The sequence below is a fragment of the Flavobacterium sp. NPDC079362 genome, from assembly GCF_050267765.1.
Taxonomy (GTDB): Bacteria; Bacteroidota; Bacteroidia; order Flavobacteriales; family Flavobacteriaceae; genus Flavobacterium; species Flavobacterium azizsancarii.
The window spans coordinates 108,580-161,346 of record NZ_JBNNFM010000008.1 but is presented as its reverse complement, the minus strand read 5'-3'; the positions used below and the strand labels follow the sequence as shown (position 1 = coordinate 161,346).

The following is a 52,767-nucleotide window of genomic DNA, read 5'->3' as shown; positions in this document are numbered from 1 at the left end:
AGACCATTTTAGCCCAAATTTACATTTTTCAAGAAACACTCTGTAAATCTACTAGTATAATAAAAGAAAGAGGTCGTCTTTTCAGACAACCTCTTTTTATTTATTTTTTCTTGGCGTTTTTAGGTTTTGCTGTGGTCTTCGGTTTCGTAGCGGCCTTTGGTTTGGCAGTAACCTTAGATTTTGTATCTTTTTCTTCTAATTTTTTTCTTTCCTTTTCTTCCTGCTCCAGTCTTTCTTTTTCTTTTTGTCTGCATATTTCGTTATACAAATTTACGACTTTCTCAATATCAGAATACTTATATTCTTTATCCTGGATTTTATTTGCAATTTCAGGACTGTCGCTAAAATAATAAACGCCATACTCTTTAAAAAAAACATTAAACCCGGCAGAAAAACCATTTGAACTTATAGAAACCAATACAGGATAATCTTCATTACTTCTTTTCAGATAGTGATTGACATCTTTAGATACGACTTCCATTTTAGGTTCTTTTATCTTTTCATTCGTCTCTTCATTCTTTACCTTAACTTCCTTAATTCCATAATCCTCTCCACCTAAATACAAAGAAGCTTTTCCTTCAATGATCTTGCAGATCCAATTTTCCTTTATAATCTTAAATTCTGTACCCTTCTTTTTGTATACTTTCGTTTTTGTCCATACAAAAGTGTAAGACAGTTTTTTATTTGCATCAAAAATCTGAATCGAATCTAAGTCTTTACTTGCGTATTTTTCATTACTCTCGCCAACTTTAATTTTCACTTTTTTACTAGCAAAACCAGGAAACTTAACAATCCCGTTAATTTTTTGTTTGTCTTTTTTAAAAACAATCGCATCTGCTTTTTGTTCTCCCATTCCTAATTTAAACGTAATACCTCCTGATTGTGCCTGTAAAAGAGATGTAATGCATAAAGCACTCATCACTAAAAAAAATTTTAACTTCATTCTTTTGGGGTTTTATTTGTAAGCCGGCAAATATATAAATATCGCGTGGCTTTAAAGAAGATTTCAGATCAGCCAACCATCAAGTTATTTTATAATTATTAACAAAATTTTACTCCACAAAATAATTTTGACATATTTCCTTTAAGGGAACTATCTTTTCTACCCGTCAGACAAACGAGTTAACAAGAACTTTTTATATTTATGAAGTATAATGGACAATCTTGTCTTTTCGATAACTTCATCTAAAAATTAAATTTCTAATTAATTTAAAATCTGCTGAATCTGCAAAATCTGCGTGAGAATAAAATTCATTGTTTTATCTTTACTAAATCAAAATGAATTCACTAAAATGAAAATACTACTCCTTGGTTCAGGCGAATTAGGCAAAGAATTTGTCATCGCCGCGCAACGAATCGGACAAACTATAATTGCTGTTGACAGTTACGAAAATGCTCCGGCAATGCAGGTTGCCCACGGATTCGAAGTAATCAACATGCTGGACGGCGAAGCTCTTGACCGAATCGTAGCCAAACACAAACCAGACTTTATAGTTCCAGAAATAGAAGCCATTCGTACTGAACGTTTTTACGATTACGAAAAACAGGGTATTACCGTTGTTCCTTCGGCAAAAGCAGCCAACTTTACAATGAACCGTAAAGCGATTCGTGATTTAGCATCAAAAGAACTAGGACTAAAAACAGCCAAATACCAATACGCCACTTCAGCAGAAGAATTACAAAAAGCCGTTCAGGAAGTTGGGATTCCCTGTGTAGTAAAACCTTTAATGTCTTCGTCAGGAAAAGGACAATCGACCATAAAATCTGAAAGTGATATCGAAAAAGCATGGCAATATGCCGTTGCTGGCTCTCGTGGCGATGTAATCGAAGTTATCGTAGAAGCTTTTGTAGATTTCAATTCTGAAATTACGCTTTTAACGATTACTCAAAATAATAATCCAACGCTTTTTTGTTCTCCAATTGGACACCGACAAGAACGCGGCGATTATCAGGAAAGCTGGCAACCCGCAAAAGTTTCTGAGGCCGATTTGTATGAAGCGCAGGATATGGCAGAGAAAATTACCGAAGCACTTGGTGGCGCAGGATTATTTGGCGTTGAATTCTTTTTAACAAATGATGGTGTTTATTTCTCTGAGCTTTCTCCACGTCCGCATGATACAGGGATGGTAACATTAGCAGGAACACAAAATTTCAATGAATTCGAATTGCATTTACGAGCCATTTTAAGTTTACCTATTTTCGAAATCACACTTGAAAAAGCCGGAGCAAGTGCCGTAATTTTAGCATCAGAAGATTCCTCGAATCCTACTTTTACCGGAATCGAAAAAGTAGCTGCTTTACCCAAAACCGATTTCAGAATCTTTGGCAAACCAACTTCAAGACCATACCGCCGAATGGGCGTCGTTTTAAGCCATGATACATTAGCAACTCCAATTGAAGAAATTGTAGAACGCGCCAAAACAACTTCAAAATTAATAACTGTAAACTCTTAAAAATGAAAAAACTACTCTTTATAGCATTCCTATTTGTTGGAATAGCAACGCAAGCTCAGGATAAAAAAACAACCGAAAAACCTCAAATTGTAGAAACTGCTTGTGGTGAATGTCAATTTGGGATGAAAGGCAAAAGCTGTGATTTAGCCGTTCGAATTGATGGGAAGCCTTATTTTGTTGACGGAACTACGATTGACCAACACGGTGACGCACATGCCGAAGATGGCTTTTGCAATAAAATCCGCAAAGCTTCTGTTACCGGAAAAGTAGAAAATGGTCGTTTTAAAGCTACTTCATTCACTTTGATAAAAGAAAAATAATGGAGCTAATCCTTGAAAATATTGCCAAACACGTTTCCTTAACCCCAGAAGAGCAAGCACATTTTTTATCGAAAACCGAAACACATACTTATAAAGCCAAAACGATTCTACTAAGTGCCGGAGAAGTTTGCAAACATTCCTATTTTGTCAATTCAGGAATTTTAAGAAGTTTCAATATCAATGATAATATTGTCGAGCATGTTCTGGCGTTTGCTTGTCAAGGCTGGTGGATGAGCGATATGTACAGCTTTTTTTCGCAAAAACCTGGACAGCTTTTTATAGAAGTTTTAGAAGATGCAGAAGTTGTTTCATTATCCAAAGAAAACCAGGAGCAATTATATCTCGACATCCCAAAATTAGAACGTTTTTTCAGGATTTTAATCGAAAATTCATTGGTCGCCAATCAACAACGATTAATGGATAATTTAAGTTTACCCGCTGAAGAACGCTTCGAGAAATTCTGTACTAAATATGGAACGCTCGTTCATAAAGTACCTCAAAAACAAATTGCTTCTTTCATTGGTGTAACACCTGAATTTTTCAGCAAAATGAAAGCAAGGCTTTTGAAAAAATAGTTTTTATAGCCACAGATTTCACAGATTAAAATGATTAAAAAATGTTGCCACGAATTTCACTAATTTTCACGAATTAAATTGAGTGAAAAATTAAATAAAAATTAGTGAAAATTAGTAAAATTCGTGGCGAAAAAAATCTTTTTAATCTTTGTAATCTGTGGCAAAAAACAAAACACGGCCAAAGACCGTGTTTTTTTGAATTAAAATTGCTCAACCTCTGTAGAATGTTTCATTGCCGTTGTTGTCGATTTTCCTATTGTTACTGTATTTTGTACCGCATCAAAATAAGAAGTTCCAACAAAAGCCTGATGTTTTACCGCTCTGAATCCGCTGCTTTGCAGAGCGAATTCTCTTTCCTGCAATTCAGAATATCCTGCCATTCCGCGCTCTTTGTAGGCTTTAGACAATTCGAACATACTTGTATTTAAAGCATGGAATCCTGCTAAAGTAATGAACTGGAATTTATATCCCATTGCAGCCAAATCTTCTCTGAATGTCTCCATTTCAGCAACTGATAATTTTGCCGCCCAGTTAAATGAAGGAGAACAATTGTAAGCCAGCATTTTATCCGGAAATTCTTTTTTCATGGCATCGGCAAACTTTTTGGCATAAACCAAATCAGGATTACTGGTTTCCATCCAAATCAAATCAGCGTAAGGTGCGTAGCTCAAACCTCTTGCAATTCCCTGATCGATTCCGCTGTTTACATAGAAAAACCCTTCGTTGGTTTTTTCCCCAGTAATGAATTTAGCATCTCTTGGATCTGCATCACTCGTTAACAAATTTGCTGCATCAGCATCAGTTCTTGCTACAATCAAAGTCGAAACTCCCATAACATCAGAAGCCAAACGTGCTGCAATTAGTTTATTAATTGCTTCCTGAGTAGGCACCAAAACTTTGCCTCCTAAATGTCCGCACTTTTTAGCCGAACTCAACTGATCTTCAAAATGAACTCCTGAAGCTCCTGCTTCAATCATCGATTTCATTAGTTCGAAAGCATTTAGATTTCCCCCGAAACCAGCTTCCGCATCAGCCACAATTGGAACCAAATAATCTTTTTTATCTTCAACTCTGTTTACGGTCTGAATCTGATCAGCTCGTAATAAAGCATTATTTATTTTTTTTACTACCATTGGCACACTATTTACAGGATAAAGCGATTGGTCCGGATACATTTCTCCTGCTAAATTTGCATCAGCAGCAACTTGCCAACCGCTCAAATAAATTGCTTCAAGACCAGCATCGACTTCCTGAATCGCCTGATTTCCTGTTAAAGCGCCCAAACCAGCAACATAATCCTGACTTTTTAACTTTTTCCATAATTTTTGCGCTCCCATTTTGGCAATAGAATGCTCAATTTGATACGATCCCTGAAGTGTAACTACTTCTGTAGCCGTATACGGGCGTTCAACACCTTTCCATCTTGGGTTCGTAATCCAATCGTTAATCAATTCCTGAATTCTGTCTTCTGTTGTTTTCATAAATAGTATAGTTAAGTTGGTTAGTGAGTAAAAGTTTTCAGTTTGCAGTCGCAGTTTTCTACTGAGACTCAAAAAATTTTTTTTTTTGTTTTTTTTCTAACACATAGAAACATAGCTTTTCTTTGTGGTTAAAGGCGCTTCACTTGTTTGAACACACATAGCTATGTGCGAAAAACTTGTTTTTTATAATTCTCTAAAAGTTAATTTTAGACAATCATAAACCTATGTTTCTATGTGTTTAAAATTAAACTCAATGTTTTTTTTATAAATACTTGTAACACGGAATAGTCAGGAAATCAACGAAATCAGGATTTACAACCAATCTCTCTAAAACCTTTTCAGCCAAAGGAAATTGTTGTTTTTCATGATTTTCTTCGCCTAATTCGTCTTTTATTTTCTGGAATTCCTCTAAAGCCAATTCGTGATAATACGCCAAATCAAGATTTCGTCCATTATCCAAAACCACTTTATTCTGAAGCCATTGCCACAATTGAGATCTTGAGATTTCAGCCGTTGCAGCATCTTCCATCAAATTATGCAACGCAGCTGCTCCTTGTCCGTTTAGCCATGAAGCCAAATACAAAACACCAACATTGATGTTTTTGCGAACGCCGTTTTCAGTTATGATTCCAATTGGTGGTTCAATCAAATCAGCTTCTGTAATTTTTCGATGTTCTCTTTTTATATGAATCTGATTAGGTGTTGGCATCTCTTTATCAAAAATTTCTTTTGCAATTGCAACCAAATCCGGATGCGCTACCCATGTTCCGTCATGGCCATTTCGAACTTCGCGTTCTTTATCCGCTTTCACTTTTGCAAAAGCAGCTGCATTCGCTTCTTCATTATTTTTAATCGGAATTTGAGCTGCCATTCCGCCAATTGCATGAATGCCGCGTTTATGACATCTCTGAATTACCAAATTCGAATAGGCATTCATAAAAGGGGAAGTCATATTTACCTGATCGCGATCTGGAACGATGAATTTTGGATTCTTACGGAATTTCTTGATGTAAGAGAAAATATAATCCCAACGACCGCAATTCAATCCCACAATATGATCTTTCAATTCATATATAATTTCGTCTAACTGAAAACTTGCCGTGATTGTTTCAATTAAAACAGTCACTTTTATAGTTCCTCTTTCCAGTTTCAAATAATCCTCAGTAAAATCAATCACATTGTTCCACCAGCGTGCTTCCAGATAATGCTCTAATTTTGGAATATAAAAATATGGTCCCGAATTATTTTCTAAAAGCCTTTTGTGATTATGAAAAACATACAATCCAAAATCTACTAAAGAGCCTGAAACTTCTTTTCCTTCAATCAAAAGATGCTTTTCCGGCAAGTGCAAACCACGCGGACGTACCATTAGCGTTGCAATCTTTTCATTCAATTGATACGATTTGTGTTTAATTAAATCTGTATGTGAAATTGTCTTGTTTACGGCATCAATTAAATTCACTTGCCCATCCATTAAATTTTTCCAGGTTGGCGAAGTACTATCTTCAAAATCAGCCATAAAAGTTTTCGCTCCTGAATTCAATGCATTGATAATCATCTTGCGATCAACCGGTCCGGTAATTTCGACTCTACGATCTAATAAATCTTTCGGAATTTCTCCAGCTGTCCAATTACTTTCTCTGACACTTTTAGTTTCGGCTATAAAAACCGGCATGACGCCCTGATCAAAAGCAGTTTGTTTTTGTTCGCGCTGTAACAATAACAGTTTTCGCTGCGATTCGAATTTGCGATGCAATTCGGTTATAAAAACAATCGCTTCATCTGTCCAGATTTTCGGATAAGAAAGCTTCTTTTCGGCTAAAAATTCCATTGCCGTTTCGGTAATCTCTAATTGGTTTTTCATAGCTGTGGATTTTATTTTAATTAGCAATAATCAAATCAATCACATCTTTCTAAAGACTTAAATTCGTAATCAATTGATATCTAATATTTTCTACACCACAATATTAGAAAAAAGTTCTTCACAAAACAAGCGAACGTTCGCTAAATATTAAAAATAATATTTTGGCGATTATTTTTTAAATGATTATATTTGATTTATGGATATCGAAAAAGACTATATAAAGCTGATATTTGGGCTAAAACTCAAGCAAGTCCGCACCCAAAAAAATCTTTCACTTTTTGGCTTAGCCAAGTTGACAAATCTTTCAAAATCGTATTTAAACGAGATTGAAAAGGGAAAAAAATATCCAAAAACAGATAAAATTTTGCTTTTATGCGAACATCTGGACGTTCCATACGACCAAATGGTATCTTTAAAGCTCGACAATAACCTCGCTCCGATTGGTGAAATTTTAAAATCAGGTATTTTAAAAGAGATTCCACTAGAGCTTTTTGGTATTCAGGAAGCCGATTTAATAGATATTATTGCAAATGCACCAGCCAAAGTCAATGCCTTTATTAGTACTATTATTGAAATTGCCCAACATTATAATTTAAGCAGGGAAAGTTTCTTTTTGGCCGCTTTACGATCTTATCAGGAAGCACACAATAATTATTTTGAAGACCTGGAAGATAAAGTCATTTCTTTTTCAAAATCATTTCAGATCAATTTAGATTCAAAAGTGAGTATCGAAGAATTAGAGGCCATATTAAAAGAAGAGTTTGATTATAAAATTAAAGAAATAGTATTTTCTGAACAGGAAGCTTTGGGTGACTTACGTTCTATTTATGTTCCCAAAAGCAAAACATTGTTACTCTCTACAGAATTGGATAATCCGCAGAAAGCATTTATTTTAGCCAAAGAAATTGCTTATAACTACCTAAAAATATCTGACAGATTACTAACTTTCAGTTGGATTAAATTCGAAAATTTTGATCAGGTCCTTCACAACTTTTATGCTTCGTACTTTGCAGGAGCTTTGTTATTACCCAGACAATTAGTTGCCAGCAAAATCAATGATTTCTTAAATAACGAAAAACCAAATCCAGAAGAATTCGTTGCGTTGATAGAAAGTTTTGAAGTTTCGCCTGAATCGTTTTATCAGAGATTAACCAATTTATTACCCAAAGATTTTCACCTGAAAAATTTGTTCTTTTTAAGAATGTCACACAAAATAGGTTCTGATAAATACCTAATAAAAAAGGAATTACATATTACCAATCAACAAGAACCGCACGCCAACGAAACCAATGAGCATTATTGCAGAAGATGGGTTTCTATCAAAACCATAGACGAAGCAATCAATCAGAATAAATCTCATTTTTTTGATGCACAAATTTCCAGTTATGCACACAGTGGTAATGAATATTTAGTCTTTTCATCAGCCACGAAAGATCCTTTTGTAGAAAATTGTATCAGAAGTATTTCGGTTGGAATCCTGATTACAACTGCAATGAAAAAGAAATTCAAATTTATTGATGGAAAACCTCTAGTAAAAAGGATTGTTGGTGTTACTTGCGAAACCTGCGATGTAAAAGATTGCCTTGAAAGAGCTGCACCGCCAATTTCGCTGGAGAAGAAAAGACGTCATGAGAATACAGATGCGGTGGTTCAACAGTTTATAACTCAATATAGCTAAAATAGTATGAAATATTTCACTTTAATAATAACGCTGTTTTTTATTAATTCAAACCAGAAAACAGACAAACTTATTGGCCGTTATAATTATTTAATAGAAGACGAAAATGTCTACACCCAAAAAGATAAAATTACTTTTAACGATAGTGTTTTTGTGTTTGATAACAAGTATCTGCCAAAAGGAAAAATCTCATATGGGAATGTAATACTATTGGACAATTTTATAAATACAGATTTAATTATAAGTATTACAAAAGATCAAATCAAAAATGACACTATTTTATTTAACATGCATGATAAGCAAAGCTCATCTGCGAATTACCTTGACCAAGTGGTTGGAAAAGGGAAATTAATCAAAATCAAATAATTAGGAGTTTAAAAAAAAAAAAAAATCTCGCAAAGACGTGAAGTTACAAAGTTTTATTTCCCTCTGAATATAATTATCTAAACACAATCTTCTCGCAATCTTGTCATCTCGACGTAGGAGAGATCACACTAGAAACTCCGATCCAATAATCCTGAATCTTTGTCGAGCCACTTTTGTGATCTCTCCTACGTCGAGATGACAAACTTTGCGTTTCCTTTCTTTTTGAGCTACATATACGACTTATGAAAATGAAACTTCTCACATAGCCCCGATAGAAGTAAAAATCCTTTTGTCTCCGCCGCGGCGGACACAAAAGATTGAAACGGATAGCGGGACTTCAGGTCTTTTGAAAACTAAAATTTCTGCTTCAAAAAAAACCTTAGAAACTTAGCTACTTAGAACCTCAGAATCTTTTCTTAATCTACATTAAGTGCATTTCGTTGACCTTGATGGTATCTTTGTACTATAAAAATAACAAAACACATATCATCATGGAAAATATAGTATTACACAAAGCAGAAACAAGAGGAAACGCAAATCACGGATGGCTTAACGCTTATCATAGTTTTAGTTTTGCAAGTTGGTACAACCCTGAAAGAGTTCAGTTTGGAGCACTTCGCGTTTTAAACGATGACACGATCGCTGGCGGAATGGGTTTTGGAACTCACCCGCACGATAATATGGAAATCATCACTATTCCGCTTGAAGGCGATTTAGCACACAAAGACAGTATGGGAAATACGGAGATTATCAAAAATGGTGATATTCAGGTGATGAGTGCCGGAACCGGAGTTCAACACAGTGAGTTTAACCCAAATGCAGATCAGCAAACTAAATTATTGCAAATCTGGTTGTTCCCGAACAAAAGAAATGTAGATCCTCGTTACCAACAAATTACTTTGAATGTTGCTGACAGACATAATAAATTAGCTCAGATTTTATCTCCAAATGCAGATGATGAAGGTGTTTGGATTCATCAGGACGCCTGGTTTCAAATGGGTAATTTTGATGCCGGAATTGCAACTGAATACAAAATTAAAAAAGAAGGAAACGGAGTTTATGCTTTTGTTTTAAAAGGAAACGTAACGATCAACGGTCAGGAATTAAATACTCGTGATGCTGTTGGGATTTCAGGAACTGATATTTTAAACATAAAAGCAGATAGTGATGCTGAATTTCTTTTAATGGATATTCCGATGAACTATTAATTTAGAAGACACAATTAATACTTTTTTCTCAAGAAACGATAATAACCTGATATTCAGATTTATTATCGTTTCTTTTTTATCAAAAATTTAAAAAGAAAGATTAATTTTATAAAACAGAATAAATCACTGTGTGGTAATCAAAACGTATTACATTTTTTATTTCTTAATCTAGGTTAAGTGTGTTTTGAATACTACGGACGTAACTTTGTCTTATCAAAATGAAATTAATATTAAAAAATAAATAATTATGGCAACTACAAAATGGTCAATTGACCCAACACATTCAGAAATTGGTTTTAAAGTGAAACACATGATGTTTACAAATGTTTCAGGAAAATTTGGAACTTACGACGCATCTATTACTACTGATGGAGATAATTTCGAAAATGCTCAAATAGATTTTTCAGGAGACATTGCTTCAATAGATACTGCAAATGCAGACAGAGATGCTCACTTAAGAAGTGGAGATTTCTTTGATGCGGAGAATCACCCAAAATTAACTTTTAAAGGTTCATCTTTCAAAAAAGTTAATGACGGCGAGTATCAATTAACCGGAGATTTAAATATTAAAGGTGTTTCTAAATCAGTAACATTTCCTGTAGAATTTAGCGGAATCATGACTGACCCTTGGGGAAATACTAAAGTAGGTTTAAGCATTGAAGGAAAAATAAATCGTAAAGACTGGGGTTTAAACTGGAACTCTGCCCTTGAAACCGGTGGTGTTTTAGTAGGTGAAGAAGTTCGCTTAAACATTGAATTACAATTTGCAAAACAAGCTTAATCCAGTAAAAATAGAATTTAATTTGGTTGGTTTAAAAGCCTGTACTTTTTAAGAAGTGCAGGCTTTTGTCTAGAAACGAGGGCTTCGACTCCGCTCAGCCTGACACACGATATCTTTGAGAACACGATTGTCAGGCTGAGCGGAGTCGAAGCCCTTATTTTATATTTCGAAATTCGGTTGGAGACAATCCGGTTTGTTTTTTGAAAAGTCGGGAAAAATAAGAGTAATCTTCGTAACCTACTATATAAGCAATTTCACTTACCGCCAATTGTTTGTCGATTAACATTCTTTTAATTTCCAGAATCACACGATCCATAATGACTTCGGTTGCTGTTTTTTGTAGAATTTCATTACAGATTCGGTTTAAGTGCTTCAATGTAATATGCAATTTCTCTGCATAAAAAGAAGGCGATTTTTCTTCTCTGAAATATTGCTCCAAAAACATTTCAAACGTGTTTATCTTAATATTATAAGAATGTGTCTGATGCGAATAGGTCTCATTATATTTACGGGCAATTTCGATATGAATACAATCTAACAAATTCAGCATTTTGTCCAGTTGATATTTATTATCCTGATTGTTTTCCTCAATCAATAACTCAAAATAGGGCAGGATTTTCGGTATTTGATTTTCTTCGAAAACCATTTCCGGCCGGTTATGAATGGAGTGATAAAAATTATACTCATTGATATTTTTTTGTCCGAAATACAAATTATAAAGTTCCTGCGAAAAAATAATCACGAAGCCTTCAATATCTTTAGACAAACTCCAGTGATGCATTTGTCCGGGCTGCAGAACGAATAAACTGCCTTTTTTTATTTCGAACTGATCAAAATCAACTTCGTGTTGCCCTGAACCTTTGGTAAAAAAAACCATCAAATAAGAATCATGACGATGTGGTTCTTCGACAAAACTATGATCTTTTAAATGCTCTGCAAATGTATTTACGTAAAAATCACGATGAATATCATTACAACTAAAATTCTGAACACTATAAACGGGATATCTTTTCATAATAATGTCTTTATTGTGCTATAAGTAGCGAAGATATAAAAAAGACTTTTATAAGTCTCTGAATTACCTTTGTATAAATAAAAAACAACAAGATCATGTCAAGTGCATTAACTCATATTTTTAAAAACGAATGTCCCATTTGTCATACAGGAAAAGTCTTTAAAGACAAAAATATTTTTCTGAATTTTAGTTTACCTAAAATGAATGAATACTGCAGTCATTGTAATTATAAGTTCCAGAAAGAACCTGGCTATTTCTTTGGTGCTATGTATGTAAACTACGGATTAACTGTTGCGCAAGGTATTGCTACTTATTGCATTGCTCAGTTTTTCTTTGAAAAAAATTTCGACCTGAGAATCATTCCTATTATTGCTGTTGTAATTATTCTTCTAACTTCTTTCAATCTCCGATTTTCGAGATTAGCATGGATTTATATGTTTAAGGATTATACGAGCTAAAAAAATACTATTTTTGCCTTTCAATTGAAACTAATTTTCAATTTAGAAAAATTCAACTTTAAATTAGAGAAATGAAAGCATACGTATTTCCGGGTCAGGGCGCACAATTTACAGGAATGGGCAAAGACTTATATGAAAGCTCGGCTTTAGCCGCAGCATTATTCGAAAAAGCCAATGAAATTTTAGGTTTTAGAATTACAGATATTATGTTCGAGGGTACTGCCGAAGAACTAAAAGAAACTAAAGTTACCCAGCCGGCTGTTTTTTTACACTCGGTTATTTTAGCAAAAACTTTAGGCGAAGATTTTAAACCCGAAATGGTTGCAGGACATTCTCTTGGAGAATTTTCGGCATTGGTTGCTAACGGGACTTTATCTTTTGAAGATGGTCTTAGATTAGTTTCCAAACGTGCTCTAGCAATGCAAAAAGCTTGCGAAATTACTCCATCGACAATGGCTGCTGTTTTAGGTTTAGCTGATAATATTGTTGAAGAAGTTTGCGCTTCTATTGACGGAATTGTGGTTGCTGCAAACTACAACTGCCCGGGACAATTGGTTATTTCAGGAGAAACTACAGCAGTAGAAAAAGCTTGTGAGGCAATGAAAGCTGCCGGAGCAAAACGTGCTTTGATTTTACCTGTTGGAGGCGCTTTTCACTCGCCAATGATGGAACCGGCAAGAGAAGAATTGGCTGCTGCAATTGAAGCAACTACTTTCTCGACTCCTATTTGCCCGGTTTATCAAAACGTAACAGCTAGTGCTGTTTCTGACGCAAACGAAATCAAAAAGAACTTAATCATACAATTGACAGCTCCAGTAAAATGGACTCAATCTGTTCAACAAATGATCGCTGATGGCGCTACTTTGTTTACGGAAGTTGGTCCCGGAAAAGTATTAGCCGGTTTGATTAATAAAATTGATAAAGAAGCGGTTACTGCGAATGCTTAATTTTTAGTATTCAGTCTCAGTTTTTAGTTTTCAGTCACTGACTGTATAAATAAAATCCTCATGAACAGATTGTTTATGAGGATGTTGTTTTTATAATTCATTTGCTTCTTCACAGTAATTATTAGTAATTCCTGTTATCAAATAATTTTGGTCTCTTTTTTCGAAAAAGATATACCAAGTTGTTCGGGTATTTGGTTTATAAAAAATATAATTTGAACCTAAATACTGAAGAAGTTTTGGAGTTTGCTTATGAGGAGATTTTTTAATTCTTTCCGGAATGGCATCGTAAATATCATCAACATATTCATCTGCAGATTCTATAAAACCAAAGTATTCTTTTTTATACAGGATTATAACCAAATCATTAAGATGACTAATTACAGAGGGTGTATAAATAACTTCTATTTTCCCCACCATTCCCTAATTCTCCTTTTAGATTCTACTTTTGCTTCCTCCGGTGTTAATCCTTTTGCAAATTCAGCATCAAAATCAAAAGTATCTCGATCTATTCCTTTAAATATTGGTTTCTGAACTTCATATTCTACAGTAGGTTCTTCAACATTATCTTTTTTCAGTTCTTCTTTTTTATTATTCATAATTCCTACAATTTTACCTTACAAATTTACAAATAAAATCTTTACTAAAATAAAAACCCCAAATAATCAATTTAGATTATTTGGGGTTTTATATTCTAACCTGAGACGCACTGCTGTGCATCTCTACCTGAAAACTGCGACCGAAAACTGAAAACTAGTTTAAGAACGAACCTTCTGTTCCCATTTCCAGGCACTTGCCATTGCTTCGTCTAAACTTAGTTCAGCTTTCCAGCCTAAAACATTGTTTGCTTTATCAGTATTAGCGTAAGCTTCAGTAATATCACCTTCGCGACGTGGCATAATTTTGTATGGTAATTTTTTATTGCTTACTTTTTCGAAACTTTGAATCACCTCAAGAACTGAACTTCCTTTTCCGGTTCCTAAATTAAAGGTTTCTACTTTTTCTAAATTCTTTTTATTAAATAAGCGCTGTAATGCAATAACGTGTGCTTTTGCTAAATCTACAACATGAATATAATCACGAACAGCAGTTCCGTCAGGAGTTGGATAATCATCTCCAAAAACTGATAATTCTTTACGCAATCCTATTCCAGTTTGTGTAATAAAAGGCACTAAATTTTGAGGAACTCCTAATGGTAATTCTCCAATTTCGTTACTTGGATGCGCTCCAACCGGGTTAAAATAACGTAATAAAATTGCATTGATATTCGTTACTTTAGCCGTATCTGTGATGATTTCTTCTCCAATTTGCTTCGTATTTCCGTATGGAGACATTGCTGCCTGAACGGGAGCATCTTCTGTAATTGGCATTTTTTCGGCCTGACCGTAAACCGTACAAGACGAACTAAAGATAAAGCTTGCATCAGGTTTTTGCTGTAATTCCTGCAGCAAATAAACTAACGAGGCGATATTGTTTTCGTAATATAATAAAGGCTGTTCGACACTTTCTCCAACTGCTTTTGAAGCTGCAAAATGAATTACTCCGGTAACATCGTTGTGTTTTTTAAAGAAATCCTGAACTGACGCTTTTTCTCTTAAATCTAATTTTTCGAATAAAGGCGTTTTTCCTGTAATGGCTGTAATTCCTTTTAAAACATCTTCTGTAGAATTCGAAAGATTATCAATTATCACTACTTCAAAGCCTTCATTTTGCAATTCGACTACGGTATGAGAACCAATAAATCCTAATCCTCCTGTTACTAATACTTTCATTTTGTGGTTATTTTTTATGTAGTTAATTTATAAGCTTGTCTCGCAATAAGAATCCAGTTATTTTTTTGTTTTTGCCAAACAAGCATTATTCCTATTTTTATATCTCTGTCAATTCCGCCGTCTTTAGTGTGAGCAGACAAAACATGTCTCACTATTGCAACATCATTCTGAATCGATATCGTTTGGTTTTGAAAATCTATCGTTACAAAGTCAGATTTGCCACTAACGATTCCGTCTATAAATTCAGCCTGATTTTGAAAATTACCATTCGAATGAACGTAGGTTAATTTTTCAGAAGTTAGTGCTTTTAATTTACCTGCATCGGCATCAATCATTGCTTTACGCAAAATTTCAACTTGATTGTTTACAGCAGTTTCTTCTTTAGCATTCGATTTTTGTGCAAAAACCGAAAACGGAATAAGAATAATCAAAATTAAAACACGCAGGATTCTCATAATTATTTTTTCAAAAATTCTAAAACTGAATCTGTAATGAATTTAATTTGCTCGTCATCCAATTCTGTATGCATTGGCAAAGCAATAACTTCTTTTACTAATTGATTCGTAACCGGAAATTGTTCTTCTTTATAACGAGTATCAACATAAGCTTTTTGTGAGTGCAACGGAATTGGGTAATAAATAGCACATGGAATTTGCTTATCCTGCAAATGCTGTAATAAAGCATTTCTATCTGCATCAACAATTCTCAATACATATTGGTGGAAAACGTGATCATTTTCGTTGGCATCAAATTCCGGAGTTATAATATGTGTATTTCCTGCAAAAGCTGCATTGTATTTTGATGCTGCTAAACGACGTGCTGTATTATATTCGTCTAACAAAGGCAGTTTTGCATTTAAAACCCCAGCCTGGATACTATCTAAACGTGAATTTACACCAACAACATCATGATGATAACGCTCGTACATTCCGTGATTTACGATTCCGCGGATAATGTGTGCCAGTTTATCATCGTTGGTAAAAATTGCTCCACCATCGCCATAACAGCCTAAGTTTTTTGAAGGGAAGAATGAAGTTGCAGCAACATGACCAATTACTCCTACTTTGCTTTTTACTCCTGATTTCGAAATATAATCTGCACCAATTGCCTGCGCATTATCTTCGATTACATATAAGTTATGTTCTGCAGCAATTTCCATAATCGCATCCATATTAGCAGCGCGACCAAATAAATGTACCGGAACAATTGCTTTTGTTTTTGGCGTAATTGCTTTTTTAATAGCTTCGATATCAATATTCATATTTACCATATCAACATCTACCAAAACAGGTGTTAATTGCAATAAAGCAATTACCTCAACAGTCGCTGCAAAAGTAAAATCAGCCGTAATTACCTCATCGCCTGGTTTCAAATCTAAACCCATCATGGCAATCTGCAAAGCATCTGTTCCGTTTGCACACGGAATTACATGTTTTGCTCCCAGATAATCTTCAAGATTTTTTTGAAATTGATGAACTAATGGTCCATTTATATAAGTATTTGTATCTAAAACCTCCTGAATAGAAGCGTCAACAGTAGTTTTTATTTTCTCGTATTGACTTTTTAAGTCAACCATTTGAATTTTTTTCATTTTCAATATATTTTTAAAATTAAAGTTCTGTTTTGAAGTCAGAATCTTTAAAAGGAGGAACAAAAATAGTTATTTAATACCTTCAAACCAATGAAAATAATTGAAAGAAGCGTAATTTAGCCACAAAAACAAACAGATGCTTTTTCTATATAATTTAGTTATTTCTATTGCGGGGTTTTTTCTGAAAATCGTAGCTCTTTTTAGTCCGAAAATTAAGCTTTTTGTTGAAGGACGTAAAAATGTCTTCCACATTTTAGAAGAAAAAATAAAACCTTCAGACAAAACAATCTGGTTTCATGCTGCCTCACTTGGCGAATACGAACAAGGCTTACCTGTAATCGAAAAAATAAAAGAAAAATATCCTGATCATAAAATCATTGTTACTTTTTTCTCTCCTTCCGGATACGAAGTGCGTAAAAATAACACAGTTGCCGATGTAACTGTTTACTTGCCTTTGGACACTAAAAACAATGCAAAGAAATTTTTAAAACTGGCAAATCCGGAATTGGCTTTTTTTATTAAATATGAATTTTGGCTGAACTATTTAAAAGAACTTGAAACGAGCAAGACTCCTACTTATTTGATTTCCGGTATCTTCAGGGACAATCAGATGTTTTTTAAATGGTACGGTAGTTTTTACAGAAAAGCACTAAAAGCATTTACTTATTTCTTTGTTCAGAATGAAAGTTCGAAAGAAAAAATCGAAAGGATAGGTTTTCACAATGTTATTGTTTCCGGCGATACCCGGTTTGATCGTGTCAATGCCATCCTGGAAAGAGACAACTCTCTTGATTTTATTGAAAACTTCAAAAACAACCAGCCTGTTATAATAATAGGAAGCTCATGGCCAAAAGACGAAGCCCTGTTAATTGAATACATCAATCAGGCACCGGATAATGTAAAATTCATTATTGCACCTCACAACATCAAAGCTGATCAAATAACAAGCCTTAAATCCGAAATTAAAAAATCGACTGTATTATTTTCAGAAAAGAAAGACCTGGACTTATCAGGCTTCAATGTCTTTATTATTGATACGATAGGGTTGCTGACTAAAATTTACAGTTACGGAACGATCGCTTATGTAGGCGGAGGTTTTGGCAACCCGGGAATTCATAATATTCTTGAACCTGCAACATTTGGAATCCCCATTGTGATTGGTCCAAATTACTCCAATTTTGCCGAAGCTATTCAACTTGTTGCACTTGGAGGCTGTATTGTAATTTCTGATACTAATGAATTGAAGCAGAATCTGGACCGTCTGCTTAGTGATGAAAATTTCTTAAAAGAAAAAAGTCAGATCTGTAAAACATATATTCAGGACAATAAAGGAGCAACAGACACTATTATGAATGTCGTTTTTTAAGCAATTCACACTAACATTCCTCTATTATTTTCGTTATTAATTGCATAAGAACTTCAAGAAGCTCTTTTTTTGCTTTCTCTATCTTACTAAATAATGAATAAAAACCAAAACAAATCGTAATCAAAGGAATAAAACAGCCAATTATCTTATTGAATATTCAGACAAAAATAATTTATTCAAAAAATATAATAATATAACATAACTTTAGCATTGTGGCATATTATTTGATAACTAAGATAATCGTGAGCAATTGAAAATATTTTAAAAAAAAAATAAAAAAATATTTTACATATTAAAAAATTTATATCTTTGCCACGAATTAATAATTAACCTTTTATAATAAAGTAAGATGAAAAAAGTATTTTTAAGTTTAGCTGTTGTTGCTGTTTTAACTGTTGTATCTTGTAAAAAAGCTGACGCTGCAGCTACTGAGTCTGTAGATTCTACTGCTGTTGCTGTTGATTCTGCTGCTGCTGTAGTTGATTCTGCTGCTGCAACTGTTGATTCTGCTGCTGCTAAAGTTGACTCTGCTGCTGCTAAAGTAGAAGAAGTAAAAAAATAATTAGAACCTAGTTTCTAAAAATTTTAAAACCATCCTTGAGATGGTTTTTTTTGTGCTTAATTTTAAAATTAAACACTCAGCATAAAAAAAAGCGACCACCACAGTGATCGCTTTTTTTTCTATCCTTCAATTTCCTCTCCAACTTCATCCTCGACCAGTTCATCTTCAAAAATCGATTCACTCGATGAGAAATCCAAAATTTCAGACCTTGAACCGTAAGTCACAATTTCTTTAATTCCTTTCTGCAAAAGCAACTCTGTAGTGTATTTACGACTCGTTGCGAAATGAACCTCCCCTAACATCAATTTAAAAAAATACTTTCCGCCAGAGCCTTTAAATTTTAAAAAACGGGCCTGATCTATATTAGCTTTAAACTTTTCAATATCCTCTTCGCCTTCAAACTTTAATTCATAACTCAAACTTGTAAATATCACTTTACCCTTCCTCGAAGTAAATACGAATTTATATTCATCGTTAAATCGCTTACTTATTACAAAAGCACCCATTTATTATTTTAGATTTTAGATTGTTGTTTTTAAACTAGATTCTTAGATTCTTTTACAAATAAATTTACCTTGCAAATTTACCTTAAACCACGCAGAGTTTACACCATAAAAAAAGCCTCTTCAAAAGAAGAGGCTTTAGTACTCAGAGCGGGACTTGAACCCGCACGAACATTGCTGTTCACTGGATTTTAAGTCCAGCGTGTCTACCAATTTCACCATCCGAGCATTATATGATGTTGAGCGAAAAACGGGGCTCGAACCCGCGACCTCGACCTTGGCAAGGTCGCGCTCTACCAACTGAGCTATTTTCGCATTTCAAATTTTACTAAGAACCGCAATACCTGAATTGTTCTGTATTGCGAGTGCAAATTTAGGACATTTATTCAATTACACAAGCCTTTTTTGAAAAAATATTTAGCTTATTTTATAACTTTCTGATAACCTAAACTTTAAATCTGAATTATTTTTTAACTAACATCCTTTTAATCTCATTAAGCTTCATTAATGCTTCAACCGGTGTTATTGCATTTATATCAAGACTCATGATCTCTTCTTTTATTTCTTCTAATAAAGGATCATCCAGATTAAAGAAACTCATCTGCATTTCGTCAGCTGCTTCTTTTACTCCGTTTAACGCATCGCTGGAATGATTTTTTTCTAATTTCTTCAATAACTTCTGCGCTTTCAAAATTACGATTTGAGGCATTCCCGCCATTTTTGCTACATGAATTCCAAAACTATGCGCACTTCCTCCTTTTACCAGTTTTCTGATAAAAAGAACGGTGTCTTTTAATTCTTTTACTGCAACATTATAATTCTGGATTCTTGGCAGCGAATCTGTCATTTCATTCAGTTCATGATAATGCGTTGCAAACAATGTTTTCGGTTTTCCCGGGTGCTCGTGTAAAAACTCGGCAATAGCCCACGCAATCGAAATTCCGTCATATGTACTTGTTCCTCTTCCAATTTCATCCAATAAAACCAAACTACGATCAGAAATATTATTGAGGATCGAAGCCGTTTCATTCATTTCTACCATAAAAGTAGATTCGCCCATCGAAATATTATCTGATGCTCCTACTCTGGTAAAAATTTTATCCACAATTCCCATTCTTACACTATCAGCCGGAACAAAACTTCCCATTTGAGCCAATAACACAATTAATGCCGTTTGTCTTAAAATAGCCGACTTACCGGACATATTGGGTCCCGTAATCATAATAAGCTGTTGCGTTTCTCTGTCTAAATAAACATCATTAGCAATATAAGGCGTTCCTACAGGCAATTGTTTCTCGATAACAGGATGCCTTCCGTTTTTGATTTCAAGCTCAAAGGTTTCATCAATCTCCGGACATACATATAGATTCTCTACGGCCAATTGCGTAAACGAACACAAACAATCTAATTGCGCAACCAAATTCGCATTCATTTGCACTGGCTTGATATAAGTCGCAATCCAGGCTATTAATTGCTCAAAAAGTTCTGATTCGATTTTATGAATTTTCTCTTCAGCACCTAGAATCTTTGTTTCGTATTCTTTTAATTCTTCGGTAATATAACGCTCCGCATTTACCAGGGTTTGTTTACGAATCCATTCTGTCGGGACTTTATCTTTGTGCGTATTTCTAACTTCGATATAATATCCAAACACATTATTGAAAGATATTTTCAAAGAAGAAATTCCCGTTCTTTCCGATTCTCTTTTTTCAATTCCTTCCAGGTATTCTTTCCCTGATGTAGAAATAGCACGCAAATCATCCAGCTCTTCGCTAATCCCTTTTGCAATCGCATTTCCTTTTGCAATAGCTACAGGTGCATCCTGATTCAAAGTCGTTTTAATCTTCTCTCGTAATAAATCGCAGGAATGCAAACTATCTCCAATAATTTTCACTGCTTCCTGCGGACTTTCTAATGCTAAGGTTTTAATTGGAATAATGGCATCAAGAGATTCTTTCAGATAAACAATTTCACGTGGCGAAACCTTTCCGGCAGCAATTTTAGAAATCAAACGCTCTAAATCTGAAATTTGCTTAATTTGATATTGAATATTGTATAAAACTTCAGGATTTGATTTCAGGTATGAAACTACATCATGACGTCCTTTTATTTTATTAGCATCTTTTAATGGTAAAGCCAGCCAACGTTTCAATAAACGTCCGCCCATTGGCGAAAGCGTCCTGTCGATAACATCTAAAAGCGTTACTGCATTTGGATTGTAACTATGGTATAATTCTAAATTTCTAATAGTAAAACGATCCATCCACACATAAGCATCTTCTGCAATACGCTGAATTGCCGTAATATGCTGAACACGATTGTGCTGTGTCTCGGATAAATAATATAAAATTGCTCCGGAAGCTACAATACCATCTTTTAATTCTTCGATACCAAAACCTTTTAAAGAAACGGTCTGAAAATGTTTGGTCAACGTTTCCAGCGCATAATCTTCTTTGTAGATCCAATCTTCTAAATAAAAAGTATGAAAGTCTTCTCCAAAAGCAGCTTTAAAATCTCCTTTATTATTTTTTGGAACCAGAATTTCACTAGGATTAAAATTCTGCAATAATTTATCAATGTATTCCGCATTTCCCTGAGCAGTTAAAAACTCTCCGGTAGAAACATCCAGAAAGGAAACTCCGATATTTTTATTGGCAAAATAAACAGATGCCAAAAAGTTATTTGTTTTTGATTGTAAAACCTCATCATTCAAAGAAACTCCCGGGGTTACCAGTTCTGTAACGCCACGTTTCACGATAGTTTTTGTCATTTTTGGATCTTCAAGCTGATCACAAATCGCTACACGAAGTCCGGCTTTAACTAATTTTGGCAAGTACGTATTAATAGAATGATGCGGAAAACCTGCTAATGCAGTTTCAGTTTCAGAACCAGCACCTCTTTTAGTCAATGTTATCCCAAGGATTTTTGATGCTCTAACTGCGTCTTCCCCAAAGGTTTCGTAAAAATCACCTACTCTGAAAAGCAGACATGCATCAGGATATTTTCTCTTGATTTCGTTGTACTGTTTCATTAACGGTGTTTCTTTCACCACTTTCTCTTTCGCTGCCAAATTATTGTGTTTTAAATGAAAAATATAAGACAGCGAATTTATAATATTTTGAAGGAATATCGAAGTGGTTCAAAAATTAAAATATTTTAAGAAATTTTTATATTAAGATATAAGATTTTTATATAGATTTGTTCATAATTAAAACAAAGATTCTAAAGATGAAAAAAATAATTTTATTCGCTATGTTAGCTGTAGTTGGAATTACTGCTTCTAACGCTCAAGCTAAAAAAGCAACGGCTAAAGTTGCTAAGGTTGAAGGAGCCGGAATGGCCTTTGAAACAGAAACTATTGATTACGGAACTATCGCTCACAACGCTGATGGAAAACGTGAATTCGTTTTTGTAAACAACGGAACTAAACCATTAATCATTACAAATACGCAAGGATCTTGTGGTTGTACTGTACCAACAACTCCAAAAGAGCCTATCGCTCCGGGAGCTAAAGGTATTATTGGTGTAAAATACGCTACTGACAGAGTTGGTGCTTTTACAAAAACTGTAACTGTTACTTCTAATGCTGAAGGACAACCTACAAAAGTACTTACTATTAAAGGTACAGTTTTACCAGATCCTGTTAAAAGCTAATCTGAAAAACAAAATAAAATAAATCGAAAAAGCTTCCTTATCTTTGGAAGCTTTTTTTATGACCTGAATACAACACAAAATGAGAAAACTCGAAAATAGCGAACTAGACAGAAAATCAATCGAAGATTTTAAAAAATCAGACAAAACACCTCTAATAATAGTTTTAGACGACATTCGCAGCTTACACAATATTGGTTCTGTGTTTAGAACTTCGGATGCTTTTTTAGTAGAGAAAATAATTTTGTGCGGTATTACGGCTACTCCTCCCAATAAAGAAATTAATAAAACTGCTCTTGGCGCAACTGACACTGTTGCCTGGGAACATCATGAAAATGTATTGGAAGTTATTGAAAATCTTAAAAAAGAAAATGTACTAACATTGGCTATTGAGCAGGTTGAAAGTGCTATTTTTCTTCAGGATTTTAAAGTTGAGAAAAATCAAAAATATGCTCTTGTTTTTGGCAATGAAGTTCATGGCGTAGCTCAGGAAGCTGTAGCAATTTGTGATGGCTGTATCGAAATTCCTCAATTAGGAACCAAACATTCCTTAAATATTGCCGTGAGCGCAGGAATTGTTGTTTGGGATTTATTCCAGAAATTAAACTGGCCAAATACAATTTAAGAAAACCATCTACTGTTCTAAAATGTTATTTTACAGTAGATTTTAGCTTTAAATGTTAGAAATTAAAATATATTTTTTTGTGATTATAAAATTGATACTTTTATAAAATGAAAAATATCAATTTTTTAAAAACAACCACATTATTTTTTATTTTAATCTTCAGTCAATCTTATGCAAATGAGAAAATTAGCACTAGAGATAAAAATTTAATTACGACCGCAAAAGACACTCTCAAATCAAACAAAAACAACAATACAAAAATTAATTTTGCTATTACTCCACCTGTAATTAAAGCAGGTGGAGATCAATTCTATTGCCCGCAAAACACCATAAATATTGTAACTAATATTACAATTACCCACGATCCGCTAGAATCAGGAACAGTAGCAGGGTATATTCAGATTTCTTCAGGTTATTCTAACGGTTTGGATCGGTTAGTACTTTCAAACCCAGCATCACATCCTTCGATCATAACAAGCTGGGACGGTACTGCAGGAAAATTAACATTGTCAAATTCAATAGGAGGCACTGTTTTATATTCTGACCTGGAAGCTGCGATTAAAGATGTTGTGTTCTCTAATACTTCAGCTGCAGCATCAGGAACTAAAACTTTTTCGATAACAATTGGTCAGGCTAATTATTTACCCTCTACACAACATTATTATTTATATATTCCAAGTATTGGCATTACCTGGAATGCTGCAAAAGCTGCCGCAGAAACAAGCACTTATTATGGATTAAAAGGTTATCTCGCCACTATTTTATCAGCTGATGAAGCCAAATTAATTGGCGAACAGGCATCAGGAACAGGATGGATTGGCGGGAGCGATGCCGAAACTGAAGGGGTCTGGAAATGGGTTACAGGACCTGAAGCCGGAACAGTATTCTGGAATGGGGGCGCAAATGGCACAACACCCAATTATGCTTTCTGGAATGCCGGAGAACCTAATAATCAAGGCGGAAATGAAAACTACGCACACATTACACAGCCTGGTGTTGGAATAAGAGGATCATGGAATGATCTAGCAAATACTGGGGATTCAAGTGGCAATTACCAACCTAAAGGTTATGTTGTAGAATATGGCGGAATGCCGGGCGAATTGCCTCTGGAAATTGCAGCAAGTACTAAAATCACAATTCCAACTGTCACAACAACTACTCCAAATTCAGTTTGCGATTCAGGAAGTTTTACACTGAATGCTACTGCAACAACGGGAGCAACAATTAATTGGTACGACGCAGCAATTGGAGGAAATTTATTGGCAACAGGAAATTCTTATACGTCTCCTGTCTTAAATACAACAACTACCTATTATGTTGATGCTGGTTGCGAATCGAACCGAAAAGCGGTTATCGCTACTGTAAACCCAACACCTGCAACACCAATAGCCATTTCTTCGACTGTTTATAATTGTGGCCCGGGAACCGTAACTATTGAAGCTAATTCTAACATTGGTGTTATTAATTGGTTTACATCTTCTATTGGCGGAACGAGTGTTTTTATGGGAAATCGTTTTCTTACACCAACTATTTCAGCCAACACCACTTATTATGCTCAAGCTTCCTACAGCACTTGTATCAACACAGATCGCACGCCTGTAAACATCATATTATACACACCACCTGTTGTAACGAATGAAACTTTGCCTTTGTGCCAATTTCAAAAAGTTACTCTCGATGCGGGAATTACCGGAATGTCTTACTTATGGAATACTGGTGCAACAACTCAAACTATTGAAGTTACTGCCGGCGGAACTTATACTGTAGACGTTACAAGTCCTGCTCCTGAAAATTGTACGAGCCGAAAAACAATCATCGTTAATGAACATCAGGTTCCTCAAATAGACAGAATTGATGTAAACGGGACTACGGCTGTGATTTATCTTAAAAAAGAAGCTGACTATTTTGAATATTCTGTAGACGGTACAAATTTTCAGAATTCTAATACTTTTTTTGATGTACCAGGTGGCTTGCAAACCGCTTATGTAAGAGAAAAAAGTGGTTGCGGACAAACCATACAGAACTTTGTCGTTCTTGTATTTCCTGCATTTTTCACTCCAAACAATGATTCTTATAATGATTTATGGGAGGTAACCGGAATGGAAAATTATCCGCAGGCACAAGTTACTATTTTCGATCGCTACGGAAAATTAATCGCACAGCTTAACTCTTCTGAAATGAATTGGGACGGAACTTTAAACAGAATACCTTTGCCGGCTTCTGATTATTGGTATGCCTTGAAGATTGATGACACCAAACCTGTTTTAAGAGGACATTTTTCTTTGAAAAGGTGAAATAAATTAGAGAATGTGCCAATTAGAGAATTTGATAATTAAAAATAGAGTACAAACAATTATCTAATTCGCACATTTTCTAATTATCTCATTAACCAATCTTCTTCTGGATTTCATTTAATATAAAAAGATAATCTTCGTGTTTTTTGACAAAATCCCGATCCGAAACATCTATAATCAGAACATTCAAATCTGTTTGGGATTTAATATAATCGAGATAACCAGTATTGATTTTATCTAAATATTCTGCCTCAATATTCTGTTCGTATGTGCGTCCTCGTTTTTTAATATTTTGAAGTAAACGCTCTGAATTCTGATACAGATAAACGTACAGATCAGGTTTTGGCATTTCTTTGTAGATAATATCGAACAAGTTTCGATACAAACGATATTCATCTTCTGCTAAAGTAATCTTAGCAAAAATCAACGATTTAAAAATATGGTAATCCGCTACAATGAAATCTTTAAAAAGATCAAACTGCGCCAGATCATCTGATAATTGCTGATAACGATCTGCAAGGAAAGACATTTCTAACGGAAAAGCATATCGGTTTTGATCTTTGTAAAATTTGGGTAAAAAAGGATTATCTGCAAAACGCTCCAAGACTGTTTTTGCATTAAAATCTTCGGCAATTTTTTGTACTAAAGTTGTTTTACCTGCTCCGATATTCCCTTCAAAAGCAATATAATTAAAGTTTTCCAATGCAATTTCGCGCAATGGATTCTTTAAATCCTGAACTACAGTACAAATACTGTCATCTGGCGAAATGGCAATTAACTCTGAAATAGATTTCTGAAAAACAGGATGTTTCCAATCTAATTTTAAATCCTGCATTGGCAACAAAACAAAATTTCTGTTTTGCATTAAAGGATGTGGAATTTTTAGTTTTTCTGAATCAATAATTTCATCATCAAAAACAATCAAATCAATGTCAATAATTCGGGATTGGTATCCTGACTGATTTGACCTGATTCGTCCTAAATGTTTTTCGACTTTTAAAACCTGGTTCAGTATTTTTTGCGCAGATGAAGTAGTATGCAAAACTAATGCGCAATTATAAAAAGCATCGCTTTCGAACCCCCATGCAGGAGTTTCGTACAGTTTTGAAACCCTGATTACGGTCCCTACTTCCTGATGTATCAAATCGATACAACTTTCGATGTTTGCTAACCTGTTTCCCTGATTACTCCCTATTGATAAAACGACTTGATGCTGTGACTTCATAATTAATGCAAATTAACTAAAACTATTTTAGAATTACTCACATTATTTGATTCAAGAATCAGAAGTTTCGAACTGTTTTGGCTTTTTTATTTTCTTTATCTTCTTAAAAAAACTTGAAACATCTTACAAAAATAACCTATCTTTAATTAGAAGTTTAAAAATGTAAAAACCACAAGTATTTCACTTAATTGTATATCAGAAATAATTTGTTTTTAGAGTACATTTGTAACAAATCAGCCTTTTTAGCTACTTATTAAAAAAAATACACTTATGAAGTTTTTAGGAAATGTAATTGCCACAGTTGTTGGTATTTTTGTATTTATTATGTTCTTCTTTTTTGGAATAATTCTTATCGGAGCTATTTTTGGAGGAGACAGTACTGTTTCAGTCAAAAGTGATTCTGTTATAGAATTAAATTTAAAACAAATTCAAAATGATTATGCGGGAAAATACAAAGATCCCTGGGTAACTGTTTTTTCAGACAAAAAAGGTATTGGCTTAACAGATGTGATCAATGCGATCGAAGCTGCAAAAACGGATGATAATATTAAAGGAATTTCAATTCTAAACGATGAATCTTCTTTAGGATTGGCTCAATATAAAGATTTAAGAAATGCACTTGAAAGTTTCAAGAAATCAGGGAAATTTGTTTGGGCTTACGCCAATACTTATTCTCAAAAAGAGTATTATTTAAACTCTGTTGCTAATACAGTTTATATCAATCCGGCAGGTGATCTGGATTTTAAAGGACTTTCGTCTGAAGTAATGTTCTTTAAAGATTTTCAGGATAAATCCGGTATTCATATGGAAGTGATCCGTCACGGGAAATACAAAAGTGCGGTTGAACCATTTTTAGAAAACAAAATGAGTGATGCCAACAGGGAGCAGGTAACGGCTCTTTTAAATTCTATCTGGACAACGGTTTCTACTGACATTTCTAAAAGCAGAAATATTCCTCTTGATAAATTAAATGAAATTGCAAACGGTTTATTGGCAAGAACTCCTGAAATGGCAAAAGCACAACATTTAGTAGATATTATTGCTTATGAAGATGTTTACCACAATGCCATCAAAAAAGCATTAAAGGTAACTGGAGATGATGATTATAACAAAATTTCAATTTCAGATTATACCCAAAATAATATTACGACAGCTTTAACCAATTCAGCAACAGATCAAATTGCTATTATTTACGCTCAGGGCGAAATACAAAGCGGCGAAGGTGATGTTACCGTAATTGGCGAAGGTTCTATGCGTCGTTCGCTGCAGGAAGCCCGTAAAAATGAAGATGTAAAAGCGATTGTTCTTAGAATCGACAGTCCGGGCGGAAACGCTTTAACTTCGGACCTGATCTGGAGGGAAATCGAAATTACCAAAAAAGTAAAACCCGTTGTAGTTTCTATGGGTAATTATGCTGCATCAGGTGGTTATTATATTGCTTGTAATGCGAACAAAATTTTTGCAGAAAGCAATACAATTACGGGTTCTATTGGTGTTTTTGGAATCTTGCCTAACTTTAGTCCTTTGGCAAATAAATTAGGAATTAATACTGAGCAGGTAAAAACACACGAAAACTCAGCAAATTACAGTCCGTTTGTTCCTGTTGATGAAAAATTTAAAGCTTTTACTCTAGAAGGAGTTGAACATATTTACAACACTTTTGTAACGCATGTCGCAGAAGGTAGAAAAATGACTTTTGCTCAGGTTGATGCTATTGCACAAGGAAGGGTTTGGTCAGGAACTGAAGCTTTGAAGATTGGTTTGGTAGATAAAATTGGCGGATTAAATGATGCTATTGCGGAAGCAGCTAAGATTGCTAAAGTAAAATCATACAGTACACAAAATTATCCTGAATACGAAAAAACTTTTAACGATATCCTTTCCGGATTGCCTTTTACACAATCGAAAGAAGCTTTTATAAAAGAAGAAATTGGCGAGGAGAATTATATGCTTATTGAGCAGGTAAAAAGACTTCAAAAACAAAAAGGAGTTCAGGCGATACTTCCTTTTGGATTAAACATTAAATAATTTTATTCTAGAAATGAAAAAGATATTTGCTCTTGTTGCCTTTTTGTTTTTGAGTTTTGTAAATGCTCAGAATAAAAATGAAATCACGTTTAAAGAATCTCCTTTGATCTTAAAAATTAATATCGATCAGATTTTTGGTACGTTAACTACCCCGGATTTAAAAACAAAATATCCGGTGGCATTAATAATTTCAGGATCAGGACCAACAGATCGAAATGGAAATAGTCCGATGATGAAAAACAATTCGTTGAAAATGTTGGCTGAAGCTCTGGCAAAAAACGGAATTGCATCTTTGCGATATGACAAAAGGGGAATTGGCGAAAGCAAAGCTTCTGCTGCTTCTGAACAAACGCTGGTATTCGAAAATTATACTCAAGATGCCAAAAGCTGGATTAATTTATTAAAACAGGACAAACGTTTCTCTGAGGTAATTGTAATTGGACATAGCGAAGGTTCATTAATAGGAATGATTGCCGGAGTAAAAGCAAACAAATTTATTTCTATTGCCGGCCCTGGAGAATCTGCTGATAAATTGATTAAAGCGCAAATTGCTTCTAAATCTAATAAACAAATAGAGGAAATGACTTTCCCGATTATTGACAGTTTAAAAAGCGGTCACTATGCACAAAAAGTTAACCCAATGCTTAACTCTCTTTTCAGACCAAGCATTCAACCGTATTTAATCTCGTGGTTTAAATACAATCCGCAAGCAGAAATAAAAAGCTTAACTATTCCTGTTTTAATTCTGCAAGGAAACAAGGATTTGCAAGTAACTGTTAAGGATGCAGAGCTTTTATCGCAAGCCAATAAAAATGCTGAACTTTTGATTGTTGAAAATATGAATCATGTCATGAAAACAATCACAGGTGACAATCAGGCCAATATAGAAAGCTATAATAATGAGACTTTGCCTATCTCAGAAATCATGACCAATAAGATTGTTTCTTTTATTAAAAAATAATCAAAATCATAAAATCATTAAAAATCCGTTTGAATCTATATTCAGACGGATTTTTATTTTTAACAGATTAAAGTATATTCTTATATTTTACAAAAACTTTATTAACGAACTCAGTCAAAAAAAACTATTTTTGCACGGGTCAATTAGCAATTTCAAACACTCAAAACTATTTATATGTTAAAGAAAATTTTAAAAATTACTGCCATTGTTCTCGTGGTGATTGTTGCCGCATTATTTGCCATTCCGTATTTCTTTAAAGATCAAATAAAAGCTAAAATTGCTGATGCGATTAACGAAAGTGTTGATGCCAAAGTAAGTTTTGCAGATGCTGATTTAAGTTTGTTCAAGAACTTTCCTAACGCAACTGTTGGAATCAATAAACTGGTAATCATCAACAAAGCTCCTTTTGAAGGCGATACGTTGGTTTCGCTGGGCGAATTGAATTTGAAAATGAGCATTAAAGAACTTTTTAAAGGAAAAGATGAACCTTTGAGCATTCAGGGGATAAGTTCTACTAACGGTTTGATTAATATCATTTTTAATCAAGACGGTGTTGGGAATTTTGATATTGCTATAAAAGACAAGAAAGAGACAAAAAAAGATGATGCAAGTAAACCTCTTTCTTTAAAAATCCAGAGCTATAAAATCGAGAATTTCACTTTTAGATATATTGATCAGCGTTCTAAAATAAAAATGGTTATTGATAGCTTAAACCACGAAGGAACTGGGGATTTTACAAATTCAAAATTAGATTTGACTACAAAGTCTACTGCTAAAGTTTCTTTGGACATGGATAAAATCAATTACATGAAAAATGTAAAACTGACTTTAGATGCTGTTTTAGGAATTGATTTAGAACAAAGTAAATATACATTTAAAGAAAACAAGGCTTTAATTAACCAATTGCCTTTAGAATTTGATGGTTTTATTCAGATGGTTGATGCAGGTCAGATTTATGATTTGAAATTCAAAACGCCAACTTCATCGTTTACAAACTTCTTAGGATTAATTCCTTCGGCATATGCTTCAGGATTAGATGGTGTAAAAACAACTGGCGATTTTACTGTTGCCGGTTTTGCAAAAGGACAACTGACAGATACTACGGTTCCTAAATTTAATATTGCAATTGCATCCAACAACGCTTCTTTTCAATATCCTAACTTACCAAAATCAGTTCAGAATATTGTAATCGATACAAAAATCATCAATGAAACAGGGATTCTAAATGATACTTATGTTAATTTAGACAAACTGTCTTTTAGAATTGATCAGGACGTTTTTAATGCTAAAGCAAACATTAAAAACATAACTGTAAATCCTTTTGTTGATGCGGCTTTAAAAGGAACTATAAATTTGGCTAATCTTTCAAAAGCATATCCAATTAAAATGGATAAACCTTTAGCTGGAATTTTGAAAGCTGATGTAACGACACAATTCGATATGGCATCTGTAGAAAAAAGCCAATATCAAAACATTAAAAATGCCGGAACGATGAGTTTATCAGGATTTAAATATACTGATGAGAATAATAAATCAATGAATATTAGTACGGCTTTGGTAGAATTTAATCCGAGTACGATTAACCTGAAAAAGTTTGATGCTACAACCGGAAAAAGTGACCTGAGCATTAATGGCGTTTTAGAGAATTTCTATGGTTTTATGTTTAAAAAACAAGAACTGAGAGGAAACTTTAATATGAGTTCAAACCAGTTGGCGGTAGATGATTTTATGACTGCAGGTGAACCTGCTAAAACCGGAACTGCAACTGAGAAAGAAGGAGAAACAAAAGCAACATCAGCAAAACCTGCTGAAGCAATGAAGATTCCAGCATTTTTAAATTGTACCATAAATGCAAAAGCAACTACGGTTTTATATGACAATTTGAAACTGAAAGATGTTTCAGGCAGATTGATTGTGAAGGATGAAAAAGCAACCTTAGAAAACTTTAAAACATCTATTTTTGGAGGAACAATTGGTTTAACAGGAACGGTTTCTACCAAAACAAAGGTTCCTACTTTTGACATGAATTTAGGTTTTAATCAAGTTGATATTGCGCAAACTTTTACGCAATTGGACATGATGAAAAAAATTGCGCCAATTGCCGGAATCATCAATGGAAAATTAAATTCTACTATAAAATTAAACGGAAATCTTGATGCTAACGAATTGACTCCGGATTTAAAATCTATCTCAGGGGATTTGATCGGGCAATTGCTTTCTACAACTGTGAATACTAAAAATTCAACTGTTTTAAATGCCTTAACTTCAAACATTAAGTTTATTGATATGAACAAGGTGAATCTGAATGATATTAAAGCTGCGTTGACTTTTGAAAACGGAAAAGTAAATGTAAAACCATTTGATATTAAATATCAGGACATTAAAATTACTGTGGGCGGAACTCATGGTTTTGATCAAACAATGAATTACAACTTAAAATTAGATGTTCCTGCCAAATATTTAGGAACTGAAGCTAATGCTTTTATTGCAAAAATGTCTCCGGCCGATGCTGCAAAACTGCAAAACATTCCGATAAACGCAATGATTACGGGTAACTTTTCTAATCCGAAAGTTTCTACAGATATGAAAACTGCCGTAACTGCTTTGACAACTCAATTAGTAAATCAGCAAAAAGACAAGCTTACGCAAAAAGGTACTTCGGCTCTTAATGATCTGATCAATAAGAATACAAAAGCAAAAGATACCACAAAAGCAGCTGAAACTGAAAAAGAACAGAAAACACAGGAAGTTACCAAAAAAGCAAGTGACTTAATAAATGGCTTGTTCAAGAAGAAAAACTAGAACTGAACCAGAATAAAAAAAAAGAAGGCGTCTACTGTAATAGTAGACGCCTTCTTTCTTTTACTTTATATGGGTATAATTACATAGCATCAGAATAGATACTTAATTTTCCGTTGTTTAAAATTGAATTTATAATTTTAAAATACTCTTTCTTAGTAGACAAATTAACATCTATTGCGATACTGGAATTATCATAAGGTTCATATTTTTTGATGTTTGATACCGAAAATAATCCTATTGTTGGGGTCTGAACTGAACTTGCCAAATGCATGATACCACTATCAGCTCCTATAAATAAATCGGCACTGGCGATTATAGCTCCAATTTCACGAATGTCTTTACTATAAAATGTAGGGGCTTTAAAGCCAATTTGCGAAACATTTTCTACAGGCAATATTTCAATGATATTATAATTTTGATATTCATCTTTGAGTTGTGCATAAAAATTCTCCCACCACTCTTCTGACAAACATTTTTCTCCGGTTGCATACGTAAATATGCAAATTGTTCTCTTAGTATTGTGTACGATACTATTTATAATATTCTTGCCATTAATAATTTCAGCCGACGATAATTTAAGATCGAGCGGAGCTACTATTTTATTACTTTTTGGAAATCGGAGTTTGGTTAAATAATATCGGAAGTTGTAAACGGGGTATTTCGCGATATGGTCGTAATCATTTTTTACATTTTGAGATTCCTCAGCAGAGTCTCCGTAAAATTTATATTTAGCATTAGAGAATTGAACTGCTAAACGTCCTGAAGAAGAGTTTTGATCTACGTTGATCGCAATATCATATTTTTGTCTTTTTATTGAAATCCATACATTAAGATATTTCAATAAATTTTTGAATGGCTTTTTGGGCAGGTCGATTATTTTATCAATATTATCATAGTTCTCGAAAATAATTGGAGCTAATGTTCCCTTAACAAACAAATCGACTTTACAATTTGGAAATATTTCTGTGACTTCCTGAACGAGTGGTGTAATCAATAATAAGTTTCCTAATCTTCCGTTTGGCCTGCAAATCAAAATTCTTTTAATATCGGTTTTATCAACTAAAATGATATCTTCTTGTGAACTTGCTTTTCCAATATTCTTAGTAAGATTGCGCATTAAGCTACGCCTGAAAACATTTATTTTTTTTAAGATACCCATCCTGATAAATAATTTAAGATTATTAAATCTTCCTTTAAATTTTAAAAAAATTAAAAAATTGAACTAGCTCAAAACTAGCTTCTTTTATTTTTTAAAATTAAATTCTTTCAATAAGCAATTATTACAAAATTGTAATCAAATGTATCAACATTCACATCTTCAACTACTTAAATGAGATTTAAAAATACAAAAACTATATCATAAACAAAAGAATATTAGACAGTTAGGCAATAACAATAGACGACTGCCCCATAAACCTAGACGTTAATTGTAACAACATATCCTTCTGAACTTCGAACATTAAAAACAGTTCCGTCTTCAAAAATTAAGTACTGACCTTTGATTCCTGTTAATTTTCCCTGAAAAGACGGAGTCTTATCCAAGTTTAAACTTGCCACTTTTGCCGGATAATTTAACACCGGATAATGCAGCTCATATAAGTCATTTTTTTGCGAGTAGAAATATTCCTTGGCTTCATCCGGAATTAAACTTTCTACTTTTACTTTTTCAGCAAGTAAGTCAAAACTGCCGCTTGTATTTTGGAGCATCTTTCTCCAATTGGTTTTATCTGTATAATGATCTTTTAGAGCCACCTCAGTAATTCCCGCCAAATATCGATTAGGAACCTCTACAATTGCAATGGCTTGTGTTGCTCCCTGATCGATCCAACGTGTTGGAACCTGAGTTTTACGTGTTACACCTACCTTTACTTCACTAGCCAAAGCCAGATATACAACATGAGGCTGCAATTGTACCTTTTGCTCATATTCAAGATCACGATCAGCAATTCCTAAATGAGCTGTACTCAATTCAGGTCTCATAATCCAGTCACCAACAGCGGGACTTGAATAGAAACAATCATAACAAAATCCCTGGCGGAATATCTTTTTCTTCTTATGACAATTTAAACATTCATATCCTGCAAAATTAATCTCAATCTCTTTGTTCAAAAGTTGGTTCATGTTGAGAAAACTATCTTCGAAAACCAAATAATATTGAATTGGGTTTCCTATTTCAGTTTGCATTTTTGTAAGTACGCCTTGGTATGTCATTATATTTTAGATTGCTGATTTTAGATTACAGATTCTTACATGGGTTGCGAATTCTAATTTTAGAATTCAATAGTATTAAGAATCTTTAGTAAAAATAGAATGGTTTTTTTTACAAAAAAACACTATTTTTGATACAACGGCAAAGTTAGTATTTGTCGATCGATATTCAAATTTTATATTTTTTGATTTTCGCTTTAATCGTAAATCTAAAATCTAAAATAAGCAATCTAAAATCTAAAATTTACCCATGCCGTTATCAATAATCAACTCGTTTGCCTCTTGGGTCCTGAAACAAAGGATACATCAAATAGAACTTTTTCTAAAATATCCCAATGAAGTCCAGGAAGAACTATTGCATAATTTATTGACGGCGTCTGAGAATACGGTTATAGGACGACAATATGGTTTTGAATCGATAACATCGTATGCAACTTTTGCTGAAAGAGTTCCTATTGCGACTTATGAGGAATTACAGCCTTTGATCGAGCGTACGCGTCAGGGAGAACAAGGCGTTTTTTGGGAAACTCCTATAAAATGGTTTGCCAAATCTAGCGGAACTACAAATGCCAAAAGTAAATTTATTCCGGTAAGTACTGAGGCGCTGGAAGATTGCCACTATAAAGGAAGTAAAGATTTGCTTTGTTTGTACTTGAATAACAATGAAGATTCTGAATTGTTTTTAGGAAAAAGTCTTCGCCTGGGCGGAAGCTCTCAGATTTACGAAAACAACAATACTTTTTTTGGAGATTTATCTGCTATTTTAATTGAGAATATGCCTATTTGGGCTGAATTTAGCAGTACACCAAGCAATAAAACTTCGTTAATGAGCGAATGGGAAGCTAAAATCGCTGCCATTATAAACGAAACAAAAAACGAAAATGTAACCAGCTTTGCAGGGGTTCCGTCCTGGATGTTGGTTTTAATGAATAAGGTTTTAGAAAATACAGGGAAGCAAAGTTTATTGGAACTCTGGCCCAATCTGGAAGTTTACTTTCATGGAGGCGTGAGTTTTTCTCCTTATAAAGAACAATACAAAAAAATATTACCTAGCAAGGATTTTAAATATTACGAAATATACAATGCATCAGAAGGTTTCTTTGCCATTCAGGATCTGAATAATTCGAGTGATTTGTTGTTGATGCTGGATTACGGAATATTCTATGAATTTATTTCAATGGATACTTTCGGAACTCCTAATCAAAAAGTGATTCGTCTGGCCGATGTTGAATTGGATAAAAACTACGCGATTGTTATTACGACTAATTCAGGATTGTGGCGTTATTTGATTGGTGACACGGTTCGTTTTACATCTTTAAATCCTTATAGAATTCGAGTTACCGGAAGAACAAAACATCATATTAATGTTTTTGGGGAAGAATTAATGGTCGAAAATACGGATCAGGCGATTGCTAAAGCTTGTCAGCTTACCCAAACAGAAGTTATCGATTATACGGTTGCTCCTATTTTTATGCAGGACAAAGAAAAAGGCGCTCACGAATGGATGATCGAATTCAAGAAAAAACCTGCTGATGTTGGTCTTTTCCAGAAAGTTCTGGATGAAACGTTGCAGACTTTAAACTCTGATTACGAAGCAAAACGCCAGAACAATATGACATTGAATCCTCTGGTGATTAATGTCGCTCGTGAAAACTTATTTTATGACTGGCTAAAGGAACGTGATAAATTAGGAGGACAGCATAAAATCCCGAGACTCTCGAATCAAAGGGATTATTTGGAGCAGTTGAAGGAGATGTAAATCTTTTATGTTGCCACGAATTTCACAAATTTTCACGAATTATATATTGCCGGCGCAAGCTCGCGAATGTATAATGTTGCTTTGAATAGCCACTAGCTTCAGCTAGTGATACAAAACACACCTACCATTGGCTTTAGCCAAACTCTTTTGTACCCAATAATTTGGCTAAAGCCTAATTCATTTATATTAATTTCCCTCCAGCTAAAGCATTAGACTATTCAAAACAAAACTTCACGTTGGCGCGAGCGCGATGTCATTAAGCTAAGTACTTTAGAAAATAAATCAATCTCGCAAAGGCGTTAAGACGTAAAATTTAAGCACAATATGTCATTTCTCCTCCGTCGAAATGACAAAAAACTCTAAATTCTGTTTTCTACATCATATCAATATTTCTATTAATTCAGAATAAAACCACTTATAAAAATTAAAGTTTAATTAATACTTCAATCCCACTAAACCGCATGAGGGATAGAAGTGGAAATCCTTTTGTGCCGGTCCCGAGGCTTCGGGAGGCACAAAAGATTAAAACAGATAGCCCGACCCGCCTTTTTCGGCGGGACATGCCCATAAAAAAACCTTAGCTTTATTGAAAAACTAAGGTCTAATTTATTTTGATTGTCGAGTTACTTGCGAAGATTCTTCGTTCCTCAGAATGACAAACTGTATGTTTATGAGACACGTTACATCATATCAATATATCTGTCGTGATATCCTAATAAATATAAAACTCCGTCAAGTCCTAAACTTGAAATTGAGGTTGAGGCACTTTCTTTTACTTTTGGTTTTGCGTGAAAAGCGATTCCTAATCCGGCTAAATTTAGCATTGGCAGATCGTTTGCTCCGTCACCAACTGCAATAGTTTGGTTGATGTGAATTCCTTCTTTTTCGGCGATGGCTTTTAGGTATTCGGCTTTCTTTTGACCGTCTACGATTTCGCCTAAATATTTACCGGTTAACTTACCGTCTTTTATTTCTAACTGATTGGCATGAACATAATCGATACCCAATTCTTTTTGCAGATATTCTCCAAAATAGGTGAATCCTCCGGAAAGAATTGCGGTTTTGTATCCGTAATATTTTAAGGCTTTCATCAAACGATGTGCTCCTTTTGTAATTGGCAAATTGATGGCAACATTTTGCAAAACATCTTCGCTTAAACCTTCTAACAAAGCCATACGCTGTTTGAAACTTTCGTTGAAATCTATTTCGCCATTCATGGCAGATTCTGTAATGGCACGAACTTGTGCTCCTACTCCGTTTAGTTCTGCCAGTTCGTCGATAACTTCAGTCTGGATTAAAGTAGAATCCATATCAAAACACACCAAACGACGGTTTCGTCTGTAAATATTATCTTCCTGGAACGAAATATCAACATTCAGGGTTCTTGAAATCTCCATGAAACTTGCTGTCATGATGATCTTGTTTACAATCTCACCCGTCACGGACAATTGTATGCAAGAACGCGGATATTCTTCTTTTTCTACAATAGATGTTCTTCCTGTTAGTCTTATAATAGAATCGATATTCAGGTTTTGATCTGACATTATTTTAGTTACGGCTGCCAATTGTGAAGCTGCCAGTTTTTCGCCTAAAATATTGATGATGTAACGTTGTTTTGATTGTGATTTTACCCATGTTTCGTAGTCTTCTACAGAAATAGGAATAAATTTAACCTTAACGCCCAATTCATAAGCTTTGAACAATAAGTCTTTTAAAACTGGCCCTGAACTTGAACCGGCTTCGATCTCGAACAAAATTCCCAGAGAAAGTGTGTCATGAATATCAGCCTGACCAATATCCAGAATATTGGCATCATAAGTTGCCAAAACGGCTGTTAAACCTGCTGTCACTCCTATTTTATCATGTCCTGAGACTTTTAATAAAATAATCTCTTTACCTTCTATTGCCATTTTATCTATTGATTTTAAGAAGCGACAAAAATCGGCAATCTAATTTTGATAAAAAAGGATATTGTTTGTTTTTTTGAAAAGAAAAAGCACATAAGAATGTGCTTTTTGAAATAATTTAACAATTATGTTCTGCTATTAAAATAACGTAACTTTTTAGTTGTCTCGAATTAGAAATAATTCATAAAAAGAGGAACTAAATTAATATTGATACTATTTTTTCTTCGCGAATTAAATCATTGTAATTCGTGAATTCGCTGCAAAAAATTATTTATAAGATTATTTCATAGGTTCTGATTCATCAAAATTTACCATCCAGCTTACGCCGAATTTATCTTTGAACATTCCGAAATATGCTCCCCAGAATGTTTTATTCATTGGCATATAAATTGTTCCGTTTGCCGAAAGTCCATTGAAAATCCTATCTGCTTCATCTGTGCTTTCGACATTGATAGATACTGAAAAGTTACCTCCAAGAATGACATCTCCGGATTGTTGATTACTATCACTTCCCATTAAAATGGTATTTCCAATGGGTAGTGAAACATGCATTATTCTGTTTGCATCTTTATCTGAGACTTCCGGACAGCTTCCGCTTTCGTCTGCGGGCATGTCTTTAAATTTTCCGATATACGGAAATTCACCTCCAAAAACTGATTTGTAAAACAGAAATGCTTCTTCGCAATTTCCGTTAAAAATTAAATAAGGGTTTACTGATGTTGCCATGATATTTTTCTTTATTGTTTTGTTATATTCTTTTCTCTATTCTCTTTATTCTTTTCTCTATTCTCTTTCTTCATGATCCATAAATAAAACATTCCAGCGATGACCGTCTAAATCTGCAAAACCGCAACCGTACATCCAACCCTGACTATCGGCCGGAGGCGCAAAGACAGTTCCGCCCGCTTCTTGTACTTTCTTTGCCAATTCATCCACTTCTGAAATACTTTCGGCATCAATCGAAATCAAAACTTCTGAACTTGATTGTGTATCTGTTAATTTGTTTTGCGAAAAACCGGCAAATAACGATTCTTCAAAAAGCATCACCACAAATTTTCCTTCACCAACGACCATGCAAGTCGAGCTTGGCGTGTCGTGTTCTTCATTAAAAGAGAATCCTATTTTCGAAAAAAAAGCTTTTGATTTTGCCACCTCTTTTACCGGCAAATTCAGCCAAATTTGTTTTGTCATATTTGTTGCTTTTAGATTATTTTTTTAAACCCTATAAGTGATGTAAGATAATTTAAGTTGGGCTAATTTATTTTGCTCGCAAAGACCCGAAGTCGCAAAGTTTTTTAAGTAATTTCTATTTTTTTAAAAGAACTAAAAACCTTTGCTTCTTTGTCTTTTTGAACCTTAAGAAAAACTAATTCTGCTCAACATAACTTTTAAAATTATTCATGATTGCCTGCCATCCTCCGCGTTGCATTTCTTCCGGGTTTTGTGTTTCAGGATCAAATCTTTGGGTGACTTCTACTCCATTTGGGGTTGCTGCAAAATCAATTTTTACTTTTCTCCCATCTTCTAATACATATTCAATTGTTTTGTTTTTTTCTATTAAGGTGTATTCTCCTCCAAAATCAAAACTCATACTGCTATCTTTTGCAGCCATAGTCGATTTGAATTTTCCGCCTTCTCTTAAATCATTTTCAGCATAAGGTGTGTGCCATTCCGGAGATGCAAAACTCCATTTTGTAATATGTTCCGGCAATGTCCAAAATTCCCAAACTTTATCTATTGATGCATTAATCGTGCTTTGTACTGTTATCATTGTATTTATTTTTATTTCTTCAAATTAATTTTTCTGCTGCTATTAGACGCTTTCAACATATTTTTTAAAATTATCAATAACTGTCTGACACCACTCTTTCTGCATACTTTCGGGATCTTCTTTTGTTGGCTCAAAAGTTTCTGTAATTTTTACTTTATTTTCATTTATTTCAAAATTCACTTTTCCTGTTCTGTTGTCGAATAGTTTATATTCTATTAAAGATAAGTTCTCAACTTTAGTATATATCCCTTCAAAATCAAAACTTAGACTTGTGTCTTTTTTATTCATTTTGTATTTGAATTTCCCTCCTACTTTCAAGTCACTTTCTACATATGATGTATACCAATCGTCTATAGCAATATTCCAGTTTTGAATATGTTCTGGCAACGTCCAGTATTTCCAGACTTCATCTATCGATGCATTTATAGTATTTTGTACCGTTATCATATTCTATATAATTAACTCATTTCCGGGATCTCACTTTCATTCATATAGAAAACTTCCCAATGGTGTCCGTCTAAATCCAGAAAAGTACGATGATACATCCAGCCATAATCTTGTGTTTTCATATATTCTGATCCGCCGGCTTTAATGACTTTCTCCATCATTTCATCGACTTTGTCACGTGCTTCGAGTGAAACTGAGATAATAACTTCACTTGTTGTAGCTGTGTTACAAATTTGTTTATTGGTAAAAGTTTGATAAAACTCTTCGGTTAAAAGCATTGCATTTATATTTTTACCAATAACCAAACAGGTTCCTTTTTCATTTGTGAATTTTGGATTGAATGAGAAACCCAGTTGAGTGAAGAATGCAATTGACTTATTTAAATCTTTTACAGCAAGATTCAAGAAAATTTTTGTTTCCATTTTTATATAAATTTACAAATTATTTAAAGCAAATTTAAAATATTACAGCAAGCTTAATGATACATTAGAAGTCATCTTTAGGGTCATTTAAGACAAAATAATTACTTTTGTGTACAACGTAACTTTGCAAAAACCACAAAATCATGAGTAAGAAAGTAGGTTTAATTGTACCTCACGACTATAAATTATTGAGTATCGCAGCAATTTTAGAAGTTTTCGAAACTGCCAATAAGCTTTCTAAAGGTGACAAAAAATCTTTTAAAATTATGTTATTTCAATCTTCGGAACAAATTAATGAAAAGCTTTTGTTTGGATATGAAGTAAATTCGATTGAAACTTCAGATGAAATGCTGGACTTAATTTTAATCCCTGCTTTTACCACTGATAATATGAATGAAATGATTGCTAAAAACAGGCTTTTCATTCCGTGGTTAAAAAAACAGCACCAATCCGGTGCCGAATTAGCAAGCTTTTGTACCGGTGCGTTTTTGTTTGCTGCTTCAGGATTATTAAACGAAAAATTAGCCACAACACATGTAGATGCCTGTAGTGCTTTTACAAAAGCATTCCCGTTAGTCAAATTAAAACCTGAAGAAACTTTAACGGCTGACGGTAGTTTATATACCAGCGGTGGCTCTACCTCAACATTTCATTTATTGATTTTACTGGTTCAGAAATATTGCGGAAACGAGATTGCTGTTCAGATTGCCAAAATTTTCTCAATAGATTTAAACCGATACAAACAGAGTTATTTCAGCACATTCAGACCCAATCATTTGCATAATGATACGCTGGTTGCCATGTTACAGCAAAAAATAGAAAATCAATATAGTACGATCGAAAAACTGGAAGAAATCACAAAAGATATCCCAACGAGTGCCAGAAATATGACACGAAGATTTAAACAAGTAACGGGAATTCCACCAATTGAATATTTGCAGAATATTAGGGTTGAAAGTTCTAAAAAATACCTGGAACAAACCAAACTTTCAATTTCTGAGATCATTGAGAAAACGGGGTACAATGATCCAAAAGCATTTAGAAAAGTATTTTTTAAAATGGTGGGAATGAAACCTATTGAATATAGAGAAAAATTCAGGGTACAATAATTTTTTTGAGGAGCAGAAAAAAATCATTTTCAAAACACCAGTTGTCCTGCTCTCCACTATATCTTTTGCTGTGAACCACACAGCAAAAGGATGCCGTTTCGATCAGGGCTATACGAGAAATTTCATTTTCATAAAAAGTTCAGGTAGAAAAGCTGAAACTACGTTTAAGACTTAATAATCCACATTAAAACTTTTTTATTTTCCTGCAAAAGCTTATCAATTTCTTTCATACTTTCATTAGAAACTGCAGGACAGCCCCAACCTTCCGGAGTTCCTTTAGGATAGACTTCATCATTTGAAATGGCTTCCCAGGAATGCAATACTATTGCACGGCTTCTGGCCTTTGAGTTTGTTTTTTCTTTTCCCTGCAAAACATAATTTACTTTTATCCCCCACTGACTTACGCCACGGTCCAAAACAACAAATTTACCTATCGAAGAACAATGAGAATCAAATTCATTACTTATTGACGCATTCTCTTTCGACATTGTTGCGCCCCATTTATTATCGCCACAACCATGACTGACTATATACGATTTGAGAATTTTATTCTCATTAAAGTCATAAACAAAAAATCTTTTTAATCCGGAATGCATTCCTAAATCAATCAGGAAAAATTTATCCTGATTTAGGTTGTTGCGTTTACAATAGAGTTGTGCTTCATTATAATATATGCTGTAATCAATATCTTTAATCTCACTGCGAGGTTTTTCCCTGGCTATTTTTTCTGCCGTTTTTTCTACGTTAAAAACATTTACCTCCTGAACATCTTTCTTTTTATTACACGATATTAATAGTGCCAAACTTATTACTGGTATTATTTTTTTCATGCTGACAATTTACATAAAAATATAGAAATGAAAATGGCATAAAAAAACCTGCTCAAATAAATGGAGGGCACTGAAAAAGTAACCGTTTATCAAAAGAGGCTGTTTTCAAATATGAAAACAGCTTCTTTTTCTTTGATATCCTCGGATAGGTGACGGAGAACACTTTCGTACAGACGATTCTCAGAGCCTCTATTTTACTTATAAAATTACCTTTTTAACTTTAAAGGACTTTTTCAGTGCCCTCAATAAATGAACAGGCCTTTTTTATAAAATTCGACAAAGTTTGAACTTTGATAAAGTCCTTTCAAGATTTAAGAAGCAATTTCCATGCGCTTCAATAAATTTTTATTCAAAGTATGTTTTGCATAATCCTGATCGATTGTCAAAACTTTATCGTCTGAACTTGGTAATTCGTACATAGCATCTGTTAGGATAGCTTCGCATAAAGAACGTAATCCACGAGCTCCTAATTTGTATTCTAAAGCTTTATCTACAATAAAGTCAAGGACTTCATACGTAATGGTGAATTTACTTGATTATCAAAACAGTTTTCAGCTATCTTTTTTTTGTATAGCAGACACATAGAATTATAACAGTTCTTACTGTCTGTAGGCAGGTCATTTTCTTATACTTAATCTAAATTCACTTTGACAATTACATCACCTGAACTATTATTTGTTTGGTTAATTTCAAACACAATTTCATTTTCAGAGATCTTAAAAAGGCGATGTCTTTGTAACATATATTTTTTAATGTCATAATTTTTAAAGTCCTTATTATTAAATATTTCTCCTCCATTTACACTACCATCTGAATCCGAAATTTTCACAACACTCATATATTCATCATGACCACCAAATGCAGCATCGGGATTTTTATCTAAAGGCAAATTGATGTTATGAATATCGTCTACAAAAATAAAATAGTAATTATTATTTGAATTTACATACCAAGAAGATTTTACATCTACTTCTTTTTTAGGAATTTTATTCAACCAGACAACATTCCCATTAGTTTTTACTTTGGAAACTATTAGATCCATATAAAAATCAATATCACGCCCATTTGGAGGTGCATAAGTGTATTTTTGCTCACCAATAAAAACAAAATCCCCATTTTCGCATATATATACATTTTTTAAGAACACTTTGTATAACCCATTACTTTCTCCCTTTGTGTGGGGCTTATCAATATTTTTTTGCTCCTTTTCACTACGATATTTTTTTAAGACATCTAAAGTAAATTCACTGAAAACCTTATCATAGATTTTTCCCTCAGGAGAAATCTTAAAGCCAACATATCCATCCGTATCCATCACATCAGAAGATCCATCACTGTATGTGCCTCCACAAACCATAAGATTTTTTGGAGTTACAAACAGGCTTAAATTATTGATTACATTCTCGTTATCTTCAATTTTTACAGCATTTATTGTTTTACCTTCAAACTTTATACTACAAATTTCATAATGAAAATTTGCAACAAGATCTTTCTTATTCTTTTTATCATTACGGCTATCATCGTGAAATACTTTTGCTACCCAATAAAAATCACCATTATTATCTAATCTAAAATTACTGCAATTAACTTTATTTTCATTATAAGGTAGTGCAATTTCACTTGCGGAAATTTGATTTAAATTTTCATCAAATACTTTTACACCAATAATCTGACTAGACTTTTTATTCTCAGGATTTTTTATATAATTAACTGCAATACTTTTTTCATTGCTAGATTCTGTTAAGTTAAAATATAAAAAATCGCTATTATAACCTGACACTTTACCATCTACTTGCAACAATAACTTAGGTGCGCCAACGAATTCACATTTATCAAAATCAATTTCCGCACTAAAAACTTGTTCTTTTTTGGCATCTCCATCCCAAGAAGAATAAAAAACAAAATACCTATTATTAAGTTTTATACAGTTCACAAGAAAGTAATTTTTAGCAAAAAACTTTTCAAATCTGTTTTCTTTTATCACTGTCAGTTTTTCAGAATCAATTTTCTTGACCATAATCACTCCATCATAAAAGTTACATGATAAAATTTCCTTCCCATTTGAAAAAGCAAAACTACTTCCTCCTAATGAATTATATAAAGCACCTGAATTTTTACCTGACTTAAAAGGTTCACTTATTTTTTTTGTATATTTTTTCGGGGTGTTGTCTTGAGCAAAAGCTGTTAGACAAGTTAAACAGATACTTAGAAAGTATAATTTTATTTTGAATTTCATTTTGATTTAGGTTATTATTAGTGGTTAAAGTTTATTGTTGAATTTTGACGTAAATTAACTGGAAATTTCTTAAATATTTACTTATAGAACAAAAAAAATCTGCTCCTTTGACAGAGCAGATTTTATAAAATATCTTTTTACTGATAATCTAAGAAGCAATTTCCATTCGCTTCAATAAATTTTTATTCAAAGTATGTTTTGCATAATCCTGATCGATTGTCAAAACTTTATCATCTGAACTTGGTAATTCATACATCGCATCTGTTAGGATTGCTTCGCATAACGAACGTAATCCACGAGCTCCTAATTTGTATTCTAAAGCTTTATCTACAATAAAATCCAATGCTTCGTCAGTAATATTAAATTCAACATCATCCATTAAGAATAATTTTTGATATTGTTTGATTAAAGCATTTTTAGGTTGTGTCAAAATTGCACGCAAAGTTTCTCTGTCAAGAGGATCCATATGTGTCAAAACTGGTAAACGACCGATAATTTCAGGAATCAAACCAAAGTCTTTGATATCTTTTGGAATGATATATTGCAATAAATTGTCTTTATCGATATTATCTACATTTTTCGAAGTTGAATATCCAACTGCCTGACGGTTCAAACGTTTAGAAATAATACGTTCTACACCATCAAAAGCACCACCTGCAATAAACAGGATATTTTGGGTATTTACCTCAACAAATTTCTGGTCCGGATGTTTACGTCCTCCTTTTGGCGGCACATTTACAACTGTTCCTTCTAATAATTTCAATAATGCTTGTTGTACACCTTCACCAGAAACGTCACGTGTTATGGATGGATTATCGCTCTTACGGGCAATTTTATCAATTTCATCAATAAATACGATTCCTCTTTCGGCTTTGGTTACATCATAATCTGCAGCTTGTAGTAAACGTGTCAAAATACTTTCGACATCTTCACCCACATAACCTGCTTCTGTAAGTACGGTTGCATCAACGATAGCCAAAGGAACGTCTAACATTTTTGCGATAGTTTTTGCTACCAATGTTTTTCCGGTTCCGGTTTGACCTACCATAATGATGTTACTTTTTTCAATCTCTACTTCGTCGTCTAATTGCTGTTGCATTAAACGCTTGTAGTGATTGTAAACCGCAACTGACATTACTTTTTTAGTCTGATCCTGACCAATAACATATTGATCTAAGAAAGCTCTGATTTCTTTTGGTTTCTTTAAAATTAAGTCGCCAACAAGTTTAGCACTTCCACTTGATTTTAATTCTTCTAATACAATTCCGTGTGCTTGTTCAATACACTTATCACAGATGTGTGCATTAATACCTGCAATCAATAAATTGGTTTCTGGCTTTTTTCTTCCACAAAACGAACATTCTAATACTACTTTAGCCATTCTTCTTTAGTTACATAAGTCGCAAAGTTACTAAGTTTCTGATATTTACCAATAAATCCTCAAAAACTTAGCAACCTATTAACTTTTTATTTTTGTTTCAAGTTTAAAAAAATGGTTTCAAGTTTCAGGTTTCAAGTTAACAACAGTAAACTTGAAACCTGAAACTTTGAAACAAAATAAACCTTTTTTTAGCTTCTTCTCAATACTTCGTCGATCATTCCGTATTCTTTTGCTTCGTCAGCTTTCATCCAGTAATCACGCTCACTGTCTTTGTGCACTTTGTCAAAAGATTGTCCTGAATGCTGAGAAATGATGTTGTATAATTCATCTTTTAATTTCAACATTTCACGCAAGTTGATTTCCATATCTGTTGCAACACCTTGTGCTCCTCCTGATGGTTGGTGAATCATAACTCTTGAATGTGGCAAAGCCGAACGTTTTCCTGCTGCTCCTGCACATAATAATACAGCTCCCATTGAGGCTGCCATACCTGTACAAATTGTCGCTACGTCTGGTTTGATGTATTGCATGGTATCATAAATTCCTAATCCTGCGTAAACGCTTCCTCCAGGTGAATTTAGATAAATTTGAATGTCTTTTGAAGCATCAGCACTTTCTAAGAATAATAACTGCGCCTGAACGATATTAGCGATTTGATCATCGATACCTGTTCCTAAAAAGATAATTCTGTCCATCATTAATCTAGAAAAAACGTCTAATTGAGAAATATTCAACTGGCGTTCTTCAATAATATATGGAGTCATATTTGTTGGATTCATTGCTGCTACGATTTTGTCGTAGTACATTGCATTTACTCCTTGGTGCTTTGTAGCAAATTTTTTGAATTCTTTACCGTAGTTCATATTTAAGTGTTCTAAGTTTTACGTAATATCTGTTTATACTCTTCATCAAAGGTTGTACCTCTTTCTAAAGGATGTCAATTTGTCTTATTTTTTGTTTTAAAAATTTCAGGTTTCAAGTTTAAGGTTGCTCCACGTGCGTTTCAAATAAAAACTTGAAACCTGAAACAAAAAGTAAAAAACTTGAAACAAAAAAATGAGCGCCAGGAAAAAAATCTCCTGACGCTCAAATATACTTATTTTTTTAGAAATTATTCTCCGTAAGACGCAGCAATAAATTCTTCGTAAGTTACTTCTTTAGTTGCCGGATTTGCTTTTTCTTTAAACACTTCTAACAATTTTTCAGCAACAACTTGCTCAGAAAGTCTTTTCACTTCTTCCTGGTTAGATAAAACTCTAGCCACGATTCCTTGAACTTCTTCGTCAGTTGGATTTGTTTGTCCAAATTGAGCCATTTGTTGTTTGATAGCGTTTGTTGTAAAAGCTTTCAAATCTTCAAATGTAATTTGGATATTACTTTGTGCCATTGCTTTTCCTTCGATCAATTGAAAACGTAATCCTTTTTCAGATCTTGCGTATTCAACTTCAGCTTCTTCCGGAGAAAGTTTTTTCTCTCCAACAGTTTGTAACCATTTTTTAAGAAATTCAGCCGGTAAATCAAATTTTGTATTTTCGATAAGGAAATCCTGAACGTCTAATAATAATTTTTGATCTGCTTGCTGCGCGAATTGAGCTTCAGCATCTTCTTTAATTTTAGCTTTCAAATCTTCTAATGAAGCTACTTTTCCTTCACCAAAAAGTTTATCAAATAACTCTTGGTTTAATTCAGCTAATTCAGCACCGTTGATTGCTTCGATAGTAAAGTTTACTTCAACATCTAAACCATGAACATCATCATGACCTACTTTTAAGTAATCCATTAATTGGTGATCATCTGCAAATAAACCTTTTGTGCTTACTGTAACAACATCTCCAACTTTTTTACCAATGAATTTATCAGCAGCAGTTTTATTGAATGTAGATAATGAAATTGTAGTTGTATTGCTGATTCCTTTTTCTTCGTTAGAGAAAGTTCCTGTCAAATCAGAATCTGCAGATACCACTTCTTGTGGAATTGCTTTTCCAAATTGTTTTTGGATACGCTCTACTTGTCCGTCGATTAATTTATCATCAGCAGTAACGATATATTTTACGATATCATTTTTAGCTTCTAAATCAATTTCGAAGTTAGGTACTAAACCAATTTCGTATTCGAAAGTTAGTTCTTCAGCATCCCAATCAAAGTTTTCGTTTTCTTTTGCAAGAGGAGTTCCTAAAAGATTTAATCTTTCAGATTGAACAAAACGCTCTAAAGCCAAATCAACAACTTTTTGAACTTCTTCTTGCTTAATTGATTTTCCGTATTGTTTTTCAACAAGGTCTTTAGGAACTTGTCCTTTTCTAAAACCTTTAACGGTAGCCAAAGGCATTTTTTCGTTTATTCTTTTTGCTACCTGACCTTTATAATCCATGTGAACAACTGTCATTACGATTGTTTCATTCACAGCGTTTATTGCTACTCTTTTAATATCCATCTTCTTCTTTAATTTACATAATAAAATTGGGTTGCAAAATTATAAAATTTTTGCAACCCAACCAAGTTTTTAATCTATTGTATTTGAAGACGTTTAAAACACGCTTTCAATATTTATTTTATTTGTCGTCGCCAAGTATTTTATAAGTAATAGACTGAAGGATAGACAATATAACACTAAACAGCAATGCGGTCCAGAATGAATCGACTTTGAAACCTCCGACAATGTTGGTACACAACAAAATAATAATCGCATTAATCACCAGCAAAAACAAACCTAAAGTTATAAAGGTTACAGGTAATGTCAGGATAACCAATATTGGTTTTATAAAAAGATTCAGTAATCCTAAAACAACCGCAACAATTACTGCCGTACCAAAACTAGCAACATGTACCCCAGTTAAAAAATTAGCGATTAACAACACCAAAGCTGCAGTAACAAGGAGTCTAAGTAATATTTTCATGATTATTGATTTAAAGTTTTAATAAAAGTAAGGAAATTTATATTATTTTTTTACCACAGATTAAAAAGATTAGAAGGGATTTTCAAATCTGTGAAAATCTTTTAATCTGTGGCTATAAAAAATTGAACTTATTTATTGCTTCAAAAACTCAGTTGTTAATTCAAAAAACATTTTAGGGTTTTCGGCATGAAGCCAATGTCCGGCATTTGGAATTGTCTCGAACTTCACGTTTGGAAAATATTGACGTATACTATCAAAATCAGAATCCTGAATATATCCTGAATTTCCTCCACGAATAAATAAAGTAGGTTTATCAAAAGCTAAGCCATCCGGTAAAGCTTTTCCAATTGCTTCTAAGTTATTATTAAAGACTGAAAGATTAAACCTAAAAGCCAATTGTCCCGGTTCCTGCCAATACAAGTTCTTTAATAAAAATTGTCGTGTTCCAAAATCGGGAACATATTGTGATAAAACTTCTTCGACATCATTTCGGCTTGGTTTTACAGAAAAATCAATTGCATTTAATCCTGCCAAAATATCCTGATGATGCTGTTTGTAAAATTTAGGTCCAATATCTGCCACAATCAATTTATCTACAATCTCAGGATGAGTAGTTGCAAAAAGCATGGCTACTTTCCCTCCCATCGAATGCCCAAGAATATCTATTTTATCTAAATGATTCGCCTGACAATATTCGAAAACATCCTGTACCATGGCTTCATAACTCCATTCGTCTGAATGAAAACTACGGCCGTGATTTCGTAAATCTAAAATATGAACTTGAAATCCGGCCTCTACGTATTGTCCTGCCAAAGTTTTCCAGTTATCAGACATTCCCAAAAATCCGTGCATGATGATGAACGGCTTTCCTTCGCCTTCTATTTTTGAGTATAACATTTATATTATGGTTTTAAAACTAATGACAAAGGTAAAAAAGTTCTATATTAATCTGTAAATTAATAAAGTCCACACTCTGGATTTTAGTTGTTTTATTAGAAAAAAGTTTACAAAATACGGTTTCCCGTAAAGAAAGAACAAATATAAAAACTACTTTGCGCCTTCTTAAAATCAAAACGTTTTTTTTGATTAATTATTTAATTTAAACTTTAACCATGATTAAAAAATTCCTCTTATGCGCGGTAGTTCTTTCGCAATTTGCCATCTCTTGTTCAAGCGATGACAACACAGACCCTACTAAGGATCCTACAACAGAAGAGCCCAAAGAACCAGTAAAAGACCCAACTCTTGCTGAACAAATTGCAGAACTTGTTAAAAAACCATATTCAACTTTAACTCCGGCACAGCAAAAACTAAAACTTGAAGCTGAAGCTAATGAAATGCTAGTTCAACTGGACAAATCAAAAAGCTCTAGTGCTCTTAAAGCAATAGAAAATTTACATAGATTATTAGTTATCAATCCTGTTGATATTTTTAACGGAAAAAATGGTAATGAAATAGAAGATATTTTGAATGTTTCTGATGTTTATGGCATTTATACCTGGAATAATTCCGGAAAAATATGGGCTAAAACAGCCTCAACTTCTGAATTAAAATTTATCTTCCCTGCTAAAGAATCAGAAACATCAAACAGCGCAATACTTTCTGCCAAAAGTGTATCTTCTACTGTAAAAATAAAATTTACAGATACAGACGGAAGTTATATTTATGATGAAAAAACCGATAATTACATTCATAAAGAATCAATATATGATCAAATCTTTTTACCTTCATCGGCAGATGCAGTTTTAACAATTAATAACGCTCAGGCTGCAGTTTTTACTCAGACAGCCAGTTATTCTAATGGAAAAGAAGTTCCAAACGAATTTGCGTATAAAATGACTTTAAACGACGGATATGCCTGGGAAATGAGTGGTAAAAAAGGCGCTGAAAACACCTCAAAAGCTGTTTTTTCTTATAATGGAAAAATCTTACTTGACTTTAATGGCGGAAGCAATTCTAATATTGATGGCCTAATGGGTAGTGAGGCCCTTATACAATATAGAGGTAAAGCGAATGGATTAATCAATTTAATGGACAATTTTGTGATTGTAGCAGATATGGATTTAGCTACTGAAGCGGCTGATAAAGTAGCTTTAGAAAAAAGCTTGGTACGTCCTACGCCACTATATGATAATAACAACCCTAATAATGACTACAAGGCATATCACACTGCCTTAAATGTATACGAAAAAAAGCAATCTGAAGGCTTGGCCGCAATTTCTAATAAAAACTTAAAACTAATCTTAGTTTCTAAAAAAGACGGAACTAAAATAGCTGATATTGTTCAACATTCAGAAAAAAGCGGAGACGATTATATTTATAGATTACCAGTTTGGAATGCAGAATACAAATACTGGACATACAGTGAGAAAGGGGAAGAATTCAATCAACCTTATCTTGAAGAAGTATACTACTTAAAATTCAACGACAACACTGAAGTAGCTATGAGCGTTTATTTCTCAGAAGGATTTGAAAAATTGTCAACCAAATTCACTGATTTCGCAGCATCTTTTAAAAAATAAACAGCAATTAAAATTTTACTTAAAGCCGATTTGAAACAATTCAAATCGGCTTTATTTTTTAGGAGGTGTTTTAACAGTTAAAGTACTCTGACCATATCCTGCCCAAATACCAATTCCGCCTTTAATATTCGATTTTAAACTTGTATTTGATGGATAAATTGGATTCTTGCTGTTTACGATTTCGTTTTGCCAGCTGTTCCAGAAATCCAAGGCGTCTTTGTTTTGGGTTCTTAATTTTACATGAATCAAATCCCCATCTGCAAAATAAGGTGTAAATTTAGTTTTAGGAAAAAGCAAAATCCCACGATTAACCTGTACGGTAACTGAAGATTCTTTAAAATTTTTATCATCCAGATTACCATAAAATACAGGCACAAAAACAGGCTCTTCTTTGTCTATTTTTGTAGCAATCTGGTAATAGTTTTTTTCATTTACGGGATCATCAAATTTTACAAAAATATATCCAGTTGTATCTGCAGCATTCTTTTTTATATACTCGGCACTTTTAAGTTTTACTGATTTTGGAATTGTTGTTACGGCTTGAACAACACGATTTAAATATTCTATTTTAATGGAGTATTCTTTTCCCGCCTCACCCATTAGAGTTGATCCAAAATACACAAACGGTGGCACTCTGTTTTTGTCATTTTTAACTCTTAAAACCTCAGATGTCTCACCATCAGAAATAGTGATTTTTGCAGAACGAATAACATGATTCAAAACATTTGTAGAATCTATAGCATCTGTAACAGGAA

General features: G+C 33.6%; 48 protein-coding genes, 2 tRNA genes and 1 pseudogene (1 of these 51 only partly in view). 20 read left to right on the top strand and 31 right to left on the bottom strand.

The window, feature by feature from the left end; all coding sequences use genetic code 11:
- Positions 1 to 100 precede the first annotated feature (100 nt).
- Complete coding sequence (locus ACQKCJ_RS10065; protein WP_271338219.1) at positions 101 to 943, bottom strand: hypothetical protein; 843 nt, start codon at positions 941 to 943, stop codon at positions 101 to 103.
- A gap of 349 nt (positions 944 to 1,292) precedes the next feature.
- Between ACQKCJ_RS10065 and purT the strand changes: the two genes are divergently transcribed.
- Genes purT through ACQKCJ_RS10050 form a run of 3 tightly spaced genes read left to right on the top strand, consistent with a single transcriptional unit; the run spans position 1,293 to position 3,348 of the window.
- Complete coding sequence (purT, locus tag ACQKCJ_RS10060; protein WP_271338220.1) at positions 1,293 to 2,453, top strand: formate-dependent phosphoribosylglycinamide formyltransferase; 1,161 nt, start codon at positions 1,293 to 1,295, stop codon at positions 2,451 to 2,453.
- 2 nt (positions 2,454 to 2,455) lie between these two features.
- Positions 2,456 to 2,773 carry a DUF6370 family protein gene (locus ACQKCJ_RS10055; protein WP_271338221.1) on the top strand — a complete coding sequence of 106 codons (318 nt, stop codon included), beginning with the start codon at positions 2,456 to 2,458 and terminating at the stop codon, positions 2,771 to 2,773.
- On the top strand, positions 2,773 to 3,348 hold the full coding sequence (locus tag ACQKCJ_RS10050; RefSeq protein WP_271338222.1) for a Crp/Fnr family transcriptional regulator: 576 nt from the start codon (positions 2,773 to 2,775) through the stop codon (positions 3,346 to 3,348). The genes ACQKCJ_RS10055 and ACQKCJ_RS10050 overlap by 1 nt, the downstream gene beginning before the upstream one ends.
- 200 nt (positions 3,349 to 3,548) lie before the next feature.
- Here the strand turns inward: ACQKCJ_RS10050 and aceA are convergent, their stop codons facing one another.
- Positions 3,549 to 4,829 carry an isocitrate lyase gene (aceA, locus tag ACQKCJ_RS10045; RefSeq protein WP_271338223.1) on the bottom strand — a complete coding sequence of 427 codons (1,281 nt, stop codon included), beginning with the start codon at positions 4,827 to 4,829 and terminating at the stop codon, positions 3,549 to 3,551.
- 262 nt (positions 4,830 to 5,091) lie between these two features.
- On the bottom strand, positions 5,092 to 6,693 hold the full coding sequence (gene aceB, locus ACQKCJ_RS10040) for a malate synthase A (protein ID WP_427401949.1): 1,602 nt from the start codon (positions 6,691 to 6,693) through the stop codon (positions 5,092 to 5,094).
- 196 nt (positions 6,694 to 6,889) lie between these two features.
- Between aceB and ACQKCJ_RS10035 the strand changes: the two genes are divergently transcribed.
- The 4 genes from ACQKCJ_RS10035 to ACQKCJ_RS10020 all read left to right on the top strand — a co-directional run bounded on the left by ACQKCJ_RS10035 (position 6,890) and on the right by ACQKCJ_RS10020 (position 10,726).
- On the top strand, positions 6,890 to 8,371 hold the full coding sequence (locus ACQKCJ_RS10035; RefSeq protein ID WP_427401948.1) for a helix-turn-helix domain-containing protein: 1,482 nt from the start codon (positions 6,890 to 6,892) through the stop codon (positions 8,369 to 8,371).
- A 6-nt stretch (positions 8,372 to 8,377) separates the two neighbouring features.
- Positions 8,378 to 8,737: a hypothetical protein gene (locus tag ACQKCJ_RS10030; protein WP_271338226.1), complete on the top strand. Its 360-nt coding sequence runs from the start codon at positions 8,378 to 8,380 to the stop codon at positions 8,735 to 8,737.
- Between the two features lie 491 nt (positions 8,738 to 9,228).
- Positions 9,229 to 9,945, top strand: a complete 717-nt coding sequence (locus ACQKCJ_RS10025) for a pirin family protein (RefSeq protein WP_271338227.1) — start codon at positions 9,229 to 9,231, stop codon at positions 9,943 to 9,945.
- Positions 9,946 to 10,192: 247 nt separating this feature from the next.
- Positions 10,193 to 10,726: a YceI family protein gene (locus tag ACQKCJ_RS10020; RefSeq protein ID WP_271338228.1), complete on the top strand. Its 534-nt coding sequence runs from the start codon at positions 10,193 to 10,195 to the stop codon at positions 10,724 to 10,726.
- Positions 10,727 to 10,880: 154 nt separating this feature from the next.
- Here the strand turns inward: ACQKCJ_RS10020 and ACQKCJ_RS10015 are convergent, their stop codons facing one another.
- Positions 10,881 to 11,741 (bottom strand): helix-turn-helix transcriptional regulator, encoded by an 861-nt coding sequence (locus ACQKCJ_RS10015; protein ID WP_271338229.1) that lies wholly within the window; start codon positions 11,739 to 11,741, stop codon positions 10,881 to 10,883.
- A 95-nt stretch (positions 11,742 to 11,836) separates the two neighbouring features.
- On the opposite strand from ACQKCJ_RS10015, the gene ACQKCJ_RS10010 reads away from it, so the two are divergent.
- Together ACQKCJ_RS10010 and fabD are read left to right on the top strand one after the other, a co-directional pair.
- Entirely contained in the window at positions 11,837 to 12,199 is a 363-nt protein-coding gene (locus ACQKCJ_RS10010) for a DUF983 domain-containing protein (protein ID WP_271338230.1), read from the top strand.
- A gap of 71 nt (positions 12,200 to 12,270) precedes the next feature.
- Positions 12,271 to 13,146 carry an ACP S-malonyltransferase gene (gene fabD / locus ACQKCJ_RS10005; protein WP_271338231.1) on the top strand — a complete coding sequence of 292 codons (876 nt, stop codon included), beginning with the start codon at positions 12,271 to 12,273 and terminating at the stop codon, positions 13,144 to 13,146.
- Between the two features lie 90 nt (positions 13,147 to 13,236).
- On the opposite strand, the gene ACQKCJ_RS10000 is transcribed toward fabD, so the two are convergent.
- The 5 genes from ACQKCJ_RS10000 to ACQKCJ_RS09980 form a co-directional block, all read right to left on the bottom strand.
- On the bottom strand, positions 13,237 to 13,563 hold the full coding sequence (locus tag ACQKCJ_RS10000) for a hypothetical protein (RefSeq protein ID WP_271338232.1): 327 nt from the start codon (positions 13,561 to 13,563) through the stop codon (positions 13,237 to 13,239).
- Positions 13,548 to 13,742: a hypothetical protein gene (locus ACQKCJ_RS09995; protein WP_271338233.1), complete on the bottom strand. Its 195-nt coding sequence runs from the start codon at positions 13,740 to 13,742 to the stop codon at positions 13,548 to 13,550. The genes ACQKCJ_RS10000 and ACQKCJ_RS09995 overlap by 16 nt, the downstream gene beginning before the upstream one ends.
- A 159-nt stretch (positions 13,743 to 13,901) precedes the next feature.
- Entirely contained in the window at positions 13,902 to 14,915 is a 1,014-nt protein-coding gene (gene galE, locus ACQKCJ_RS09990; RefSeq protein WP_271338234.1) for a UDP-glucose 4-epimerase GalE, read from the bottom strand.
- 14 nt (positions 14,916 to 14,929) lie between these two features.
- On the bottom strand, positions 14,930 to 15,370 hold the full coding sequence (locus tag ACQKCJ_RS09985) for a nuclear transport factor 2 family protein (protein ID WP_271338235.1): 441 nt from the start codon (positions 15,368 to 15,370) through the stop codon (positions 14,930 to 14,932).
- Between the two features lie 2 nt (positions 15,371 to 15,372).
- The gene (locus ACQKCJ_RS09980; RefSeq protein WP_271338236.1) at positions 15,373 to 16,506 is read right to left on the bottom strand and encodes a DegT/DnrJ/EryC1/StrS family aminotransferase; all 1,134 of its coding nucleotides are present in this window, start codon (positions 16,504 to 16,506) and stop codon (positions 15,373 to 15,375) included.
- Between the two features lie 136 nt (positions 16,507 to 16,642).
- Between ACQKCJ_RS09980 and ACQKCJ_RS09975 the strand changes: the two genes are divergently transcribed.
- Both ACQKCJ_RS09975 and ACQKCJ_RS09970 read left to right on the top strand, forming a co-directional pair.
- Entirely contained in the window at positions 16,643 to 17,872 is a 1,230-nt protein-coding gene (locus ACQKCJ_RS09975; protein ID WP_427401947.1) for a 3-deoxy-D-manno-octulosonic acid transferase, read from the top strand.
- A 349-nt stretch (positions 17,873 to 18,221) separates the two neighbouring features.
- Positions 18,222 to 18,434, top strand: coding sequence for a PG1828 family lipoprotein (locus tag ACQKCJ_RS09970; protein WP_055095081.1), 213 nt, complete (start codon positions 18,222 to 18,224; stop codon positions 18,432 to 18,434).
- A gap of 119 nt (positions 18,435 to 18,553) precedes the next feature.
- Here the strand turns inward: ACQKCJ_RS09970 and ACQKCJ_RS09965 are convergent, their stop codons facing one another.
- The 4 genes from ACQKCJ_RS09965 to mutS all read right to left on the bottom strand — a co-directional run bounded on the left by ACQKCJ_RS09965 (position 18,554) and on the right by mutS (position 22,007).
- Positions 18,554 to 18,940 (bottom strand): DUF1508 domain-containing protein, encoded by a 387-nt coding sequence (locus tag ACQKCJ_RS09965; protein ID WP_271338238.1) that lies wholly within the window; start codon positions 18,938 to 18,940, stop codon positions 18,554 to 18,556.
- A gap of 139 nt (positions 18,941 to 19,079) precedes the next feature.
- Positions 19,080 to 19,165 (bottom strand) — tRNA-Leu (locus ACQKCJ_RS09960).
- A gap of 14 nt (positions 19,166 to 19,179) precedes the next feature.
- Positions 19,180 to 19,252: transfer RNA gene (locus ACQKCJ_RS09955), tRNA-Gly, on the bottom strand.
- A 148-nt stretch (positions 19,253 to 19,400) separates the two neighbouring features.
- Positions 19,401 to 22,007, bottom strand: coding sequence for a DNA mismatch repair protein MutS (gene mutS, locus ACQKCJ_RS09950; protein ID WP_427401946.1), 2,607 nt, complete (start codon positions 22,005 to 22,007; stop codon positions 19,401 to 19,403).
- Between the two features lie 158 nt (positions 22,008 to 22,165).
- Here mutS and ACQKCJ_RS09945 point away from each other — a divergent pair, with 158 nt between their 5' ends.
- The 3 genes from ACQKCJ_RS09945 to ACQKCJ_RS09935 all read left to right on the top strand — a co-directional run bounded on the left by ACQKCJ_RS09945 (position 22,166) and on the right by ACQKCJ_RS09935 (position 25,507).
- Positions 22,166 to 22,591 carry a DUF1573 domain-containing protein gene (locus ACQKCJ_RS09945; protein ID WP_199002571.1) on the top strand — a complete coding sequence of 142 codons (426 nt, stop codon included), beginning with the start codon at positions 22,166 to 22,168 and terminating at the stop codon, positions 22,589 to 22,591.
- Between the two features lie 79 nt (positions 22,592 to 22,670).
- On the top strand, positions 22,671 to 23,213 hold the full coding sequence (locus ACQKCJ_RS09940) for an RNA methyltransferase (protein WP_271338240.1): 543 nt from the start codon (positions 22,671 to 22,673) through the stop codon (positions 23,211 to 23,213).
- A gap of 107 nt (positions 23,214 to 23,320) precedes the next feature.
- A complete protein-coding gene (locus tag ACQKCJ_RS09935; RefSeq protein ID WP_427401945.1) occupies positions 23,321 to 25,507 on the top strand; it encodes a T9SS type B sorting domain-containing protein in 2,187 nt (728 codons plus the stop codon).
- Positions 25,508 to 25,598: 91 nt separating this feature from the next.
- Here the strand turns inward: ACQKCJ_RS09935 and folK are convergent, their stop codons facing one another.
- The gene (folK, locus tag ACQKCJ_RS09930; RefSeq protein WP_271338242.1) at positions 25,599 to 26,732 is read right to left on the bottom strand and encodes a 2-amino-4-hydroxy-6-hydroxymethyldihydropteridine diphosphokinase; all 1,134 of its coding nucleotides are present in this window, start codon (positions 26,730 to 26,732) and stop codon (positions 25,599 to 25,601) included.
- 270 nt (positions 26,733 to 27,002) lie between these two features.
- On the opposite strand from folK, the gene sppA reads away from it, so the two are divergent.
- The 3 genes from sppA to ACQKCJ_RS09915 all read left to right on the top strand — a co-directional run bounded on the left by sppA (position 27,003) and on the right by ACQKCJ_RS09915 (position 32,523).
- A complete protein-coding gene (gene sppA, locus ACQKCJ_RS09925) occupies positions 27,003 to 28,760 on the top strand; it encodes a signal peptide peptidase SppA (RefSeq protein ID WP_271338243.1) in 1,758 nt (585 codons plus the stop codon).
- A 13-nt stretch (positions 28,761 to 28,773) separates the two neighbouring features.
- The gene (locus tag ACQKCJ_RS09920) at positions 28,774 to 29,721 is read left to right on the top strand and encodes an alpha/beta hydrolase (RefSeq protein ID WP_271338244.1); all 948 of its coding nucleotides are present in this window, start codon (positions 28,774 to 28,776) and stop codon (positions 29,719 to 29,721) included.
- Positions 29,722 to 29,895: 174 nt separating this feature from the next.
- On the top strand, positions 29,896 to 32,523 hold the full coding sequence (locus ACQKCJ_RS09915) for an AsmA family protein (protein WP_271338245.1): 2,628 nt from the start codon (positions 29,896 to 29,898) through the stop codon (positions 32,521 to 32,523).
- 79 nt (positions 32,524 to 32,602) lie between these two features.
- Here the strand turns inward: ACQKCJ_RS09915 and ACQKCJ_RS09910 are convergent, their stop codons facing one another.
- Both ACQKCJ_RS09910 and ACQKCJ_RS09905 read right to left on the bottom strand, forming a co-directional pair.
- Positions 32,603 to 33,682 carry a glycosyltransferase family 9 protein gene (locus tag ACQKCJ_RS09910; protein ID WP_271336748.1) on the bottom strand — a complete coding sequence of 360 codons (1,080 nt, stop codon included), beginning with the start codon at positions 33,680 to 33,682 and terminating at the stop codon, positions 32,603 to 32,605.
- Positions 33,683 to 33,939: 257 nt separating this feature from the next.
- The gene (locus tag ACQKCJ_RS09905; RefSeq protein WP_271336749.1) at positions 33,940 to 34,734 is read right to left on the bottom strand and encodes a DUF2797 domain-containing protein; all 795 of its coding nucleotides are present in this window, start codon (positions 34,732 to 34,734) and stop codon (positions 33,940 to 33,942) included.
- Between the two features lie 247 nt (positions 34,735 to 34,981).
- Here ACQKCJ_RS09905 and ACQKCJ_RS09900 point away from each other — a divergent pair, with 247 nt between their 5' ends.
- Positions 34,982 to 36,490, top strand: coding sequence for a GH3 auxin-responsive promoter family protein (locus ACQKCJ_RS09900; protein WP_271336750.1), 1,509 nt, complete (start codon positions 34,982 to 34,984; stop codon positions 36,488 to 36,490).
- Between the two features lie 680 nt (positions 36,491 to 37,170).
- On the opposite strand, the gene serB is transcribed toward ACQKCJ_RS09900, so the two are convergent.
- The 6 genes from serB to ACQKCJ_RS09870 all read right to left on the bottom strand — a co-directional run bounded on the left by serB (position 37,171) and on the right by ACQKCJ_RS09870 (position 41,037).
- Complete coding sequence (gene serB, locus ACQKCJ_RS09895) at positions 37,171 to 38,400, bottom strand: phosphoserine phosphatase SerB (RefSeq protein ID WP_271336751.1); 1,230 nt, start codon at positions 38,398 to 38,400, stop codon at positions 37,171 to 37,173.
- Between the two features lie 276 nt (positions 38,401 to 38,676).
- A complete protein-coding gene (locus ACQKCJ_RS09890) occupies positions 38,677 to 39,123 on the bottom strand; it encodes a VOC family protein (protein WP_271336752.1) in 447 nt (148 codons plus the stop codon).
- A gap of 57 nt (positions 39,124 to 39,180) precedes the next feature.
- Positions 39,181 to 39,588, bottom strand: a complete 408-nt coding sequence (locus tag ACQKCJ_RS09885; protein WP_271336753.1) for a VOC family protein — start codon at positions 39,586 to 39,588, stop codon at positions 39,181 to 39,183.
- A 175-nt stretch (positions 39,589 to 39,763) separates the two neighbouring features.
- Positions 39,764 to 40,168 carry an SRPBCC family protein gene (locus ACQKCJ_RS09880; protein ID WP_427401944.1) on the bottom strand — a complete coding sequence of 135 codons (405 nt, stop codon included), beginning with the start codon at positions 40,166 to 40,168 and terminating at the stop codon, positions 39,764 to 39,766.
- Between the two features lie 42 nt (positions 40,169 to 40,210).
- Positions 40,211 to 40,615, bottom strand: a complete 405-nt coding sequence (locus ACQKCJ_RS09875) for an SRPBCC domain-containing protein (protein ID WP_271336755.1) — start codon at positions 40,613 to 40,615, stop codon at positions 40,211 to 40,213.
- An 11-nt stretch (positions 40,616 to 40,626) separates the two neighbouring features.
- On the bottom strand, positions 40,627 to 41,037 hold the full coding sequence (locus ACQKCJ_RS09870; protein ID WP_271336756.1) for a VOC family protein: 411 nt from the start codon (positions 41,035 to 41,037) through the stop codon (positions 40,627 to 40,629).
- Positions 41,038 to 41,180: 143 nt separating this feature from the next.
- On the opposite strand from ACQKCJ_RS09870, the gene ACQKCJ_RS09865 reads away from it, so the two are divergent.
- Positions 41,181 to 42,146, top strand: coding sequence for a GlxA family transcriptional regulator (locus ACQKCJ_RS09865; protein WP_427401943.1), 966 nt, complete (start codon positions 41,181 to 41,183; stop codon positions 42,144 to 42,146).
- 164 nt (positions 42,147 to 42,310) lie between these two features.
- Here the strand turns inward: ACQKCJ_RS09865 and ACQKCJ_RS09860 are convergent, their stop codons facing one another.
- From ACQKCJ_RS09860 to ACQKCJ_RS09825, 8 genes and pseudogenes are all read right to left on the bottom strand, one after another.
- On the bottom strand, positions 42,311 to 42,976 hold the full coding sequence (locus tag ACQKCJ_RS09860) for a murein L,D-transpeptidase catalytic domain-containing protein (RefSeq protein WP_427401942.1): 666 nt from the start codon (positions 42,974 to 42,976) through the stop codon (positions 42,311 to 42,313).
- 311 nt (positions 42,977 to 43,287) lie between these two features.
- Positions 43,288 to 43,506, bottom strand: a pseudogene (locus ACQKCJ_RS09855) (ATP-dependent Clp protease ATP-binding subunit ClpX); the annotation flags it as partial.
- Positions 43,507 to 43,607: 101 nt separating this feature from the next.
- Positions 43,608 to 45,212 carry a hypothetical protein gene (locus tag ACQKCJ_RS09850; protein ID WP_271336759.1) on the bottom strand — a complete coding sequence of 535 codons (1,605 nt, stop codon included), beginning with the start codon at positions 45,210 to 45,212 and terminating at the stop codon, positions 43,608 to 43,610.
- A 148-nt stretch (positions 45,213 to 45,360) separates the two neighbouring features.
- Positions 45,361 to 46,593, bottom strand: a complete 1,233-nt coding sequence (gene clpX / locus ACQKCJ_RS09845) for an ATP-dependent Clp protease ATP-binding subunit ClpX (RefSeq protein WP_271336760.1) — start codon at positions 46,591 to 46,593, stop codon at positions 45,361 to 45,363.
- Positions 46,594 to 46,781: 188 nt separating this feature from the next.
- Positions 46,782 to 47,456, bottom strand: a complete 675-nt coding sequence (clpP, locus tag ACQKCJ_RS09840; RefSeq protein ID WP_271336761.1) for an ATP-dependent Clp endopeptidase proteolytic subunit ClpP — start codon at positions 47,454 to 47,456, stop codon at positions 46,782 to 46,784.
- 248 nt (positions 47,457 to 47,704) lie between these two features.
- Positions 47,705 to 49,027 carry a trigger factor gene (locus ACQKCJ_RS09835; protein ID WP_427401941.1) on the bottom strand — a complete coding sequence of 441 codons (1,323 nt, stop codon included), beginning with the start codon at positions 49,025 to 49,027 and terminating at the stop codon, positions 47,705 to 47,707.
- 118 nt (positions 49,028 to 49,145) lie between these two features.
- Positions 49,146 to 49,490, bottom strand: a complete 345-nt coding sequence (locus ACQKCJ_RS09830; RefSeq protein WP_271336763.1) for a phage holin family protein — start codon at positions 49,488 to 49,490, stop codon at positions 49,146 to 49,148.
- A gap of 132 nt (positions 49,491 to 49,622) precedes the next feature.
- On the bottom strand, positions 49,623 to 50,387 hold the full coding sequence (locus tag ACQKCJ_RS09825) for an alpha/beta fold hydrolase (RefSeq protein ID WP_271336764.1): 765 nt from the start codon (positions 50,385 to 50,387) through the stop codon (positions 49,623 to 49,625).
- A gap of 215 nt (positions 50,388 to 50,602) precedes the next feature.
- On the opposite strand from ACQKCJ_RS09825, the gene ACQKCJ_RS09820 reads away from it, so the two are divergent.
- The gene (locus tag ACQKCJ_RS09820) at positions 50,603 to 52,012 is read left to right on the top strand and encodes a hypothetical protein (RefSeq protein ID WP_271336765.1); all 1,410 of its coding nucleotides are present in this window, start codon (positions 50,603 to 50,605) and stop codon (positions 52,010 to 52,012) included.
- A 51-nt stretch (positions 52,013 to 52,063) separates the two neighbouring features.
- On the opposite strand, the gene ACQKCJ_RS09815 is transcribed toward ACQKCJ_RS09820, so the two are convergent.
- Positions 52,064 to 52,767 carry the 3' portion of a DUF4249 domain-containing protein gene (locus ACQKCJ_RS09815; RefSeq protein WP_427401940.1) on the bottom strand. The gene runs 148 nt beyond the window's last position, so 704 of the gene's 852 nt are visible here — the last part of the coding sequence; its start codon lies off the right edge, out of view; its stop codon occupies positions 52,064 to 52,066.

What these genes read in the sequence shown, in the direction of transcription:
- ACQKCJ_RS09985 (WP_271338235.1), bottom strand. Translation starts at nt 15,370, where the DNA reads ATGAGAATCCTGCGTGTTTTAATTTTGATTATTCTTATTCCGTTTTCG.
- ACQKCJ_RS09860 (WP_427401942.1), bottom strand. Translation starts at nt 42,976, where the DNA reads ATGAAAAAAATAATACCAGTAATAAGTTTGGCACTATTAATATCGTGT.
- ACQKCJ_RS09910 (WP_271336748.1), bottom strand. Translation starts at nt 33,682, where the DNA reads ATGGGTATCTTAAAAAAAATAAATGTTTTCAGGCGTAGCTTAATGCGC.
- ACQKCJ_RS09905 (WP_271336749.1), bottom strand. Translation starts at nt 34,734, where the DNA reads ATGACATACCAAGGCGTACTTACAAAAATGCAAACTGAAATAGGAAAC.
- ACQKCJ_RS09880 (WP_427401944.1), bottom strand. Translation starts at nt 40,168, where the DNA reads ATGATAACAGTACAAAGCACGATTAATGCATCAATAGATAAAGTTTGG.
- ACQKCJ_RS09885 (WP_271336753.1), bottom strand. Translation starts at nt 39,588, where the DNA reads ATGACAAAACAAATTTGGCTGAATTTGCCGGTAAAAGAGGTGGCAAAA.
- ACQKCJ_RS10010 (WP_271338230.1), top strand. Translation starts at nt 11,837, where the DNA reads ATGTCAAGTGCATTAACTCATATTTTTAAAAACGAATGTCCCATTTGT.
- ACQKCJ_RS10065 (WP_271338219.1), bottom strand. Translation starts at nt 943, where the DNA reads ATGAAGTTAAAATTTTTTTTAGTGATGAGTGCTTTATGCATTACATCT.
- ACQKCJ_RS09865 (WP_427401943.1), top strand. Translation starts at nt 41,181, where the DNA reads ATGAGTAAGAAAGTAGGTTTAATTGTACCTCACGACTATAAATTATTG.
- ACQKCJ_RS09835 (WP_427401941.1), bottom strand. Translation starts at nt 49,027, where the DNA reads ATGGATATTAAAAGAGTAGCAATAAACGCTGTGAATGAAACAATCGTA.
- ACQKCJ_RS10030 (WP_271338226.1), top strand. Translation starts at nt 8,378, where the DNA reads ATGAAATATTTCACTTTAATAATAACGCTGTTTTTTATTAATTCAAAC.
- ACQKCJ_RS09890 (WP_271336752.1), bottom strand. Translation starts at nt 39,123, where the DNA reads ATGGCAACATCAGTAAACCCTTATTTAATTTTTAACGGAAATTGCGAA.
- ACQKCJ_RS10035 (WP_427401948.1), top strand. Translation starts at nt 6,890, where the DNA reads ATGGATATCGAAAAAGACTATATAAAGCTGATATTTGGGCTAAAACTC.
- ACQKCJ_RS10050 (WP_271338222.1), top strand. Translation starts at nt 2,773, where the DNA reads ATGGAGCTAATCCTTGAAAATATTGCCAAACACGTTTCCTTAACCCCA.
- ACQKCJ_RS09825 (WP_271336764.1), bottom strand. Translation starts at nt 50,387, where the DNA reads ATGTTATACTCAAAAATAGAAGGCGAAGGAAAGCCGTTCATCATCATG.
- ACQKCJ_RS09850 (WP_271336759.1), bottom strand. Translation starts at nt 45,212, where the DNA reads ATGAAATTCAAAATAAAATTATACTTTCTAAGTATCTGTTTAACTTGT.
- clpP (WP_271336761.1), bottom strand. Translation starts at nt 47,456, where the DNA reads ATGAACTACGGTAAAGAATTCAAAAAATTTGCTACAAAGCACCAAGGA.
- folK (WP_271338242.1), bottom strand. Translation starts at nt 26,732, where the DNA reads ATGAAGTCACAGCATCAAGTCGTTTTATCAATAGGGAGTAATCAGGGA.
- purT (WP_271338220.1), top strand. Translation starts at nt 1,293, where the DNA reads ATGAAAATACTACTCCTTGGTTCAGGCGAATTAGGCAAAGAATTTGTC.
- serB (WP_271336751.1), bottom strand. Translation starts at nt 38,400, where the DNA reads ATGGCAATAGAAGGTAAAGAGATTATTTTATTAAAAGTCTCAGGACAT.
- ACQKCJ_RS09940 (WP_271338240.1), top strand. Translation starts at nt 22,671, where the DNA reads ATGAGAAAACTCGAAAATAGCGAACTAGACAGAAAATCAATCGAAGAT.
- clpX (WP_271336760.1), bottom strand. Translation starts at nt 46,593, where the DNA reads ATGGCTAAAGTAGTATTAGAATGTTCGTTTTGTGGAAGAAAAAAGCCA.
- aceA (WP_271338223.1), bottom strand. Translation starts at nt 4,829, where the DNA reads ATGAAAACAACAGAAGACAGAATTCAGGAATTGATTAACGATTGGATT.
- ACQKCJ_RS10015 (WP_271338229.1), bottom strand. Translation starts at nt 11,741, where the DNA reads ATGAAAAGATATCCCGTTTATAGTGTTCAGAATTTTAGTTGTAATGAT.
- sppA (WP_271338243.1), top strand. Translation starts at nt 27,003, where the DNA reads ATGAAGTTTTTAGGAAATGTAATTGCCACAGTTGTTGGTATTTTTGTA.
- galE (WP_271338234.1), bottom strand. Translation starts at nt 14,915, where the DNA reads ATGAAAGTATTAGTAACAGGAGGATTAGGATTTATTGGTTCTCATACC.
- ACQKCJ_RS09900 (WP_271336750.1), top strand. Translation starts at nt 34,982, where the DNA reads ATGCCGTTATCAATAATCAACTCGTTTGCCTCTTGGGTCCTGAAACAA.
- ACQKCJ_RS09980 (WP_271338236.1), bottom strand. Translation starts at nt 16,506, where the DNA reads ATGAAAAAAATTCAAATGGTTGACTTAAAAAGTCAATACGAGAAAATA.
- ACQKCJ_RS09820 (WP_271336765.1), top strand. Translation starts at nt 50,603, where the DNA reads ATGATTAAAAAATTCCTCTTATGCGCGGTAGTTCTTTCGCAATTTGCC.
- ACQKCJ_RS10025 (WP_271338227.1), top strand. Translation starts at nt 9,229, where the DNA reads ATGGAAAATATAGTATTACACAAAGCAGAAACAAGAGGAAACGCAAAT.
- ACQKCJ_RS10055 (WP_271338221.1), top strand. Translation starts at nt 2,456, where the DNA reads ATGAAAAAACTACTCTTTATAGCATTCCTATTTGTTGGAATAGCAACG.
- ACQKCJ_RS09965 (WP_271338238.1), bottom strand. Translation starts at nt 18,940, where the DNA reads ATGGGTGCTTTTGTAATAAGTAAGCGATTTAACGATGAATATAAATTC.
- ACQKCJ_RS09915 (WP_271338245.1), top strand. Translation starts at nt 29,896, where the DNA reads ATGTTAAAGAAAATTTTAAAAATTACTGCCATTGTTCTCGTGGTGATT.
- ACQKCJ_RS09970 (WP_055095081.1), top strand. Translation starts at nt 18,222, where the DNA reads ATGAAAAAAGTATTTTTAAGTTTAGCTGTTGTTGCTGTTTTAACTGTT.
- ACQKCJ_RS09870 (WP_271336756.1), bottom strand. Translation starts at nt 41,037, where the DNA reads ATGGAAACAAAAATTTTCTTGAATCTTGCTGTAAAAGATTTAAATAAG.
- ACQKCJ_RS09920 (WP_271338244.1), top strand. Translation starts at nt 28,774, where the DNA reads ATGAAAAAGATATTTGCTCTTGTTGCCTTTTTGTTTTTGAGTTTTGTA.
- ACQKCJ_RS10000 (WP_271338232.1), bottom strand. Translation starts at nt 13,563, where the DNA reads ATGGTGGGGAAAATAGAAGTTATTTATACACCCTCTGTAATTAGTCAT.
- ACQKCJ_RS09945 (WP_199002571.1), top strand. Translation starts at nt 22,166, where the DNA reads ATGAAAAAAATAATTTTATTCGCTATGTTAGCTGTAGTTGGAATTACT.
- ACQKCJ_RS09830 (WP_271336763.1), bottom strand. Translation starts at nt 49,490, where the DNA reads ATGAAAATATTACTTAGACTCCTTGTTACTGCAGCTTTGGTGTTGTTA.
- ACQKCJ_RS09875 (WP_271336755.1), bottom strand. Translation starts at nt 40,615, where the DNA reads ATGATAACGGTACAAAATACTATAAATGCATCGATAGATGAAGTCTGG.
- ACQKCJ_RS09935 (WP_427401945.1), top strand. Translation starts at nt 23,321, where the DNA reads ATGAAAAATATCAATTTTTTAAAAACAACCACATTATTTTTTATTTTA.
- ACQKCJ_RS10020 (WP_271338228.1), top strand. Translation starts at nt 10,193, where the DNA reads ATGGCAACTACAAAATGGTCAATTGACCCAACACATTCAGAAATTGGT.
- ACQKCJ_RS09975 (WP_427401947.1), top strand. Translation starts at nt 16,643, where the DNA reads ATGCTTTTTCTATATAATTTAGTTATTTCTATTGCGGGGTTTTTTCTG.
- fabD (WP_271338231.1), top strand. Translation starts at nt 12,271, where the DNA reads ATGAAAGCATACGTATTTCCGGGTCAGGGCGCACAATTTACAGGAATG.
- aceB (WP_427401949.1), bottom strand. Translation starts at nt 6,693, where the DNA reads ATGAAAAACCAATTAGAGATTACCGAAACGGCAATGGAATTTTTAGCC.
- ACQKCJ_RS09995 (WP_271338233.1), bottom strand. Translation starts at nt 13,742, where the DNA reads ATGAATAATAAAAAAGAAGAACTGAAAAAAGATAATGTTGAAGAACCT.